At 37.8% G+C, this 57,671-nt stretch carries 43 protein-coding genes, 2 tRNA genes, 2 rRNA genes and 4 pseudogenes (2 of these 51 cut by a window edge); 44 read left to right on the top strand and 7 right to left on the bottom strand.

Annotation, left to right across the window (positions count from 1 at the left end):
- The 5 genes from SH603_RS08280 to SH603_RS08260 form a co-directional block, all read left to right on the top strand.
- Positions 1 to 620 carry the 3' portion of a glycosyltransferase family 2 protein gene (locus SH603_RS08280; protein WP_169473004.1) on the top strand. It extends 370 nt beyond the left edge of the window, so the window shows 620 of its 990 coding nt (coding positions 371-990); the start codon falls outside the window, past its left edge; it ends in the stop codon at positions 618 to 620.
- Positions 620 to 1,546: a glycosyltransferase gene (locus SH603_RS08275; RefSeq protein WP_169473003.1), complete on the top strand. Its 927-nt coding sequence runs from the start codon at positions 620 to 622 to the stop codon at positions 1,544 to 1,546. The genes SH603_RS08280 and SH603_RS08275 overlap by 1 nt, the downstream gene beginning before the upstream one ends.
- 13 nt (positions 1,547 to 1,559) lie before the next feature.
- Positions 1,560 to 2,735 (top strand): hypothetical protein, encoded by a 1,176-nt coding sequence (locus SH603_RS08270; protein ID WP_321533817.1) that lies wholly within the window; start codon positions 1,560 to 1,562, stop codon positions 2,733 to 2,735.
- Between the two features lie 2 nt (positions 2,736 to 2,737).
- The gene (locus tag SH603_RS08265) at positions 2,738 to 3,373 is read left to right on the top strand and encodes a YveK family protein (RefSeq protein WP_169477930.1); all 636 of its coding nucleotides are present in this window, start codon (positions 2,738 to 2,740) and stop codon (positions 3,371 to 3,373) included.
- A gap of 73 nt (positions 3,374 to 3,446) precedes the next feature.
- Positions 3,447 to 4,244, top strand: a complete 798-nt coding sequence (locus SH603_RS08260; RefSeq protein ID WP_321533816.1) for a DUF4422 domain-containing protein — start codon at positions 3,447 to 3,449, stop codon at positions 4,242 to 4,244.
- Here SH603_RS08260 and SH603_RS08255 read toward each other — a convergent pair.
- On the bottom strand, positions 4,241 to 5,236 hold the full coding sequence (locus SH603_RS08255; protein ID WP_419182125.1) for an IS30 family transposase: 996 nt from the start codon (positions 5,234 to 5,236) through the stop codon (positions 4,241 to 4,243). The two genes, SH603_RS08260 and SH603_RS08255, sit on opposite strands and share 4 nt — an antisense overlap.
- Before the next feature lie 76 nt (positions 5,237 to 5,312).
- Here SH603_RS08255 and SH603_RS08250 point away from each other — a divergent pair, with 76 nt between their 5' ends.
- From SH603_RS08250 to SH603_RS08240, 3 genes are read left to right on the top strand one after another with little or no spacing between them, the layout of a single operon-like run.
- Positions 5,313 to 6,074 carry a glycosyltransferase gene (locus SH603_RS08250; protein ID WP_169472999.1) on the top strand — a complete coding sequence of 254 codons (762 nt, stop codon included), beginning with the start codon at positions 5,313 to 5,315 and terminating at the stop codon, positions 6,072 to 6,074.
- Positions 6,075 to 6,095: 21 nt separating this feature from the next.
- Positions 6,096 to 7,454 (top strand): DUF6056 family protein, encoded by a 1,359-nt coding sequence (locus SH603_RS08245; RefSeq protein ID WP_169476655.1) that lies wholly within the window; start codon positions 6,096 to 6,098, stop codon positions 7,452 to 7,454.
- 14 nt (positions 7,455 to 7,468) lie between these two features.
- Positions 7,469 to 9,169: a 6-pyruvoyl-tetrahydropterin synthase-related protein gene (locus SH603_RS08240; protein ID WP_321533815.1), complete on the top strand. Its 1,701-nt coding sequence runs from the start codon at positions 7,469 to 7,471 to the stop codon at positions 9,167 to 9,169.
- A 127-nt stretch (positions 9,170 to 9,296) separates the two neighbouring features.
- Here the strand turns inward: SH603_RS08240 and SH603_RS08235 are convergent, their stop codons facing one another.
- Entirely contained in the window at positions 9,297 to 10,427 is a 1,131-nt protein-coding gene (locus tag SH603_RS08235) for an IS30 family transposase (RefSeq protein ID WP_013923736.1), read from the bottom strand.
- A 444-nt stretch (positions 10,428 to 10,871) separates the two neighbouring features.
- On the opposite strand from SH603_RS08235, the gene SH603_RS08230 reads away from it, so the two are divergent.
- Positions 10,872 to 12,596, top strand: coding sequence for a hypothetical protein (locus tag SH603_RS08230; RefSeq protein ID WP_321533814.1), 1,725 nt, complete (start codon positions 10,872 to 10,874; stop codon positions 12,594 to 12,596).
- 45 nt (positions 12,597 to 12,641) lie between these two features.
- Here the strand turns inward: SH603_RS08230 and SH603_RS08225 are convergent.
- A pseudogene (locus SH603_RS08225) lies at positions 12,642 to 13,416 on the bottom strand (IS30 family transposase).
- Between the two features lie 414 nt (positions 13,417 to 13,830).
- Between SH603_RS08225 and SH603_RS08220 the strand changes: the two are divergent.
- From SH603_RS08220 to SH603_RS08210, 3 genes are all read left to right on the top strand, one after another.
- A complete protein-coding gene (locus SH603_RS08220) occupies positions 13,831 to 14,325 on the top strand; it encodes a hypothetical protein (protein WP_169473366.1) in 495 nt (164 codons plus the stop codon).
- A gap of 146 nt (positions 14,326 to 14,471) precedes the next feature.
- Complete coding sequence (locus SH603_RS08215; protein ID WP_321533813.1) at positions 14,472 to 15,602, top strand: IS30 family transposase; 1,131 nt, start codon at positions 14,472 to 14,474, stop codon at positions 15,600 to 15,602.
- 296 nt (positions 15,603 to 15,898) lie between these two features.
- Entirely contained in the window at positions 15,899 to 18,220 is a 2,322-nt protein-coding gene (locus SH603_RS08210; protein WP_169473368.1) for a glycoside hydrolase family 73 protein, read from the top strand.
- Positions 18,221 to 18,362: 142 nt separating this feature from the next.
- Here SH603_RS08210 and SH603_RS08205 read toward each other — a convergent pair whose 3' ends face one another.
- Entirely contained in the window at positions 18,363 to 19,649 is a 1,287-nt protein-coding gene (locus SH603_RS08205) for an ISL3 family transposase (protein WP_321533655.1), read from the bottom strand.
- A gap of 239 nt (positions 19,650 to 19,888) precedes the next feature.
- Between SH603_RS08205 and rfbA the strand changes: the two genes are divergently transcribed.
- The 10 genes and pseudogenes from rfbA (at position 19,889) to SH603_RS08155 (ending at position 31,215) form a co-directional block, all read left to right on the top strand.
- Entirely contained in the window at positions 19,889 to 20,758 is an 870-nt protein-coding gene (gene rfbA / locus SH603_RS08200) for a glucose-1-phosphate thymidylyltransferase RfbA (protein ID WP_169473370.1), read from the top strand.
- A 13-nt stretch (positions 20,759 to 20,771) separates the two neighbouring features.
- On the top strand, positions 20,772 to 21,353 hold the full coding sequence (gene rfbC / locus SH603_RS08195; protein ID WP_321533812.1) for a dTDP-4-dehydrorhamnose 3,5-epimerase: 582 nt from the start codon (positions 20,772 to 20,774) through the stop codon (positions 21,351 to 21,353).
- Between the two features lie 11 nt (positions 21,354 to 21,364).
- Positions 21,365 to 22,405: a dTDP-glucose 4,6-dehydratase gene (rfbB, locus tag SH603_RS08190; protein WP_169471246.1), complete on the top strand. Its 1,041-nt coding sequence runs from the start codon at positions 21,365 to 21,367 to the stop codon at positions 22,403 to 22,405.
- 140 nt (positions 22,406 to 22,545) lie between these two features.
- Positions 22,546 to 23,385 carry a dTDP-4-dehydrorhamnose reductase gene (gene rfbD / locus SH603_RS08185; RefSeq protein WP_321533811.1) on the top strand — a complete coding sequence of 280 codons (840 nt, stop codon included), beginning with the start codon at positions 22,546 to 22,548 and terminating at the stop codon, positions 23,383 to 23,385.
- 92 nt (positions 23,386 to 23,477) lie between these two features.
- Entirely contained in the window at positions 23,478 to 24,443 is a 966-nt protein-coding gene (locus SH603_RS08180) for an IS30 family transposase (protein ID WP_321533810.1), read from the top strand.
- 89 nt (positions 24,444 to 24,532) lie between these two features.
- On the top strand, positions 24,533 to 25,456 hold the full coding sequence (locus tag SH603_RS08175; protein WP_225436865.1) for a KxYKxGKxW signal peptide domain-containing protein: 924 nt from the start codon (positions 24,533 to 24,535) through the stop codon (positions 25,454 to 25,456).
- 158 nt (positions 25,457 to 25,614) lie between these two features.
- Positions 25,615 to 26,745, top strand: a complete 1,131-nt coding sequence (locus tag SH603_RS08170; RefSeq protein ID WP_013923736.1) for an IS30 family transposase — start codon at positions 25,615 to 25,617, stop codon at positions 26,743 to 26,745.
- A 127-nt stretch (positions 26,746 to 26,872) separates the two neighbouring features.
- Positions 26,873 to 28,256 (top strand): annotated as a pseudogene (locus SH603_RS08165) (ISLre2-like element ISLre2 family transposase).
- A 42-nt stretch (positions 28,257 to 28,298) separates the two neighbouring features.
- Positions 28,299 to 30,026 (top strand): annotated as a pseudogene (locus tag SH603_RS08160) (N-acetylmuramoyl-L-alanine amidase family protein); the annotation flags it as partial.
- Between the two features lie 70 nt (positions 30,027 to 30,096).
- Positions 30,097 to 31,215 carry an AI-2E family transporter gene (locus SH603_RS08155; protein WP_169472896.1) on the top strand — a complete coding sequence of 373 codons (1,119 nt, stop codon included), beginning with the start codon at positions 30,097 to 30,099 and terminating at the stop codon, positions 31,213 to 31,215.
- Between the two features lie 43 nt (positions 31,216 to 31,258).
- Here the strand turns inward: SH603_RS08155 and SH603_RS08150 are convergent, their stop codons facing one another.
- Positions 31,259 to 32,728, bottom strand: a complete 1,470-nt coding sequence (locus SH603_RS08150) for an LCP family protein (protein ID WP_321533809.1) — start codon at positions 32,726 to 32,728, stop codon at positions 31,259 to 31,261.
- A gap of 185 nt (positions 32,729 to 32,913) precedes the next feature.
- Here SH603_RS08150 and SH603_RS08145 point away from each other — a divergent pair, with 185 nt between their 5' ends.
- From SH603_RS08145 to SH603_RS08095, 9 genes and pseudogenes are all read left to right on the top strand, one after another.
- Positions 32,914 to 34,491: a peptide chain release factor 3 gene (locus tag SH603_RS08145; protein ID WP_169472898.1), complete on the top strand. Its 1,578-nt coding sequence runs from the start codon at positions 32,914 to 32,916 to the stop codon at positions 34,489 to 34,491.
- 162 nt (positions 34,492 to 34,653) lie between these two features.
- Positions 34,654 to 37,463, top strand: a pseudogene (locus SH603_RS11370) (NlpC/P60 family protein).
- A 204-nt stretch (positions 37,464 to 37,667) separates the two neighbouring features.
- On the top strand, positions 37,668 to 38,798 hold the full coding sequence (locus SH603_RS08125) for an IS30 family transposase (protein WP_013923736.1): 1,131 nt from the start codon (positions 37,668 to 37,670) through the stop codon (positions 38,796 to 38,798).
- A gap of 31 nt (positions 38,799 to 38,829) precedes the next feature.
- Positions 38,830 to 40,191: a KxYKxGKxW signal peptide domain-containing protein gene (locus SH603_RS08120; protein WP_321533806.1), complete on the top strand. Its 1,362-nt coding sequence runs from the start codon at positions 38,830 to 38,832 to the stop codon at positions 40,189 to 40,191.
- Entirely contained in the window at positions 40,167 to 40,304 is a 138-nt protein-coding gene (locus SH603_RS08115; protein ID WP_321533805.1) for a hypothetical protein, read from the top strand. Before SH603_RS08120 ends, SH603_RS08115 begins: the two co-directional genes overlap by 25 nt.
- Positions 40,294 to 41,544, top strand: a complete 1,251-nt coding sequence (locus SH603_RS08110) for a hypothetical protein (protein ID WP_321533804.1) — start codon at positions 40,294 to 40,296, stop codon at positions 41,542 to 41,544. The genes SH603_RS08115 and SH603_RS08110 overlap by 11 nt, the downstream gene beginning before the upstream one ends.
- Before the next feature lie 158 nt (positions 41,545 to 41,702).
- A complete protein-coding gene (locus tag SH603_RS08105; RefSeq protein WP_169472899.1) occupies positions 41,703 to 42,086 on the top strand; it encodes a GntR family transcriptional regulator in 384 nt (127 codons plus the stop codon).
- Positions 42,064 to 42,930 carry an ATP-binding cassette domain-containing protein gene (locus tag SH603_RS08100; protein ID WP_113897417.1) on the top strand — a complete coding sequence of 289 codons (867 nt, stop codon included), beginning with the start codon at positions 42,064 to 42,066 and terminating at the stop codon, positions 42,928 to 42,930. Before SH603_RS08105 ends, SH603_RS08100 begins: the two co-directional genes overlap by 23 nt.
- On the top strand, positions 42,930 to 43,616 hold the full coding sequence (locus SH603_RS08095) for a hypothetical protein (protein WP_169472900.1): 687 nt from the start codon (positions 42,930 to 42,932) through the stop codon (positions 43,614 to 43,616). Before SH603_RS08100 ends, SH603_RS08095 begins: the two co-directional genes overlap by 1 nt.
- 130 nt (positions 43,617 to 43,746) lie before the next feature.
- Here the strand turns inward: SH603_RS08095 and SH603_RS08090 are convergent, their stop codons facing one another.
- Positions 43,747 to 44,472 (bottom strand): MucBP domain-containing protein, encoded by a 726-nt coding sequence (locus SH603_RS08090; RefSeq protein WP_003668586.1) that lies wholly within the window; start codon positions 44,470 to 44,472, stop codon positions 43,747 to 43,749.
- 149 nt (positions 44,473 to 44,621) lie between these two features.
- Between SH603_RS08090 and SH603_RS08085 the strand changes: the two genes are divergently transcribed.
- Positions 44,622 to 45,230 (top strand): ECF transporter S component, encoded by a 609-nt coding sequence (locus SH603_RS08085; RefSeq protein WP_169472902.1) that lies wholly within the window; start codon positions 44,622 to 44,624, stop codon positions 45,228 to 45,230.
- Between the two features lie 52 nt (positions 45,231 to 45,282).
- Here SH603_RS08085 and SH603_RS08080 read toward each other — a convergent pair whose 3' ends face one another.
- Positions 45,283 to 47,487: an ATP-dependent Clp protease ATP-binding subunit gene (locus SH603_RS08080; protein WP_321533803.1), complete on the bottom strand. Its 2,205-nt coding sequence runs from the start codon at positions 47,485 to 47,487 to the stop codon at positions 45,283 to 45,285.
- 276 nt (positions 47,488 to 47,763) lie between these two features.
- Between SH603_RS08080 and SH603_RS08075 the strand changes: the two genes are divergently transcribed.
- The 12 genes from SH603_RS08075 to SH603_RS08020 form a co-directional block, all read left to right on the top strand.
- A complete protein-coding gene (locus SH603_RS08075) occupies positions 47,764 to 47,949 on the top strand; it encodes a hypothetical protein (protein WP_003674706.1) in 186 nt (61 codons plus the stop codon).
- Positions 47,950 to 48,070: 121 nt separating this feature from the next.
- A complete protein-coding gene (locus SH603_RS08070; protein ID WP_003664342.1) occupies positions 48,071 to 48,337 on the top strand; it encodes a phosphocarrier protein HPr in 267 nt (88 codons plus the stop codon).
- On the top strand, positions 48,337 to 50,067 hold the full coding sequence (gene ptsP, locus SH603_RS08065) for a phosphoenolpyruvate--protein phosphotransferase (RefSeq protein ID WP_321533802.1): 1,731 nt from the start codon (positions 48,337 to 48,339) through the stop codon (positions 50,065 to 50,067). The genes SH603_RS08070 and ptsP overlap by 1 nt, the downstream gene beginning before the upstream one ends.
- Positions 50,068 to 50,163: 96 nt before the next feature.
- Positions 50,164 to 51,132: an IS30 family transposase gene (locus SH603_RS08060; RefSeq protein WP_321533801.1), complete on the top strand. Its 969-nt coding sequence runs from the start codon at positions 50,164 to 50,166 to the stop codon at positions 51,130 to 51,132.
- 251 nt (positions 51,133 to 51,383) lie between these two features.
- Entirely contained in the window at positions 51,384 to 52,601 is a 1,218-nt protein-coding gene (locus SH603_RS08055; protein WP_169473682.1) for a glycosyltransferase family 4 protein, read from the top strand.
- 2 nt (positions 52,602 to 52,603) lie between these two features.
- A complete protein-coding gene (locus tag SH603_RS08050; RefSeq protein WP_169471232.1) occupies positions 52,604 to 53,632 on the top strand; it encodes a glycosyltransferase family 4 protein in 1,029 nt (342 codons plus the stop codon).
- A complete protein-coding gene (locus SH603_RS08045) occupies positions 53,632 to 54,645 on the top strand; it encodes a lysylphosphatidylglycerol synthase transmembrane domain-containing protein (protein WP_169473680.1) in 1,014 nt (337 codons plus the stop codon). The genes SH603_RS08050 and SH603_RS08045 overlap by 1 nt, the downstream gene beginning before the upstream one ends.
- A 56-nt stretch (positions 54,646 to 54,701) precedes the next feature.
- A complete protein-coding gene (locus tag SH603_RS08040; RefSeq protein WP_003664336.1) occupies positions 54,702 to 54,950 on the top strand; it encodes a YkuJ family protein in 249 nt (82 codons plus the stop codon).
- 409 nt (positions 54,951 to 55,359) lie between these two features.
- A 16S ribosomal RNA gene (locus tag SH603_RS08035) occupies positions 55,360 to 56,935 on the top strand.
- A gap of 93 nt (positions 56,936 to 57,028) precedes the next feature.
- A tRNA-Ile gene (locus SH603_RS08030) sits at positions 57,029 to 57,103 on the top strand.
- Positions 57,104 to 57,106: 3 nt separating this feature from the next.
- Positions 57,107 to 57,179, top strand: a tRNA-Ala gene (locus tag SH603_RS08025).
- A gap of 159 nt (positions 57,180 to 57,338) precedes the next feature.
- Positions 57,339 to 57,671 (top strand): 23S ribosomal RNA (locus tag SH603_RS08020); it runs 2,590 nt beyond the window's last position.
- The 16S and 23S rRNA genes sit together here with 2 tRNA genes alongside, the layout of an rRNA operon.

The raw sequence follows: 57,671 nt of genomic DNA, 5'->3' as shown, positions 1-57,671 counted from the left end.
CACTTATTAACGTATACGGCAATTATGGCCGCCAAAAAGATAATGGAAATCAAACAGAAAAAGTTCTATCTGGAAAAAAATGCATTGAGATGATGTGTTACCATAATTTGGTTGACACATGTGCATATGCAAAATTAGGAAAAAAAGAACTATATTCTAATGATTTCTTCCCTAAAGGTAAACTATTTGAAGATATTGGGTCTACATATAAATTGTTATTACAATGTGATAAAGTAGCATGTGGCTTTATTGGGAAGTATTATTACGTTATTCGACCAAACTCAATTGTTACTGCTAAATTTAGTAATAAAAAATTAGATCTTTTAGAAATGACAGATCAAATGGCACAAAGTGTAGTTGCTGCACATCCTGATTTAAAAAATGCTGTTCTAAGACGGCAAGTTTATGCTCGATTCAGTACCTTAAATCAAACTCTTAATACTAAAAATGTAAAAGATACTCAACTTAAATTGATTAAATATATTAAAACTAATAAAAAGGCTATATTAAATAGAAAAGCGCCAAAACGGGATAGGCTTGCTTATTATTTATTATGCTTAGGCCTGCCATTTTATCGGTATGCATGGTCGAGATATGAGCAACATAAAGGAGAAAGTTGATGAAGACATCAGTAGTAATATCAACATATAATGGCGAAAAATATATAATTGAACAATTAGATTCTTTACGCAAGCAATCAAGACCAGCGGATGAGGTGATTATTGCAGATGATTGTTCTAGCGATCATACTGTTGATATAGTAAAGCAGTATATTAATCAAAATAAGTTAAACAGCTGGCAAGTTATTGTTAATGATTATAACAAAGGCTGGCGAAGAAACTTTATGGAAACGATGTGGAATGCAACAGGAGATTTAATTTTTCCATGTGACCAAGATGATATTTGGCGTACAGATAAAATTGAGATAATGGTACGATTAATGACTGCAAATCCACAAATTATGTTACTAACTTCTAATTATTGTGAATTCTTTGAGAATGGTAAACAAAGAATCGATCCGTGGAAAAACGATAACAAATTAAAACAGGTTCCACTTAAAGATAATTATCTATTGGTAAATTCACCAGGATGCACATACTGTATTCGGAAAGAACTATTGACTCTTAGTAAAAAGTATTGGCAACCAGATTATCCTCATGATGCCTTACTCTGGCGAATGGGATTAATGGATGGAAGTGTATATGCTTACACTGATGATTTAATCCGCTGGCGCAACCATAAGAAAAGTGCGTTTGCTAAAGAAAGTAAGAAACTTAAATCAGTTGCAGCGAAAAAAAATTGGATAAAAGTTTCTAGCAAATTTAATAATGAATCAATGCGTAAATTTATAGATAGTGATGTTGTGGGAGATACAGCCTACCAGCAGGAAATCATTAATAAAAATAGTCAATGGTTAGCAAAGAGACAACAATTTTATGAAACTAGTAATGTTTTTAATGGAATAAGTTTATTAACGTATCTTAACTGCTATCCGCGCTTGCGACAATATTTAGGTGATTGGTACCTAATCTATTTAAAAAAGTAAAGGAATGTAAAGTATGGCGATAAAAAAGCTAGAAAATATGACAATTTCAGGAAAGAGAATTTATTATTTTACTTTTTTGTATTATTATGTAATTTCTTTTCTTCGCTTCACAACATTTACACCAACAATTTCCATAAATTTGTTAAATAGGTTATCTTACTTAGCGATAATTTTGTTGCTTTTAAAAATCTATATCTTGGATGGTCTTAGTTTAAAAAAGAAGCTAGGATATTTGTTAATAATATTTTTAGCGTTTCTTAGTTGGCGTAACTCGCAAGCAGTAGATATTTTAATTTATACATTATTTATATTAGGAGCTAAAGGAATTAATTTTCATATTATCATTAATTATTTTTTTAAAACTGGATTAATTATGTTATTTCTAACTGTTATTTATTCCCAGTTAGGAATTATAAAAGATTCAGTTTATGTACGGGAAAAGTTTTTACGTCATTCTATGGGAATAAACTACCCCACTGATTTTGCTGCACATATATTTTCGTTAATTCTTGCATATTTTTATCTATATTTTAAAAAGATTACATGGCGATCATATATTGGCATTATTATTATAAGTATGATTATGTACTCTTTAACACAGGCGAGATTGGACGTTATTGTTAGTTTATTAACAATCCCAGTTATGGCAATTGCAAAAAAAGCTTATGAAGCTAGAGGTATTAGTCGAGATATAGCATCATTTTATTGGATTGTTGCGCCCATCTTATCATACATTACTGTAATCTCTGCAATTTTTTATTCTGCTAATAATCGATTATTTCAAATTGTTAATAATGTAGTTTCTAAACGATTAGAGATTTCACATTTAGCTTTTGAAAAATATAGTATATCATTATTTGGTAAACGCGTAATTGAACATGGATTTGGTGGCGCTCAAGGTTTCAAGCAATTTTATCAAAGTGGAATGAGTGGGGGATATTTTTATATTGATTCTTCATTTATTAGATTAGCAATAATATATGGACTCATAATGTTATTGTTTGTTATTATTGTAATGACTTTGATTGGGATGAGATCCGTAAGCATACAAGGATATTGCTTGGCAGGAATAATGCTATTATTAACTGTTAGTTTTATTATTGAACAGCATATTTTGGATATATCCTATAATCCATTTCTAATAGCATTATTAGCAAGTAATGCTTATTATCATAAATTGGAGGATTAATTTTGAAAGAATATAAATTAAAAGAGTTAGGTCCTAGTTTTTGGAAAGGATTAATCATAACAATAGTTTTAGCAATAATTGGTGGAATTGGAATGGGGGTGCTAGCAAAATATAAGCAAAGTACTTCTTATACTGCTGAAAGATCAGTAGTGATATCACATCGAATTAGTGAGAATGAGTTAAACCAAGGGAATAATCAACAGCCAATTGTTATTACTGATTTAAATATGATGGATACTTATAGTGATGTTGCTCAAGATAAGCAAGTTGCTATCAGTGCTCGAAAATACTTGCCAAAAAAGTTACAGCACAAATATTCTGCAGATATGATTAAAGAAGATGTTAACGCAATTACGCATCCTCAATCATTAGTAATGAAGATTAAAGTTCGAACTGGTGATGCGAGTGATTCAGTTGCAATAGCAAATGCAGTCGCTAGAGGTTTTCAAAAAGAACTCCCGAAAGTACAACCCGGAGCAGGAAATGTTCGATTGCTTTCACGCGCTACTTCTGATGATGTAGAAGTAAATACTACTCCAAATAAAAAGAAGTATATAACTGTGGGACTAGCTTTAGGAGCATTAGTGGGACTTGTTGTTTCTTTTACTGTTGTAACATGGAAGAGGTATCTTAAATAAAAAAGGATACTATATAGTATCCTTTTTTATTTAAGAATTAGGTGAAAGGTTTATAGAATTAAAGGAGCAATAAATGACATTTTATGTAATAACTCATAAGCATTTTAATTACCAAAGTTTGCCAATTGGATATACCCCACTACTAGTAGGAGCAAATAAAAATCAAAATCCTGACAGTTTTATTACAGATAACACTGGTGACAATATTTCAAATAAAAATTATAGTTTTTGTGAATTAACCGGTTTATATTGGATGTGGAAAAACACTAAAGATAAGAACATTGGATTAGCACATTACCGGCGTTATTTTTCTAAATATACTTCTTTTAATATTTTATATTTAACAACTATTATAAAAGGACATTCTCAACCTGTTTCTGTTAGTCAACTAGATACTTGGCTTAAGGATGGGACTGATTGGATAGTTGCTACTCCTCAAATTGGGGGAGTAGGAAGTCTATGGGAGCAATTCGATCACTTTCACCATATTAAGGATTTAGAAATAACACGTAATATAATAAAAGAGACTTTTCCAGAATATATTAGCTCGTTTGATAAGGTTATGAAACATAATAATCAAGCCTCATTCTATAATATGTTCTATACGAGAAGAGAAGAAATGGATAAATATTGTGAATGGTTATTTGAAATTTTATTTCAAGCAGAGAAACAAGTTGATATATCTTCTTATGATCAATACCAACAAAGATTATATGGATTTTTGGGAGAACGGTTACTTAATGTTTGGCTAGATCATCGTCAACCCAAGATTAAACAATTAGTTGAATATAATTCTGATTCAATGGCGCGTATTGATGCAGCAAGGCTGTTAAAACATAATCTTATAACCCGAAATGTCAATTTAAGTTAGAAAGAAAATAGTTGCTCATCAGTGACGTAAGACATGAATACTTCATATGGAGTTCGATAGCCTAGTGATTTACGGGGCAGGTTATTTCGCTTACTCATCAGTTGGGTTACCAATTCATCAGGAAGATTGCGGAAATCTAGCTGTTTCGTTAAGCCATCCCGGCGTAAAAGACCGTTGTTGTTTTCGTTCAGCCCTCGTTGATTGGGAGCACCAACCTCGGCAAAGTAAGTGTGAAGGTCAAATTGATTGGCAATCTCGCGCCAGCCGGCGAATTCTTTTCCGTTGTCAAAGGTAATCGATTTGAAGAAGTGCCGCGGGAATTTCCGAAGCCACTGACTTAAGTGTTGGTTAATCGCATTAGCCGTCTTTTCGTGCACATTGAGTACAATTTCGACCTTCGATTGGCGTTCGGTCAGGGTCATTACCGCCCCTTGGTGCTTTTTGCCTTGGACGGTATCAGCTTCAAGGTGCCCAAATTCAGTGGCATAGTGCGGAAAGTCCTTGGCACGCTCGTGAATACTTCGCCCCAATTGGCCAGCCTTCCCACGGCGCTCGACATAGCCATTCGGGTGCCGCTTACCTCGCATCGGCAAGGAACGGACATCGAAGCCGAACTGGCCACGTTCAAACATCCGGTAAAGAGTTCGCCGGTTACAACTAATTGGGCGCTCAGCGCGCCCAATAATGGTATCAGGCGTCCACCCCTGGGCAATTTTGTCGTTGATATAAGTGAGTTCAGCCAGTGACAACTGAGTACGTTTTCGGCCACAACGTTGCTTATTGCGCATATAGTGATCTTGATAATCAGCAATTGAGGCACCGGTTTCCAGGTAACGATAAACGCGATAAACGGTTTCGGCGCAACGGTTGATCATTTGGGCCACTCGGTACGCTTTAAGCTTTTGCACGAAAGAATGGGCGATGATTGTCAGCTCGTTTGTGGTAAGATGGGTGAAGTCATTTGTGGTTTTCTTTCTTTTGTTTAGGGGTATTTAAAAGTCTACCACAAATGGCTTTTCTATTTTTCTAACTTAATTTTACAAACGGCGTAAAGAAAGGATAATCCTAATGGGTAATTATAACTATGAATATTCTTTGATAACGATTTCTAACCATGAAGATGTATATCAGGAGTTTAGGAAGGGATTATTACAACAAAAGAATGTTGATTATGAATTAATAAAAATAAATAATGATCAGAATCAATTTAATTCAGCTCGTACGGCATATAATGAAGCTGCAGCTAAAGCAACTGGCAAGTATTTAGTTTTTCTTCATCCAGATATCCGCTTTCTTGATGAATATTCATTACGGGATACTTTAAACAAAATTAAAGATATAGGTGACTTTGGAGTAGCGGGAATAGCAGGAAGTCCATGGAAGTTATATAGAAATAGGAGCTTTATTGTTACTGCAATTGTTCAAGGTGAAAATAAAGAATCTGTAGGTACAAGTATTAGTAAAACTACAGAAGTTCAAACTGTAGATGAAAGCTTTTTTGTAATGAAAAAAACTTATTGGGAGCATATTCCTTTTACTGATTGTCCAGGCTGGCATTTCTATGCTGTTGAACAGTGTTTACGTGCAATCATTGATGGAAAGAAAAATTATGTTGTTCCAGCAAGGATTTGGCACAAATCAACAGGTGGCTCAGAAGATAGAAATTATGTACGGATTGGAAAACAAATGGTAAAAGAATATGGGAATTATTTTCCGTATATAAATACTACCGTAACGAAATGGGATACTAAAGGAATAACAAAATATACAACTCCATGGTATCGTTATGCTAAACGACAAGTACATCGATATTTAGATGGACATAAATAAGCTATTGATTAAGGAAAAATTATGGTAAGTAAAAATTATTTCAAATATAGGACACTCTTTTTTGTAATAGTGTCTGCTTTAATGTTTCTTCTTTTCTATAAAGTACCACTTATTGGTGATGATGTTTATAACCTTCAACATCGAGAAATGTTTAATACGGTTCAGAAAAGTTTTGATTATGTAGTAGGTCAATATGGTAATTGGTCTTCTCGAACAATTATTAACTTCTTTATGTATCTTTTCTCGACTCATAATATAATATATTTTTCATTTATTACTGCCTTGCTATTTTATGTCTTATTAGGAAGTTTGTCTAAAATTTTTAATAATGAGAAGAGCATATATATAGATATTTGTTTATGCTTATTGATATTGCTTATTCCATTTCCATATTTTAGTACAGCAGGGTGGATTGCTACTACAACAACTTACTTGTGGCCAATAATAGCAGCAATTTATGCAGTTACACCTTTATTTGTGGATCAGCGGATGAAGGGATATCAATATATATTAGCGAGTTTAGCAGTTATATATGCCGCTAATAATGAGCAAATTATGATTGTTTTGCTCATTATTTATATTACTAATATTATGATACGAGCGATAAAACATAGTATTAACCCCCATTATAAGTATAATTGTTTACAATTAATATTTATATTATTTAACTTTATATACTTTATTTTATGCCCAGGAAATAGAGTGCGGAGTCAATTAGAAACCGCAAAATGGTTTCCAGAATTTTCTAAACTAAATATGATTAATAAGTTGGATATTGGCTTTATGACAACAGGAGAACATATTTTATTTAGTAATTCATTATTAGTGATGCTGTTAACCTTATTAATATTTTGGACACATATTTTAATTACATCAAAAAAATATATGCTGGCATCTGGAATTAATTTAATTCTTTTAGTTACTGTTAATATTTTGTTTGATATGTTTATTTTAACAGGACATTTTCGAGTTTTGTTTACCTTCCCTAAATTGGGATTACTTAACCATATGACCATTACTTCAATTGTTCAGTTTCTGTTATATTGTTGCTATATTATCTTGCTTGTCTTTACATATTATTATGGGCAAAATAGCTTTATATATATTGAAATGATAGTTCTATTAGGAGGGGCATTTTTAGCGCGAGTAGCACTTGGATTTTCTCCTACAAGTTACGTTTCCGCAACAAGAACTTTTGCAGTGTTAGGCTTCGCATTTTTAATAATGTGCATTCCTTTAATAAAAAAGATATTAAGCAAGAATAGAAAAATATTATTTGTATTATCAATATTTGCAATTGTTAATATGTCAATTTTTATTTTGCAGATTAAGGGCATAGAATTACAGAAGTATTTGCCATTGTGGACAAATATCTGGTAGTAAAAAGGATTATTATGAAAAATAAAAGGTTAAAAAATATTATAGCGATTATTACGATAGTTACTTTTACAGTATTAATGATCCTACCCTTTTTATGGGTAGGACAAATAGGCGTTCATTCTGACTGGAGTTTTCATTCGGCAAGGGTTCAACAAATTTATTTAAACTTACAAAGCGGACACTTATTCACGTATCTTGCAACAGATACTTTTAGTAAAGTGGGGAATGCTAATTTTTTGTTTTATCCATCTGTCTTTTTATATCCATGGGCGTTATTAAAATTTATTTTTGCTCCTGTTACAGCATATTTGGTATATGTGTGGCTTTTATTCTTAGCTACAGGGTTAATCGCTTTTTATTGCATGAGGTCTTTTACCAATGGAGATATTCGGCAATCTCTCTTTTTCGCAATTATCTACGTAATAGCTCCGTATCATCTTTATCTTACTTTAAGCAATTATGTGTTAGGAGAAGCGCAAGCATATACATTTATTCCGTTAATATTACTTGGTATGTGGAATGTACTTTATCGTAATAAATGGATAACGTTAGCTGTTGGAATGACATTAATGGCTTATAGTCATTATGTTAGTGTTTTCATTTCAGTTGAGGTTTGCTTTATTATGTTAATTTGCTATGTCATTCAAAAACAAAAAGTGGAATGGCGTAAACTTATTAATTTAATAAAAGTAGTAATACTTTTTATTTTGCTTTCTGCATGGCAATTTATTCCATTGTTTACTGATTACCTGCATAGTAATTTAATGAGACCATCCTCTGGATTTATGCTGATGCAGTCAGCAGGAGATTTCATTGTATCGGCTATTTCTAATGATGCGCTTAATCGCGGAGGAATCGGTCTTCTACTTTTGATAGCTTTGGTATTTGGATGGATATTTATAGATAAAAATTCAAAGTATATATGGGCTTATATTATAGGTGTGGTTATCACCTTAATGATCACAACGGCTTTTCCTTGGCAATACTTTGCTAAGACTCCACTATCCATTATTCAATTCCCATATCGTTATACTAGCTATGCGATTGCTTTTTTAGCAATTGTATTATCAAAAGCACTTTTAAAGCTTAACTATTCTACTATTAGCACTAATGTTATTACTAGTGTTATTTTATTGTTTTTTATTTTGTTATATGCGGGTAGTATTTATTCAGATATTGCGAGAAATAAAAACACTGACAATAGCGTGGCAGTACTAGCAAATAGTCGTCATGGAAAATATAAAACCTTGAGAGACTCGACTGATACACCGATTATTCTTACAAACACTTCATATAATAGACAATTTTCATATGGTGCATTATATGGGGAAACTGATTATATGCCAGTAGCTGCATTTAAAAATTGGAAGTCAATATTTAATAGAGTTACATTTATTAATAACAAAGAGACGAAAGTGATTCAAAAAAGCAGTGCTAACAAACTTATATACAATATAAGCTTGAAAGAAAATAGTAAAGTAGATTTACCCGTTTTGGCTTATAAACATACAAATGTAAAGCTTAATAATAAAGTCAGTAATTATAAAGTGTCAGATCGAGGCACTGTTTTACTAAAACTTAACAAGGGCAGTTATAAGATTATAGTTTCATATAAACCAATTATTTTACTGTCAATTTTTAAATTAATAGCATTTATCGGATGGGCTGGGATTATATTAGTGTATCTACTTCATTATGTAAAGAAAAGAATTTAGGTGTGAATTGCTATACATAGTATTAATTCACCTTATAAAGATAATGCTATGTAAATGTTACTATTTTTATAGCATAGGTATAAAAATTTAAAAGGCCTAAATTTCAAGAATAAGTTAGCCACTGGACTCAAATAAATAATACTGACCAATTGATTATTGGTTGATGGAGCTGTGATATCTCTTGGTAGAAGGCCTTACGATAGATATCCATTGACGAATGTCCATTAAACATAGCTCGTGGATAGTGATTCATCCAATCATTAGTCGCTATGATCTGAGCACTACTATAGTTATTTATAGCTTCACCTTTGGTAATCTCCTTGCGGAGAAACCGGTTATTGATCTCATTGGATCCACGTTCCCAAGGGGAATACGGATCAGCATAGAAAACATGATCGTGAACTTGTGTTAACTCACTAAATTCTGAACCGTTGTCAGAGGTTATTGTCTTAAAGATGCGATAGTAAGCATCTGTGCCCATTTTCTGGCGTAAATTTATAAAGAACTGATTTACTGCATGCGCAGTTTTACCAGCAATTTTACTCGTGATATTAACTCGTGAAAGGCGATCAGTCATTACTAGTACAACACTGTCATTACCGTTTTTCTGTCCCTGAACTGTATCTAGTTCCCAATGGCCAATTTCGGACCGTTGGTCCGCAGTTTGAGGTCGTTGAGCAATATTAGGCCCTAAGCACCTTTTAGCTTGCGGATGAGTTCGATGATGCTTACGTTTAGGTTTTTCAAAGAGGTCTAAATTGGACGTACGAAGCACACCCTCATTAATCCATTGATATAAAGTTACAACCGACTTTGGGATCAGGGTGCCATCATTCATTAAATCTCGAGCCTTATAAATAACCGCTTGTGGGGAGTAATGGTGGTCGTCAAACTCACCAAGCATTAGCTGATCAGCTAATCGTAAAAATTGCTTTGAAGAATAATATAAGCGACGACGACCAGAATGGCGGTGATGTTCAAGATATGTGGCCTGACCAGCTTCATAACTATAGATGTAGTAAGAATATTCGTAAATTTTACCATTAGATTTTTGACGACGAAGTTGGCGGACCGTACCACGGTTGAGCTCGTTATTAATTGTTTGATGATTAACTCCTAATTGGCGACCAATTGCGCGATTGGAAAGTCCTTGCGACTTTAAAGTCGCAATCATCACACGTTCTTCTTTAGTAAGATGAGCATTCTTTTTATGAGTAGTCAATAAACTAGTAGACATGGTATCATTTAAGTGCGTCATTTGACGGACATCCTTTCATATAGGTTTGGTTCACTTAATATGATACCTGATGTCACGCCGAATGGCGTTTTTTATTTACCACCAACTGGGTGGCTAACTTCATTCTATAATCCACCAGATTTATATAGATATGGCAATGAGAGTATTTCCTAATTTTATTTTCTCTATGATTTTTATAATTTCTGCTTCTTATTGCATAATTTATTTCTCAGAAGGTATAAGCAGTATAAAATTGGGCAATTACCTAGCATTTTTTGGAAGAGAAACAATACCGCTATTTGTATATAAATACTATAGATTTTTTGTGGGTCTGGGATACTCATATTAATGGGTACCTTTATACTTTCAGTTATGTATTATTAGACATTTTTTTGGATTGGAATTAAATTATTAGCTTTGAAAGTTAGTAGTAAACAAATTAGAGTGTAGCTTAGGAGGAATACAGTGAAAAATAATATAATCGTTAAGAAATTCATATTATTAATATTATTTTGCTTTTTGTCAGTGATATTTGTCTTACCATTAGTTAAAACAAATATAATATTTTATGGTGATGATTTAATATTTCAACTTCATAGAATTTTGGAGATGGTAACTAATTTTAAAAATGGAAATCTATTTATTGGTATATACACTTATACTTTCCATAGTATTGGTTACCCTTTAAATTTGTTTTATCCTTGGGTAACGTTATTACCATTTATATTTTTTGGTTTGCTTGTAAAAAATAGTGTTATTGCAATATATATTGGAATAGCATTCTATACATTTTTAACGTTGACATTTACTTACTGGACAACAAAGAAGTTTTCAAATAATAATTTACAATCCTTTATGACTGCAATAATCTATACGTTTTGCTCTTACAGAACAATAGATATTTATGCCAGGTTTGCATTAGGGGAGTTTATAGCATTAACATTTTTGCCATTATGTGTGTATGGGTTGTATGCAATTGTATTAGGAAATAGTAAAGATTGGCCGTTTCTTGGATTTGGTATGTCATTTGTTCTTCTATCACATCTTCTTAGTGTAGTACTTTATGCTATTTTTTTGTTTCTTCTTTTTATTATTTTCATAACTTATAAAAAAATAAAAAGAAGAAACCGTGTTATAGATCTTGGGAAGGCTATATTAATTTCTATTTTAAGTTCAGCAATTTTTTGGATTCCTTTCTTAGAACAAGAGACATATCAAAAAATATCACAACCCGATAAAATGGATATGGTTGCACAAGCGCTTTTGCCAAGTAAGGTTATTATTGAATCGCTAAATAATAATTTAACTCGTGGTGATGCAGGTAATACTTATAATATTGGTATAATTTTATTTTTAGCAATAATTATAGGAATTGAACAGTATAAAGATTGGAATAAAAATTATAAAATAATTTATTTGTTGGGGATAGTATTCTTGCTTGTATCGACGTCACTATTACCTTGGAACTTGATTGAAAAAACGCCATTGAGCATTATCCAATTTCCTTGGAGATTTTTAACGATATCATCGTACTTATTAAGCCTAGTTGCAGGACATGAATGTTATATTTTAATAAGTATCATTGCTACTTCGTACTATAAAAGAATAATTGTCATACTTGTACTATCTATAATAACTATAGCGCCATGGTATGCTGGAATAACCAATTTTAAAAATCCAGTAAATAATAATGAAAAATTTGCTTTGGCTACATTTACCCCAAGAGGAGTTAATTATACTGATTCTGGAAAAAAAGTAGAACCAGCTTTATATCACTTAGGGGACTATGCTCCTATAGATGGTACTAAAAAACTTCCTGAAATAATATCAAAGAATGCTAGTATTAACGGGGAAAAGTTTACTTTAAAAAAGACTATTGTTAAACCCAATGAAATCGAATTTAATAATAGTAAATTTAAAAATTCTAGGAATATAACGCTACCAATTTTCGCCTATAGAAATTTGAAAGTCTATAATAAAAATGACCAGGAATTGTTGTATAAAGTTAATAGTTACAGACAAATTGTTGTAAGGAAAACTAATAATAGTAATTTAATTAAAGTCAAATATCAAATGTCAAATTTAGATAAATTTTCTGTAGTAACTAGTATGTTAACTTGGATTATCGGTGTCATTTCCTTTGTCAGGAATAAAAAGTGGTTGGGGTCTCTCAAAAAAACAAAATTCTAAAATAAGCTTATCTAGAGCTTTAGAAAACCGAAATGTCAATTTAAATTAGAAAAAACTTGAAAATTGTTCATCTGTGACATGACTTAGAAATACTTCGAGTAGTGTGCGGTAATTAAGCGACTTTTGTGGAATATTATTTCTGCGAAGTATTAACAATGCATCACAGGTAGATATCGGAAGTCAAAGCGTTTACTGAGACCGTCATGACATAAAAGACCATTGTTGTTTTCATTCAAGCCTCGTTGGTTCGGTGCACCAATCTTCGCAAAGTAAGTGTGGGTATCATGCTTATTAGCGATATCACACCATCTAGCAAATTCCTTCCCATTATCAAAAGTGATTGGCTTAACAAAATGGCGAGGCATTTTAGAAAGCCACTTATCTAGGCGATGGTTGACAGCTTTATCAGTTTTACGGTGAACGTTAAGGATAATGGACTGGCGTTTCACGAGGATCATCACCGCACCACGATGGCTTTTCCCTTGAACAGTATCAGCTTCAAAGTGACCAAACTCGTACTGGTAATGAGGGAAATTACTATATCATTGATAGATACTGAGACTGAGGTGACCAGCTTTAATTTGTTCGTTGATGTAGCTAATCTCGGCTTTAGGAAGTTGAGTTTTTCTACATCCACAACGCCGTTTATTACGTTGGTAAGATTGGAGATACTGTTCAACTGTCTTACCGCTTTGAGGAAGCGATAAATAATTTCTTGGCTTTGCTTAAGAAATTTAGCAACTTGATTAGTCTTCGTTCTCTGGTTTCCAAAATCAGCTATGAGGGTTAATTCACGTGTGGTGAGATGTTTATAGGTCATTTGTGGTTATTCAAAAGTCTATCACAAATGGCTTGTTCCTTTTCTAGCTTAATTTTACAAACGGCGTAATAAAAGAAAATAACATTAATTAATATTCTGTATTAGAATATATATCAAGTATAAGGAGAGAAGATATTTGGTAAGCTTTTTGGATGATCTCTTGAAATATAAGGATATTATAAATATAGCTTCGACAATTATCTTTGGCTTTTTTACAATAATTTTTGGCTTTTCTAGCTATACTCTTTCTAAAAAAGCAATGAGATAAGTGGTGAGGCTAATAATCTTGCTAAGAAGTCTAAAAAGATAAGTGAGATTGCTAATAACATCAGTGAATTAACTGCTCCCTTAATAGTAACAATTAATGATTTCTCTATATTCAGTATAAAAAATAAGAGTAAAGACGAACTGCCTGTGGATCAGAACTCAAAGGAATATTATCAATTTAACTTTGAAATAGCTGGAGGTCTAACTATTGAGCATGGTATGATCGATAGTGTATATATTGCTGTTTACAAAAAAGGTAAAAAGGAACCGGAATTCAATAATGTTATTAATAACGATGGGGTAATTAATAATGATGGAAAGTCTATTACTTTAAGTAATATTCAAGTTAAAATACCATCTTTGTCTAGTGACAGCAAAAAGGAAATTTTTGTATTCTATTTTGTTATTGTGGATAAGACAATGAAAGTAGAAATATTTGCAGTAATCTTGCAAGCAGAAAGTTACATAAAAAAAGAATCTGAAAAGCAAGACAAATTTATGATATCGAAGACAAGCTATTTGGATGTTCGTAATGGTGTACGCAAGCAGTCTATTAAAACTTTCGTGATAATTAGTAGTAAATATTTACTGTCTGCTAATTATAAACGCTTTTATAGTTATAAAGGGAAAAAATTATTCTAATTTAGGGGAAATAGATAATATAAAAATATTGGTGGATTATAGAATGAAGTTAGCCACCCAGTTGGTGGTAAATAAAAAACGCCATTCGGCGTGACATCAGGTATCATATTAAGTGAACCAAACCTATATGAAAGGATGTCCGTCAAATGACGCACTTAAATGATACCATGTCTACTAGTTTATTGACTACTCATAAAAAGAATGCTCATCTTACTAAAGAAGAACGTGTGATGATTGCGACTTTAAAGTCGCAAGGACTTTCCAATCGCGCAATTGGTCGCCAATTAGGAGTTAATCATCAAACAATTAATAACGAGCTCAACCGTGGTACGGTCCGCCAACTTCGTCGTCAAAAATCTAATGGTAAGATTTACGAATATTCTTACTACATCTATAGTTATGAAGCTGGTCAGGCCACATATCTTGAACATCACCGCCATTCTGGTCGTTGTCGCTTATATTATTCTTCAAAGCAATTTTTACGATTAGCTGATCAGCTAATGCTTGGTGAGTTTGACGACCACCATTACTCCCCACAAGCGGTTATTTATAAGGCTCGAGATTTAATGAATGATGGCACCCTGATCCCAAAGTCGGTTGTAACTTTATATCAATGGATTAATGAGGGTGTGCTTCGTACGTCCAATTTAGACCTCTTTGAAAAACCTAAACGTAAGCATCATCGAACTCATCCGCAAGCTAAAAGGTGCTTAGGGCCTAATATTGCTCAACGACCTCAAACTGCGGACCAACGGTCCGAAATTGGCCATTGGGAACTAGATACAGTTCAGGGACAGAAAAACGGTAATGACAGTGTTGTACTAGTAATGACTGATCGCCTTTCACGAGTTAATATCACGAGTAAAATTGCTGGTAAAACTGCGCATGCAGTAAATCAGTTCTTTATAAATTTACGCCAGAAAATGGGCACAGATGCTTACTATCACATCTTTAAGACAATAACCTCTGACAACGGTTCAGAATTTAGTGAGTTAACACAAGTTCACGATCATGTTTTCTATGCTGATCCGTATTCCCCTTGGGAACGTGGATCCAATGAGATCAATAACCGGTTTCTCCGCAAGGAGATTACCAAAGGTGAAGCTATAAATAACTATAGTAGTGCTCAGATCATAGCGACTAATGATTGGATGAATCACTATCCACGAGCTATGTTTAATGGACATTCGTCAATGGATATCTATCGTAAGGCCTTCTACCAAGAGATATCACAGCTCCATCAACCAATAATCAATTGGTCAGTATTATTTATTTGAGTCCAGTGGCTAACTTATTCTTGAAATTTAGGATATAAAAATATTACAAAAAGCAAATCATATTAAAAAATTAATAAAAAACAACCTTTAAATAAGCAAAACCGATCCGAAAGCTAAAATTATCTAATAATTGATTTTGATATATTTTATAATTATAGGCTAATTTTAGAGATAATTTATATATTATGGCAAAAGGTTACAAGTAACCCACTTAAAACTTACTTGTAATCTTTTTGTAATTTAAGAGTGGTAAACTAAGAAACGATTAATTAAAAGGGAAAGGTATATCTTAAATTATGGCAAGTGATAGTAACTCAAAAAACAATCAGTTTCGTGTTGTATTACCAGTAATCTTTACGTTTGGAGCATCATTAGTTTTCTTCCAGGGAAATGCTCAAGCTGATGATACCAATGCCACTGCTAATACAGCGATCACTACTACACAAACCAGTGACAATCAACAAAGTAGTAATTATCAAAATGCTAATGTTGCTTTGATGACTGCCCAAGCTGTTCAGACTCGTGCCGCTGAGCAGACTGCTAATACAGATCCTAATAAAGGAGCTGTTGATATTAGCGCCGAGAATGCACAAAATATTGCTAATGCACCAGCAGTTGACACCCAGCCTAATGTATCGACCGACCAAATAAGTAATACCCAAGCTGATCCAGAAAATGGAACTGCTTCAACGACTGTTAGCGGGACTGGTAACATTAACACTAATGGGCTTTCTGCTCGTAATGTACAATTTTTAGAAAGTATTCACCAAGGAGCCGTTGATGGCTGGAAGCAATTTGGAGTTTTGCCATCATTGACTGGTGCTCAAGCTATTATTGAAAGTGGTTGGGGTCAATCTGCTTTAACTACTCAAGGTCATAACTTGTTTGGAATCAAGGGTTCTTACAATGGACAATCAGTTACAATGCCGACTTATGAGTATTATGGTGGTCGGTATGTTCAAATTAATGATGCTTTCCGCGCATATCCGTCAAATTATGAAAGTATTGTTGATCACGGCCGTTTCTTAAAAGAAAATAGTCGCTACAGTAATTTGATTGGTCAAAAAGATTATCAAACTGTTACTCGCTTAATTCGACAAGACGGATACGCTACTGATCCACAATATACAAATACGCTTAATCGTGTAATCCGTCAATATAATTTGACTGCTTGGGACCAAGAAGCCTTTAATAACAACATCAATACTGGTCATATTGATAATGTCTCTGTTCAAGGAAACAACCTTAAAGTGGAAGGCTGGCATGCTACTAATAATTATGATCAAAGTATGCATCACTTTATCATCCTTCTTGATGGTAATACTAAGCAAGAATTATATCGTCAAGAAGTTCCTGGTACTTACCGTCAAGATGTCCAAAATGTTTATCCAAATACCAAGATTTCTGGTTGGGGTGGTTTTAGCTTAACGGTTCCGGACTCTGCTAATTTTGCAGGCAAGGCAATTCAAGTTGTTTCTCGTTATACTAAGAATACTAATGGGGAACCAAATGGTGGAGACGATTTATGGTTTAATTCGGTAAATCTTAATACCAATGCTGGTTATCTTGATAATTTCAATATTGATGCTGCTACTAATACTCTTAATATTAGTGGTTGGCATGCAACCGATCAATCCGCGGGCAAAGATCATCATTTTATTATCCTTTATGATGCCACTAAAAACCGGGAGTTAGGTCGATATGAAGTTAATTCCGCAATTCGTAATGATGTTGCCAAGGTCTACAATGTTTACAATGCTGGTAAATCTGGATTTAACCTTCAAGTAAACATTAGTCCGGCGTTGATTGGTGACAATATTCAAGTAATCTCTCGTTACAGTAATGCTGCTAACGGTGAAGGCAATTATGTTGATTATTGGTTTGCACCAAAAACGTTTAATGCGAACCAATCATATTTAGATAAGGTTGAGATTTCAAATAACCAAGTTCATGTTAGCGGTTGGCAAGCTGCTGATGCTAGTGTTAAACAGCAAAATCATTTCGTAATTCTTTACGATGCTACTATTCATCGCGAAATCGCTCGTAAACAAGTAAGTAATGTCAGTCGCCCTGACGTTCAACGAGCATATCCAAACATTGCTAATGCTGGCAAGTCTGGCTTTGATGTTACCTTTGACTTTAATAGAGCAGCTTACGCGGGACATCAGTTACAAGTGATTTCCCGTTATAGTGATGCAAATAACGGTGAAGGTAACCGTACTGATGCATGGTTTGCTCCTACCACTGTCCCAAGCAACAATCAAGGATTTCTTGACAGCTTTGTTGTAAAAAATGGTGAAGTAATGGTAACTGGATGGCAAGCCGCTGATCAAAGTTATAACCAAAAGAATCACTTTGTTATCCTTTATGATGCTACAACTCACCGTGAAATTGCACGTCAACAAGTAACTAACTTAGATCGACCTGATGTTCAAAAAGCATATCCGTCAATCTATAACTCTGCTAAATCTGGTTTCAAAGCAGCATTTAAATTAGATAGTAGTTTAATTGGACATGAGATCCAAGTAGTTTCTCGCTATAGTGATGCAAACAATGGTGAGGGCAATCGTACTGATTTCTGGTTTGATGCTATCAAGTTACCACAAAATCTATATTAATTTATCGTTTATAGCTAAGCAGTACTTTAAATGTAGGTGCTGCTTATTTTATAGGCTCTACGTCAAGTAGTGTTGATACGCAAATATGAATTTTCGCCAATTAAATTGGTCTAGTTAGAATCGTCATTCGTGGCGGTTCTTTTTAGTTAGTTTGAATTTGGTGGCCAATAATTAAATAAATCCGCGTTTTAAATGCCGTAAAGTAACGATAACCACAGGCAACTCGTTTGATAGTTTTAATTCGATTATTAATCCCTTCGGTTCGACCATTTGAGAACTTCGTCTCAAAGCCACGCTTAATTCCCTCTTTATAGCGCGCTAAAACTTGACAACGGTGGATTGTATAATGGCTGACACTGTCTGGCCGGAGTTTAAGTAATTGAAAGAAAGTTGTAAAATCACGTTGATTGTAAGCACGCTTCAAGGATTGAATAAAATTATAGGTAGCTCTTAACTCTTGGTCATACGCTAACATTAAGTCTAAGATCATAATGGAATTAACAACGCGATTAAAATAACGTCCTTCGTAATAAACTTTTGTACTTAAATTTTCCCGATCTTGAAGAAATAGCCGCCAATAACGTTTAAGGCGCCGAGCTTGTTTCTGCTCCGCAGAATCACCTTTTCGCAAACGATTGAAGACATGAATTCGCACATGATTCATCGTATCATTAAGGTGTTTGGCAATATGAAAGCGATCATAGATGATTTGAGCACAAGGAAAAACGGTTTTAACTAGTTGATCATAAGCAGCGTTCATATCCATTACCAGATATTTCACCCGGCAACGGGCAGCACGTGTAAACTGTTGATAATGCTTAAATAAACTACGTAATCGCCGATCTTCAAGGAGTTCAAATAAGCAACTCCGATCACCATCAACAGCGATGAAACTCATCTTACCTTTAGCGCTCCGCATTGATTTAAATTCATCAATACATAGTGTTTCCGGTAGATAGTTTAAATTCGGCTTGTATTGATCAGCGAGGTCCAAAAGGACCCGCTGGACCGAAGCTTCACTGATAAACAAATCATGGGCAATATCTTTAATTGTTTGAATTCGCGTTAACCGAAGAATAATTTCACGCCTTAAATCACGACTAATTGTTCGTTGCTTTTCAAAAAGATAACTAGTCGCATTAAATGTTGTATGGCAGTCAGGACATTGAAAACGTTGAGTATTAACAAGCAACATTAATGGTTGAGCCCTAAATTGTCCATATTTGTATTTAGCTTGATAAAAACCATATTTTAAGATTTGTCCACGATTAATAACGCCACAATTTGGACAAGCACGCGGGATATAAGAAAGGGTACAGGATATTTGTGCCACCCGAACGTTTTTAATTGATTTATATTTAAGCCAATGATGAGGAAAATTTAAATGAGGGTCTGTTAAATTGAGGAGAGTCCTTGTATCATTATCCATGGAGGTTACCTTCTTTACTATGTGATTTGGCGATTTCATTGTATCAGAGGGCATGCCTCTTTTTTAGTTTAAAAACAAAAAATCTAGTATTGGTATAGAAAGTGATATTTCTATATCAACACCAGATATTGTAGAGCCATTTTATATAGAAACTTAGAGCGAATTTTTAATATAAAAACATTGTTCAATTACTTGTGTTAAAATAAGAAAGGATTTTTGTTAATCATGAGGAGGCCACTATGAAAGGAATAATTTTAGCTGGTGGGTCAGGAACCCGCCTTTATCCAATTACGCGTGGTATTTCAAAACAATTGATTCCGGTTTATGATAAACCGATGATTTACTATCCGCTATCGACTTTGATGCTAGCCGGCATTAGGGATATTTTGGTGATTTCTACCCCCGAATACATGCCCCTTTTTCAAGAACTTTTAGGGGATGGGACCAATTTAGGACTAAACTTCTCTTATAAAGTTCAAGAAAAGCCCAATGGACTCGCCGAAGCCTTTATTCTCGGTGAAGATTTTATTGGTGACGATAGTGTTTGTTTGATTTTAGGGGACAACATTTATTATGGGGCTGGTTTGTCCGACTTAGTTCAATCGGCAGCACAAAAAACTGATGGCGCCACGGTCTTTGGCTACCATGTCAATGATCCAGAGCGTTTTGGCGTGGTCGACTTTGATGACCAGATGCATGCCTTATCGATTGAAGAAAAGCCGGCTCATCCCAAGAGTAATTATGCGGTAACTGGTCTTTACTTCTATGATAATCAAGTAGTTGATATTGCTAAAAACATCCAGCCATCAGCGCGGGGCGAACTTGAGATTACAGACGTCAATAAGGAATATTTGCGTCAAGGCAAACTCGATGTCAAGTTAATGGGGCGTGGCTATGCCTGGTTAGATACCGGTACCCATGATTCCATGCTTGAAGCAGCTAACTTCATCGCCACGATTGAAAAACGCCAAAACTTAAAAGTGGCTTCCTTAGAAGAAATTGCTTATCGGATGGGTTACATTAATAAGGACCAATTAGTAGAACTGGCCCAACCGTTAAAGAAAAATGACTATGGTCAATACTTATTACGGTTAGCACAACATGACTAGGAGTGAACAGATAATGGGAAAATTAAACGTTCAAACAACCAAACTACAAGACGTCAAAATTATTACTCCCGCCGTCTTTGGTGATCACCGGGGTTTCTTTGAAGAAACTTACTCTGATCGTGACTTTAAGGCAGCTGGGATTGATTTTGATTTCGTTCAGGACAACCAATCACTTTCAACGCAGGCGGGTGTTTTGCGCGGATTACACTTTCAACGGGGAAAAGCAGCCCAAACAAAGTTAATCCGGGTAGTTACTGGTGCCGTCCTTGATGTGATTGTTGACTTACGGAAGGGTTCACCAACATACAAGCAATGGGAAGGTTATATCTTATCCGCAAGTAACCACCGTCAACTCTTAGTCCCACGTGGATTTGCCCATGGCTTCTTGACTCTAACTGATAACGTTAACTTTGTTTACAAGTGCGATAACTATTACAATGCAGAAGCAGATGGGGGAATTTCCTTTAAGACGCCGGAATTAAACATTGACTGGCCAATTGAATTTGATAAGGCCATTACTTCCGAAAAGGATGCCGCACAACCAACCTTAACTGAATTTGAAAAAGACAACCCATTTGTTTATGGTGAAATTTAAGCGAGGTCGTTATGGAAAATTTTAAGAATATTATTGTTACCGGGGGAGCCGGTTTTATTGGCTCCAACTTTGTTCACTATGTTGTTAACCACCACCCGGAAGTTGAACACATTACGGTTTTAGATAAGCTGACTTATGCTGGTAATCCTGCTAATCTTGATGGCTTGTCAAAGGATAAAGTTGAACTTGTAGTTGGGGATATTTGTGATAAAGACTTAGTTGATAAGCTAGTAAGCAATGCTGATGCAGTTGTGCATTATGCCGCGGAAAGTCATAATGACAACTCCCTGATTGATCCCACCCCATTTATCCAAACTAATATTGTGGGAACTTCGGTTTTGATCAATGCTTGTCGGAAATATGACGTCCGTTACCACCATATTTCAACGGATGAAGTATATGGGGATTTACCATTACGGGAAGATTTACCCGGTCATGGTGAAGGAAAGGGAGAAAAGTTTACTCCTGAATCACCATACCGACCATCCAGTCCTTACTCTTCGTCAAAGGCTAGCTCTGACTTGTTAGTACGGGCCTGGGTCCGGTCATTTGGTTTACGGGCGACGATTTCCAATTGTTCCAATAACTATGGCCCTTACCAACACATTGAAAAGTTCATTCCACGCCAGATTACTAATATCTTGAGCGGGATTCGCCCTAAGCTTTACGGTTCAGGAAAGAATGTGCGGGACTGGATTCACACTAATGATCATTCGCGGGCGGTTTGGGATATTTTGACCAAGGGGAAGATCGGTGAAACTTACCTGATCGGAGCCGATGGTGAAAAGAACAACAAGGAAGTTCTGGAAATGATCTTAGAGTTAATGGGCCAACCTAAAGATGATTATGATCACGTTAAAGATCGTCCAGGACATGATTTGCGTTATGCCATTGATGCCACGAAGCTGCGGACTGAACTTGGTTGGGAGCCCGAATTTACTGACTTTAATACTGGCTTACAACACACGATTGATTGGTATACGGAACACCAAGATTGGTGGAAAGATGAAAAAGCCGCGGTTGAAGCAAAATATGCGAAAAACGGTCAATAAAAAGAGTCGTGCTATTCCCAAAGTTTAAGGAATGCACGACTTTTATTTTAAGGACAACAGATAGATGACATGGAAAGAATATTGAGAGCTGTTGTCAAACTGATTATATCATTAATTAGCTTTAATTAAGGAGAAAACGAATGACAAAAATTTTAATTACTGGTGCTAATGGTCAACTTGGCTCCGAATTACGTAATTTATTGGATGAACGCGGGGTTGCATATGACGCCTTTGATTCTAAACAAATGGATATAACTGATCAAGCCGTTGTAAATGAGAAAATTAGTGCCCTTAAGCCAGGAGTGATCTATCATTGTGCCGCTTATACTGCCGTTGATAACGCAGAAGATGTTGCCAAAGACCTCAATTGGCAAGTAAACGCAGATGGTACGCGCAATGTTGCCAAGGCCGCTAAAAGAGTTGGCGCTAAGGTGGTTTACATCAGTACCGATTATGTCTTTGATGGGACCAATGAAGGCGAGTATGAAGTTGATGCGCTCACTAATCCACGAAATGAATATGGTAAAGCTAAACTTGCCGGTGAAAAAGCAATCCAAGAAATCTTAACTGATTACTACATCATTCGGACATCCTGGGTCTTTGGTAAATATGGCAAGAATTTTGTCTACACGATGCTTCGTCTGGCCAAAGACCATGATCAGCTCACCGTCGTTAACGATCAATTTGGCCGCCCAACGTGGACTAGAACCCTAGCAGAATTTATGACTTACTTAGTCAATCATGATCAGCCATTCGGTACCTACCAGCTATCTAATGAAAATAGTTGTTCCTGGTACGAATTCGCTACCGAGATCTTAAAGGATAAAGATGTTGAAGTCGCTCCCGTTGATTCTTCAGCATATCCGGCCAAAGCTTACCGCCCTCGTCATTCAGTTATGAGCTTGAAGAAGGCCGAGGATACTGGATTTGAGATTATAGATTGGCAAACGGCCCTTAATAAATTTATGAATATAATTTAAATCTCGCCGTTTGTAAAATTAAGTTAGAAAAATAGAAAAGCCATTTGTGGTAGACTTTTGAATACCCCTAAACAAAAGAAAGGAAACCACAAATGACTTACACCCATCTTACCACAAACGAGCTGACAATCATCGCCCATTCTTTCGTGCAAAAGCTTAAAGCGTACCGAGTGGCCCAAATGATCAAACGTTGCGCCGAAACCGTTTATCGCGTTTATTGTTACCTGGAAATCGGTGCCTCAATTGCTGATTATCAAGATCACTATATGCGCAATAAGCAACGTTGTGGCCGAAAACGTACTCAGTTGTCACTGGCTGAACTCACTTATATCAACGACAAAATTGCCCAGGGGTGGACGCCTGATACCATTATTGGGCGCGCTGAGCGCCCAATTAGTTGTAACCGGCGAACTCTTTACCGGATGTTTGAACGTGGCCAGTTCGGCTTCGATGTCCGTTCCTTGCCGATGCGAGGTAAGCGGCACCCGAATGGCTATGTCGAGCGCCGTGGGAAGGCTGGCCAATTGGGGCGAAGTATTCACGAGCGTGCCAAGGACTTTCCGCACTATGCCACTGAATTTGGGCACCTTGAAGCTGATACCGTCCAAGGCAAAAAGCACCAAGGGGCGGTAATGACCCTGACCGAACGCCAATCGAAGGTCGAAATTGTACTCAATGTGCACGAAAAGACGGCTGATGCGATTAACCAACACTTAAGTCAGTGGCTTCGGAAATTCCCGCGGCACTTCTTCAAATCGATTACCTTTGACAACGGAAAAGAATTCGCCGGCTGGCGCGAGATTGCCAATCAATTTGACCTTCACACTTACTTTGCCGAGGTTGGTGCTCCCAATCAACGAGGGCTGAACGAAAACAACAACGGTCTTTTACGCCGGGATGGCTTAACGAAACAGCTAGATTTCCGCAATCTTCCTGATGAATTGGTAACCCAACTGATGAGTAAGCGAAATAACCTGCCCCGTAAATCACTAGGCTATCGAACTCCATATGAAGTATTCATGTCTTACGTCACTGATGAGCAACTATTTTCTTTCTAACTTAAATTGACATTTCGGGTCTTAATAAATTTGTAATCATTTTTGTGGTATCTTTAATAGTGATATTTCTAACTTATAGGGAGATAACAATGGAAATAAAGAAACACTATAAATTATATAAAGATGGTAAAAATTGGTGCGCAATGGCGTTAGCTGTTGCGGCAGTTTCAGCGGGATTAGTATTGGGAAATACGAATGTAAAAGCTGATACGTCGGCTGATAATGTACCGGTAGTTAAAACTACTAATCCTACTACTGGGGATGTCAATGCAGAGCTTGCTAGTCAAGAAAAGTCTGCTCAAGCAAAGGATAACGGAAACTATGGCTACCTTGATGCTGCTCAAGTTGTTAATAATAATGACTTGCATGTTAGTGGCTGGCAAGCAACCAATCAAGCCGCTGGCAAGGATAATCGTTATTTAGTGGCTTATGATAGTACTACTAATACTGAATTAGGTCGTACATCGGTAACCGAAAATGTGGCGCGTCCTGATGTTGCCAAGGCTTATCCGGATGTGGTCAACGCCAAGGATTCTGGTTACCAAGCAACGATGAATAATCTGGACTGGAGTAAGGTTAAGAGCGTTGATGACCAGATTCACATTGTTAGTCGCTATAGTGATGCCGCTAATGGTGAAGGGAACCATGTTGATAATTGGTCGCAACCAATTAATCTTGATAAGGGAAATTATGCTTATCTCGATAATTTTAGTGTTGCCAATAATCAGCTTCAAGTCTCTGGTTGGAATGCGACAAATCAGGCTTTAGGTAAAACTAATCATTATGTCATCTTATTTGATCGAACAACGGGACGCGAAATTGCCCGGAATAAAATTGAAGCTACAGAACGTCCTGATGTTGCTAAAGTGTATCCACAGGTTATTAATGCTAAAGCTTCAGGGTTTAATACAGCTTTCTCGTTAGCTGGGATTGACTTTAATCACGAATTACAAGTAATAAGTCGTTATAGTAATGCTGCTAATGGTGAAGGCGTTAGTGTAAGATTTTCATAGGTTGGATGAATAATTCATCTGGTCGTGGAAATCTTTTTTGTAGGTGGATTATAGAATGAAGTTAGCCACCCAGTTGGTGGTAAATAAAAAACGCCATTCGGCGTGACATCAGGTATCATATTAAGTGAACCAAACCTATATGAAAGGATGTCCGTCAAATGACGCACTTAAATGATACCATGTCTACTAGTTTATTGACTACTCATAAAAAGAATGCTCATCTTACTAAAGAAGAACGTGTGATGATTGCGACTTTAAAGTCGCAAGGACTTTCCAATCGCGCAATTGGTCGCCAATTAGGAGTTAATCATCAAACAATTAATAACGAGCTCAACCGTGGTACGGTCCGCCAACTTCGTCGTCAAAAATCTAATGGTAAGATTTACGAATATTCTTACTACATCTATAGTTATGAAGCTGGTCAGGCCACATATCTTGAACATCACCGCCATTCTGGTCGTCGTCGCTTATATTATTCTTCAAAGCAATTTTTACGATTAGCTGATCAGCTAATGCTTGGTGAGTTTGACGACCACCATTACTCCCCACAAGCGGTTATTTATAAGGCTCGAGATTTAATGAATGATGGCACCCTGATCCCAAAGTCGGTTGTAACTTTATATCAATGGATTAATGAGGGTGTGCTTCGTACGTCCAATTTAGACCTCTTTGAAAAACCTAAACGTAAGCATCATCGAACTCATCCGCAAGCTAAAAGGTGCTTAGGGCCTAATATTGCTCAACGACCTCAAACTGCGGACCAACGGTCCGAAATTGGCCATTGGGAACTAGATACAGTTCAGGGACAGAAAAACGGTAATGACAGTGTTGTACTAGTAATGACTGATCGCCTTTCACGAGTTAATATCACGAGTAAAATTGCTGGTAAAACTGCGCATGCAGTAAATCAGTTCTTTATAAATTTACGCCAGAAAATGGGCACAGATGCTTACTATCGCATCTTTAAGACAATAACCTCTGACAACGGTTCAGAATTTAGTGAGTTAACACAAGTTCACGATCATGTTTTCTATGCTGATCCGTATTCCCCTTGGGAACGTGGATCCAATGAGATCAATAACCGGTTTCTCCGCAAGGAGATTACCAAAGGTGAAGCTATAAATAACTATAGTAGTGCTCAGATCATAGCGACTAATGATTGGATGAATCACTATCCACGAGCTATGTTTAATGGACATTCGTCAATGGATATCTATCGTAAGGCCTTCTACCAAGAGATATCACAGCTCCATCAACCAATAATCAATTGGTCAGTATTATTTATTTGAGTCCAGTGGCTAACTTATTCTTGAAATTTAGGAATCTTTTTTGTAGACCAATTTACTTATTTACAAAAAAAGAAAAGACCAGTAGCCTTTAGTGTGTCGAATACTAAGCAAAGGCAGGTCTTTCCTCATGGATATTTTAACAGAAATCGAGCAGAATTTGGTGAAATCAGGCAGTTTATTTGAAGCTGAACAGATTATTTTAAAAGGGGTATTGGAGTTAGGACAAGTAATCATGCAAAACTTTTTGGAAAGCTTAGATCGAAGCTTAAAGTCCCAAGCTCCAGCGAACTATCAAGTAATCAATAAACAGCCACGGACGCTTAACTTTATCTTTGGCCCGGTGACTTTTCAACGACGGTATTATCAGGTTGGGACAAAGAAACGTGAATTTTACTTAGACCAACAATTAAAAATTAAACCACGTCGTCGTTTATCGCCACACTACTTAATGATGATGGCTAAGATTGCCCAAACAACTACAATGCGCAATACTGCCGACATTTTGAACCTTGTATTTGACAGCGGAATTACTGCCGATTCGGTAATGCACGCCGTGCATGAGTTAGGAAATCAGGTAGCTAAACAAACTCAAGCAAAAGAACACCAAGCTACTCCTCGCCATATGCCTAAAAATTTAACTATTGAGGGTGATGCCTTTATGATTAAAGGCAAAAAAGAAGCAGGTCAGCTGACTCTTGTGCACCATTATCGGGTTTATGAGCGAGTAGCTAATCAAATCATTAATCGGCATGACTTTCTCAGTGTTGGGCACCAAGGACGGCTTGAAGCACGACTAAGTGATTATTTAGACCGCCATTATAAGCTTGCCGGTCAAACGATCTTTTTGGCCAGTGACGCTGGCCCAGGTTACGAACCAGCTAAGCTATTAAGTCTAGTTCCTCAAGGTGCAACATGGTGAATACTTTCTCGACCGCTATCATTGCTTACAGAAAATTGAACATACTTTAGGTCATCACAACGAATTAGCTATGCGAGCAATTAAAGCGGTTCGCCATCATGATCAAGCAGAGCTAACGATAATTTTAGATACTTATGAATCACAAAACTTAACAGAAAAACAAGCAGACGACCTAATGCGTTTAAGAAAATATCTACAGCGAAATTGGCGGTATATCCTCTCGCCACAAATGCGTGGATTTAAGGATATTCATTTAATCGGTTCAGTCGAAAGTTCTCACCGGGCTTTTACTTACCGGATGAAGAAACAGGGCAAGTCGTGGACTGAGCAGGGGGCTAAGGCCATGATTGGTTTAATTGAAGCCCGAATGAATGGTGAACTGCAAGCTAGTTTAAATACGATCCTAGAACAATTAACAGTTCTTCCTCGAGTGGCTCAAACCAGCCTATTACAGGAAATGCATATTCGAACTGGAGAGTTTCTAAGAAAAGCACCGACAAAGCCGTCAATTGGAGCAGTACAAGGAATAATTCCGATTAACACGGCCACAAGTAGACCAATGGGACAACTTTTTAAGGCACTAACCCACTAAAACTGTATATTTAAAGGCTACCTATGAAAACTTGACAGATACGGTGAAGGCAACCGGGTTGACTATTGGTTTGCACCTAAAAAATTTATGTCAGGTAATACCAGTAACCAAGGAAATCTTGACTCCTTTAATCTTAGTAATGGTCAATTAATCGTTAGTGGCTGGCACGCAACTGACTATTCTCAAGTTGAAAATAATCACTACTTGATCTTATTTGATAATACAAATAAGACGCAAGTTAAGTCCATTAAGGTCACTAATGTTGCTCGTCCCGATGTGGCAAAGGCTTATCCTACAGTAGCAACAGCTGGGCAATCCGGCTTTAATGCTAATTTTGGTACAGTAAATCTTACCCCAGGCCATAGCTATAGTCTTGTTAGTCGTTACTCAACGTTAGATGGTGGTAATGGGGATAATGGTCAAAGTAAGACTACCGATTATTGGTTTAATCCTGTAACGTTAGATCAACAAGCTTCTTATGTTGATAGCTTTACCAAGACTGATAATGGCTACAATGTTAAAGGATGGATGGCTAGTGACCAATCAATTAACAAGCCTAATGCTTACCTTATTTTATTGAATGATGGTCAAGAAATTGCTAGAACGAAGGTCGAACTGACTGACCGTCCCGACGTAGCTAAAGTTTACCCAAGCATTTACAACTCGCAAAAGGGTGGCTTTAACGGTGAATTTAAGGTGGATCCAGCTAAGGCAAACGGCACCCTTAAAGTAATTATGCGGTTTGCTGGTGATGATGCTAACCAAAATTACAGCGATCAGTATAGTCAAGATTATCCAACGAATGCTGGTAATTTTGATAATATTCACGTAACAGCTAGTCAGGTTAGTTTAAGTGGCTGGCATGCAAGTACGCAAGCGGGTAATAAACCATATGAATGGTTGATTGTTCTTGATAATAATGGTCAAGAACTTTACCGCCAAGAGATTACGGATAAGGGCCTTGGACGGAATGATGTCCAAAATGTTTATCCTTATATTGAAGGAGCAAATAAGTCAGGTTTCCAAGTAACAATGAACATTCCAACTAAAATGCAAGGGCACTTAGTTCGTTTTGTTCATCGATTAACTGATGATAAAGATGGAAATGGTAATTTTATTGATTTATCATCAAATCCTGTTCTAGTAAATTTGCAATACAATTTAAATGCAAATGGAATTAATCGTTACATTTTAAATAATCACATTAACCATGCGACTATTACTGTAAATCATGTAATTCCATCTGATACTACTGATGTATATAGTGAAACAGAAGATGGGAAACCAAACATGGTTGTTGTCCATGAAACTGCTAACCCTAATGATAGTATTTGGGGCGAGATTAACTATGAAAAAGCACATTACAATAATGCCTTTGTTCACGCATTTGTAGATGGAGATCAAATTATTGAAATTTCTCCTACAGATCATGAAGCTTGGGGTGCTGCATATCCAGCTAATGGACGAGCAGATCAGTTTGAACAAGTTGAAGTTTATGGTGCTAATAACTTTGCCCGAGAACTTGTAAACGCAGCTTACTACACTGCATATAAGATGAATGAATATGGAATGGCACCTAGCCTAGCTCAAGCAAACGGAACTGGAACTTTATGGTCTCACCACAATGTTACTCAATACATTGCTAATGGAAAGACTGATCACACTGATCCAGATGGCTATTGGGCTAATCGAGCATCTCGTTACTTTGGTACTTCATATACAATGAAGGATTTCTTTGAACTAGTTAAATACGAATATTCCCATCTTTAATTTCAAATCTTTAAACAAAACCTTCTAGAATTGAGGTACAATTTTAGAAGGTTTTTATTAAGGAGTAACTATGTCTAAGCAAAAATTTTATCATTGGCTATTTTGGCCGTTGCTATTACTAACAGTAGCAACTCTAATCTGGATGTGTACAAAAATTCAGTTTATTTTTCAGCCGTTTTTAACCTTTATCTCAGTAGTTTTTGTTCCATTGATTATCTCTGGATTCCTATATTATATGCTAAACCCAGTCTTAAAGCTTTTTATGAAGATTAAAATTGGGCGCTTTCATATGAACCGTGGAATCGCTAGCTTATTAATCGTGCTTTTATTGATTGTGATTGTTATTGGTGGAATTGCCATGTTAATTCCACCAGTTGTAAAAGAAATTTCAACATTAGTACGTAACATGCCACAGACGGTCACAGGAATTCAACACCTTATTAATGATACAATTGAGCATTCATTCTTGCGAAACGTGGATCTAAATGCATATTACCGGCAGTTTGATCACCAACTAGCTGGATATGCGCAAAAGGTTTTGCAAGGCCTATCAACGCGGGTCGGGGATATCATTGGTATGCTGACGAACGTGACAGTGGTAACAATTACTGTTCCGGTAATGCTATTTTATATGCTTAAGGATGGTTCTAAACTTATCCCAAGTATTCAAAAATGGCTTTCTCCCCACCATGCAAAAGAAGTAAATGACTTGCTTGGTAAAATGAATTCAACTTTATCTTCCTATATTTCTGGACAAATGATTGAATGTTTATTTGTCGGTGTGTTTACCTCAATTGGTTACGTTATTATTGGCCAGCCGCTGGCAATTGTTCTCGGCATTGTTGCTGGTTTAACTAATATTATTCCATATATTGGACCTTATATTGGGATTGCACCAGCATTATTTGTTGCTTTAACGATGGCACCAAATAAGATCATTTGGGTAATTGTGGTGGTGATCGTTGTTCAACAAGTTGATGGAAATATTGTTTACCCTAATATCATCGGAAAGACGCTTCAGATTCACCCATTAACAATCATTATGTTATTACTTGCTGCGGGGCATATTGCTGGAATCGGAGGAATGATCTTATGTATTCCGTTCTATGCCGTTATCAAGACTGTTTGTGAATACTTCTTTGATATTTATCGAATTGAACATCCTGTTGATAAAACTAAAACTGAATAATAAAAAAGCATTTTCGTCCAAACTCGCGAAAATGCTTTTTTTATTAATAATACCGATGTGTATATCCATAATGGTTACCATATGTTGGGTGAGTATAAGTTGAGTGATAACTATTATAAGTGTGGGGTTGAGGGGTAGAATAATGATGCTGGATAGGAGCAGTCTGGGTTTGATTTTCAGTTGTCGGAACTGCTCGAGATTCACTATAGCTTTCATTGTTACCCGCTGTGTAGGTTGAAGATAATTCAGTCTCATTTTCACTCTGTCGTGAGGAATGAGAGCTTCCTGTAACTTCATCACTCCCATTACCACTACCAGGATCATTGTAACTGGCACCCCCAGGAAGGATAAAGTCAGTCTCATTGTAACCATTGTAGTGTGGTTGTGACTTGTACATCTTAGTTTCGTGGTTAACAACGTTCTTAGCTTTTAAGCCAAGTTGAGCTCGTACCAGTTTTGATACCCGGTTAATTTCTTTAGGACTAGCAATTTGGAAAGAGACTCCTTCGATCGTTGCGTTTTGTCCTTGGAAATGGTAGGTCTTAACATTGTTCATTGCGCCATGGTAGTTACCATACAAGGTCGCAATATCATCAATTGGAATATTGGTCTTAACACCATCCCCAACAGCATCTAAAATCTTGTTAGCTGCACCAATTGAGCCTGAAGCCTTGAACTTATTAATAACGCTCTTTAGAATTTGTTGTTGTCGTTTTTGACGACCATAATCATTATTTGGATCATCATACCGCATCCGGGAATACTTCAACGCATTTGCGCCATTAAGGTATTGTTTACCTTTCTTGAAGTGGTGGCCTTCGTAGTCAAAGGCAAATGGGTTATCAACCTCGACCCCGCCAACGGAATTAACAACTTTTTCGAGAACCCCCATGTTAATAACCGCATAGTAATCAATCGGCACATCAAGTAATTCTGATACTTGCTTTACGGTTTGCTTTGGTCCATTGATTGAATAAGCAGCGTTGATTTTAACATAATCAGGACCATCACTAGTCTCAACACGTACTAGGATATCACGAGGAATACTAGTCATAGTAATTGTTTTCTTTTTTGGATTAATAGTAAACAGTTCCAAAGAGTCGGTATTACCACCCTTGTTACCACGATCTAAAGCCCCGACATCTGTTCCCATGGCCAGGACGGAAACTGGTTCACCTTTTTGTAACTTTTTACTAATTTTTCCATCGCCAGCGCCAAACACCCCTTTGGCAACTGAGTGAACTTTATGATATTCGTAAAATCCGCCGGCCACTACTAGACAAATTAATAATCCAATTAACGCGCGCACCCAATTTGGCGTTCGATAGTGATGCTTTTTTGGTGGTTGATAATCGGGTGACGATTGTTCTTCTTCTTGTCGCAAACGATTTTCACGTCTGTTGTGTGCTTCCTCGCGTTCTCGACGCTTGCGTTCATTAACGTCACGTTGGATACGTTCTTCCATCCGTTTACGGTAATGTTCCCGCGATTCGTTGTTATTGTTATTATCCATATACTAAGTACCTCAATAAAAATAAGTTCTAACTTTATTAATATAGCAGAAAATTAATCCTAAGTTCAAATATATCTCAATACTTTAAACTTTCTGTAACTTTTTTAAGAATAGACTTTCCTAAAAAATTGTAATAATATAGTAGAGATATTTTACGAGAATAAAATAAGGAAAGGAAAAAATTAATGTCACCAAAAGAACTTGCTGAAGCAGTTAATAAACGGCGTACGTTTGCCATTATTTCTCACCCGGATGCCGGGAAAACAACGATTACTGAACAACTCTTGCTTTTTGGGGGAGTAGTTCGTGAAGCCGGGACCGTTAAAGCACGGAAAACCGGTAATTTTGCAAAGTCAGACTGGATGGAGATTGAAAAGAAGCGGGGAATCTCTGTTACCTCATCTGTTATGCAATTTGATTTCCAAGGTAAGCGGATCAATATTTTGGATACTCCAGGGCACGAAGATTTCTCTGAAGATACTTATCGGACATTAATGGCGGTGGACTCCGCTGTGATGGTTATTGATAGTGCGAAGGGGATCGAGCCGCAGACTAAGAAGTTATTCCAAATTTGTAAGATGCGGGGAATTCCGATTTTTACCTTTATGAATAAATTTGATCGGGATGCCCGTGAACCACTTGACCTTTTAAATGAAGTTGAAGATGTATTAGGAATTGAAACTTACCCAATCAACTGGCCGATCGGTTCTGGTCACCAGTTTAAGGGGATCTATGACCGCTTTAACCATCGTGTTGCCTTGACACACCCAGCTGATGAAAATAATCCTTACTTACCATTAGATGAAGACGGTAATGTTAAGGGCGATAACCCATTAGCTGGTGATGGTGAATGGCAAGATGCAATGGACGGCATGGAACTGGTCGAAGTTGCCGGTAATGAACTCGATCAAGAAAAGATTGCCAGAGGGGACCAAACACCGGTCTTCTTTGGATCTGCTTTAACTAATTTTGGGGTTCAGACTTTCTTGGAGACCTACTTACAGTTTGCGCCTGCACCAAGTGACCACAAAACTGAGGACGGGGATGTTGTTAAGCCCCTTGATCCCGAATTTTCTGGTTTTGTCTTTAAGATCCAGGCTAACATGAATCCTCGTCACCGTGATCGAATTGCCTTTGTGCGGATTTGTTCCGGTGAATTTGATCGGGGGATGGATGTTACATTATCACGGACTAAGAAACCAATGCGGTTATCAAATGTAACTGAATTTATGGCCGATACCCGTGAAAATGTTGAGACAGCTGTTGCCGGTGATATTATCGGTTTATACGATACCGGAAACTTCCAAATTGGTGATTCTATTTACAATGGTAAAAAAGATATTCAATTTGAAAAGTTGCCACAATTTACACCAGAACTGTTTGTCCGTGTTTCTGCCAAGAATGTGATGAAACAGAAGTCCTTCCACAAGGGAATCAATCAATTAGTTCAAGAAGGGGCCGTCCAGCTTTACCGGAGTTATTCTACTGGTGATTATATTCTCGGTGCAGTTGGTCAGCTTCAATTTGAAGTGTTCAAGTTCCGGATGCAAAATGAATATAATTCAGAAGTTGTGATGGAACCAATGGGAACTAAGACTGCCCGGTGGATTGATCCAGACCAATTAGATGAAAAGATGTCGTCATCACGAAACATCTTAGTCAAGGATATCCATGATCAGCCACTATTCTTATTTGAAAATCAATTCGCCGAAAATTGGTTTAAGCAAAAGTATCCAGATGTGAAGTTAACGGCAAAGTTATAATAGTTAATAAAGTGGTTATGAAGTTTTTTCTTCATAAGTGCTTTATTTTTTGTCTGAAAATTGTGAAGAAAAAATGAAAAACTATTTAAAAATTATTAAACCTATGATTTAATTAACGTGTTTAAGTGAAAGTAATTTATTTGTAGAAAGTCAGGTAATATTATGCAAAGAAAAAGCCACTATAAGCTTTTTAAAGCTGGTAAAAACTGGTGTACGATGATGATTACGCTTGTAGCAGTTGCTACTGGAGTTTCATTAGCTAGTACAAATGTTCACGCTGATGTTGCAACACAAACAGCTCCAACTACTACTTTGACATCTTCACCACAAAATGGACAAGTTAATGCTAGGAATAACAATAGTAATTCTGGCGATCAGGTGAAAGATAATTCATCTGAAAAAACAACCAACAGACCAATGCTGATTATAAGACACCAGTTAATGCTGGATATATTGATTCAGTAACTGCTGATACTGACAATGCTAACACAATTGATGTTAGCGGTTGGCATGCTACAAATCAGTATAAGACAGGAATGGACCATTACTTAATTGCTTTAAATGGGGATAATAATCAGGAATTATATCGTGGAAAAGTAGAAACAGTTAGTCGTCCAGATGTTCAAAAGGTTTACCCTAAAGCTCCTATTTCTGAAAATGGTGGTTTTAAAGCTTCGATTCCAGTAGATCGTCTAAATAATGCTTCTTCAGTCCGCTTCGTTTCACGTTATACTAATGATGCCAACGGTGAAATAAACAGTGGTGCCGATTTTTGGTATCCTACTATTCAAACTAAGGTTGGCTATTTAGATAATTTCAAAGTTAATGGTAACAATATTGAAGTTTCTGGCTGGCATGCAGATGACCAATCTGTCAACAAGCCAAACCATTTCTTGATTCTTTTTGATAAGACTAAGAACAAGGAAATTACACGTCAAGCTGTTAAGACTTTGACAAGTTCTGATGTAGCACGAAATGGCTATAGTGAAATTGTTAATGCGGATCATTCCCGTTTCAGTGCTAACTTTACCATCATCCCAGCAATGTTAGGCGACGAATTAACGATTGTTAGTCGTTACAGCTCTGATGCCAAGAATGGTGAAGGAAATCGTTCAGATTACTGGTTTAATAATTCTCTTAAATTAGGTAAAGACAAAAATGCTGGTTATCTCGATCAATTTAGAATTGATAATAAGTCTAACAAAGTGATTGTTAGTGGTTGGAATGCTAATGATCAATCTACTGTATTAACTAATCATTACCTAATCTTGTTTGATAAGACGGCAAATCATGAAGTTGCTCGCCAAGCTGTTAAGACACTGGCAAGTGCGGATGTTGCCCAAAATGGCTTTGCTGATGTTAATAATGCTGATTAAGCACGGTTTACAGCTTCCTTTGATATCACTCCAGCAATGGTCGGTCATCAATTTGTTCTTGTTAGCCGCTACACTGATGATGCAACTCATGGTGAAGGAAATCATTCCGACTATTGGTATAATCAAGCAGTAGACGTATATACAAATCAAGCTGGTTACCTTGACCAATTCCACGTTAATGGTGCAAATAAACAAGTAGTAGTAAGTGGCTGGCATGCGGCTGATGCTTCCGCCCTCTTAAAGAACCATTATCTTATTCTATTTGACAAGACTGCAAATCGTGAAGTTGCTCGTGAAAATGTGAAAGTAACTGCTAGTGCTGATGTTGCCCAAAATGGATATGGTAACATTCAAAATGCTGGTCAATCGCGCTACAATACAACGTTTGATATCACTCCAGCAATGGTTGGTCACCAATTTGTTCTTGTCAGTCGATATACTGATGATGCCAAGAATGGGGAAGGGAACCATATTGATTATTGGTATAACAATAATGTGAACTTAAATAATAATCAAGCATGGTTAGATCACTTTACTCAAAATGGTACAACTATTTCTGCTTCTGGTTGGCACGCTGATGATGTATCGATGATTGACTCTCATCACTTTATAATCTTATGGGATTTAAGTAAGGGTCGTGAAATCGCTCGAAAAGAAGTAACTAATGTTGCCAGTCCAGATATTAATAACGTTTATGGTAATATCTTAGGCGCAAATAACGCTCGATTTACAGTTGACTTTAATATTGATGGTCAATATGCTCACGATGCTATGCAATTAGTCAGTCGTTATAGTAACACAGATAATGGTGAAGGAAACTATTCGCAAGTATGGCTTACTAATCAATATTTAAATCTTTACCAAAATCCTTCATGGATGTACCAAATTAACTATAGTCAAATCCAACCAAGTGGTCCCGTTGGTCATAACATCGGCCCTGGTTATGAAGGAATTAAGACGCAACTAGTTAAGGATCGAATTGGGACTGGTTATCAACATAACACTTACACTACCGCTGATGCTTACCGGGTAATGAGTGTTCAACGGGCTCATGGCTTACCAGCAACTGGTTGGGTTGACTATAACACCTGGGTTGCATTAGGCTTGCCTGCTGATCAGTGGACAAGTATTGATAGCTACATAGCCCCACTTGGAGCAGGTGCTGGTGCTTCACGTCAAGATCATATTGAAGCAATGATTCGTCAGGCATATCAATACATGGGTAAACCATGGCTTGCAGGATGTTCTTCATCTCCAGCTTACGGCGTTGATTGTTCTGGGTTAGTAATGCAAGCTCTATATGCTGGTGGAATTAATCCAACTTCATGCAGTTCCATCTATCATGGCTTCCCTGGCAATGAATGGAATTCTCGAAACCTCTTTGCTGATCCGCACTTTATGAATGTTTCATATAATGATTGGCAACGCGGGGACCTTGTCTTCTACTATCAACCAGGAACCCATACTATTTGGCACGTTGCGATTTATCTCGGTAATAACCAGGTAATTGAAAGCTGGCCACCAAGAGTAATGGTTCAACCAATTGTTAATGGTCAACGTAATGTAATTGCAGGTATCAGACGGGTGTTTGCTTAAGATTTAAAAAGGGTTAAAGTGTTGGGGAACATTTTTAACCCTTTTATTGTTTAATAATAAATTGGGAGATTAAAATGGAAAATAAAAAGGTGGATTATAGAATGAAGTTAGCCACCCAGTTGGTGGTAAATAAAAAACGCCATTCGGCGTGACATCAGGTATCATATTAAGTGAACCAAACCTATATGAAAGGATGTCCGTCAAATGACGCACTTAAATGATACCATGTCTACTAGTTTATTGACTACTCATAAAAAGAATGCTCATCTTACTAAAGAAGAACGTGTGATGATTGCGACTTTAAAGTCGCAAGGACTTTCCAATCGCGCAATTGGTCGCCAATTAGGAGTTAATCATCAAACAATTAATAACGAGCTCAACCGTGGTACGGTCCGCCAACTTCGTCGTCAAAAATCTAATGGTAAGATTTACGAATATTCTTACTACATCTATAGTTATGAAGCTGGTCAGGCCACATATCTTGAACATCACCGCCATTCTGGTCGTCGTCGCTTATATTATTCTTCAAAGCAATTTTTACGATTAGCTGATCAGCTAATGCTTGGTGAGTTTGACGACCACCATTACTCCCCACAAGCGGTTATTTATAAGGCTCGAGATTTAATGAATGATGGCACCCTGATCCCAAAGTCGGTTGTAACTTTATATCAATGGATTAATGAGGGTGTGCTTCGTACGTCCAATTTAGACCTCTTTGAAAAACCTAAACGTAAGCATCATCGAACTCATCCGCAAGCTAAAAGGTGCTTAGGGCCTAATATTGCTCAACGACCTCAAACTGCGGACCAACGGTCCGAAATTGGCCATTGGGAACTAGATACAGTTCAGGGACAGAAAAACGGTAATGACAGTGTTGTACTAGTAATGACTGATCGCCTTTCACGAGTTAATATCACGAGTAAAATTGCTGGTAAAACTGCGCATGCAGTAAATCAGTTCTTTATAAATTTACGCCAGAAAATGGGCACAGATGCTTACTATCGCATCTTTAAGACAATAACCTCTGACAACGGTTCAGAATTTAGTGAGTTAACACAAGTTCACGATCATGTTTTCTATGCTGATCCGTATTCCCCTTGGGAACGTGGATCCAATGAGATCAATAACCGGTTTCTCCGCAAGGAGATTACCAAAGGTGAAGCTATAAATAACTATAGTAGTGCTCAGATCATAGCGACTAATGATTGGATGAATCACTATCCACGAGCTATGTTTAATGGACATTCGTCAATGGATATCTATCGTAAGGCCTTCTACCAAGAGATATCACAGCTCCATCAACCAATAATCAATTGGTCAGTATTATTTATTTGAGTCCAGTGGCTAACTTATTCTTGAAATTTAGGTGGAAAATAAAAAACATTTTAAGTTATATAAAAGTGGTAAAAAATGGATTGTTGCGACAATAACTACAATTGCGATTTCAACTGGCATAGTATTTAGTGAGAATGTGCTTGCTGATACTCAACAGCCGCAATCAACTGGCCAAGTTCAAAAAATTAATAACCCTACTAATGATCAAACTTATGACCATCAAGATAAGGGGAATTATGGTTATCTTGATCAAGCTAACTTTAATGATGACCAACTTCAAGTAACTGGTTGGCAAGCAACTAACCAGTCCCTTGATGAACAGAATCGATTTGTAATTGCTTACGATAGTACAACAAATAAAGAATTAGGACGAAGCAAAGTAATAAATAACGTTACTCGTCCAGATGTTGCAAAGGTCCACAATGTGTACAATGCTGCTAACTCTGGTTACAATTCAAATATTAAGTTAAATACTAAAAATATGCAGGATGAAAATGATTCTATCCAAGTTGTTAGCCGTTATAGCAATACGCAAACTGGTGAGGGACAACACACAGACTGGTGGTCACAACCAATTGCAATTGATAAAAGTAACTATGGTAGTTTAGACCAATTTCAAGTTCAAAATGGTCAGTTATTTGTCACAGGCTGGCACGCCACTAATGGTTCAATTAATCGTGATCATCACTTCTTAATTTTGTTTGATCAAACTGCTGGCCATGAAATTAGTCGCCAAGAAGTTAAGAAAGTAGCGCGTCCAGATGTTGTCCGTGTTTATCCAGACATAATGAATGCAGATAATTCTGGCTTTAAAGCTGTCTTTAATGTTGCAAATCTTGATCCTAACCATCAATATCAGATTTTAAGCCGGTATAGTAATGCTGCTAATGGAGAAGGATCTTATGTTACTGAATGGTTTGCACCACAAAGAATTGCACCAGCTAACCGAGTAAATGAGGGCTGGCTTGACAGTTTTAATATTAGTGAACCTGGTCAATTAACCGTTGCAGGTTGGCATGCTAGTGATTTATCTAACGTTACCAGCAACCGATTTATTATCATTTTTGATCGAACAGCTAATCGGCAAGTAGCCTCAATGAAAATTAATGGGATTGCTCGCCCAGATGTTGCTAAAGCCTACCCTTACGTCTTAAATGCCGAAAATGCAGGTTTTAATGTAACCTTTAATTTGAATTCACTCCAACCAGGTCATCAATATTCAGTCGTTAGTCGATACTCAGCAGATCCAAATGGTAACGGTAATGATGGTCAACATATTGATTTTTGGTCATCACCAGTTACTTTAAACCAAACAGCATCTTACGTTGATCAAGTAAAGATGACTGATCAAGGATTGCATGTTCAGGGATGGATGCAAGCGATAATAGTTTAGTTCAGCAGAATCCTTACCTTATTGTTTTATTTAATGGAAAAGAAATTACCCGTCAAAAGTTATCCTTAACTGGTCGTCCCGATGTTGGACGAGTATACCCCGATGTACGGTAGCGCAAAGAGTGGTTTCAGTACGGATATTAAGTTAAGTACAGATCAACTCAATAAACTAGTTAACGGTAATCTTCAAATCTTATTACGTTTTTCAACAGTTACTGATGGCAATCCATATCCTAATCAAGGAGTAACTGATCAACTCAGTAGTAACTACTCCACAAATATGGGAAATGCTAATATTAGCTTAAACGGCAATAATATTAATATTAAGGGATGGCATGAAGCAATCGGTGAAAATAGCCGACCTTATCAATATTTAATTGTTGTCGGCCTTGATGGTCATGAATTCTATCGTGTTAAATTAGATAATACAAACTCAAACCTAAATAGTTCGAATACGTCATGGCTTAATAACAATAAGTCGGCTTTTGCTGCAACTTTACCTGTTAGCGCGGCAATGAATCATCGGGGAATTAAAGTTATTCATCGTTATACAGATGATGCAAATGGCAATGGTAATTATCTAGATTTCTGGTCTTCACAAATTGACATTAATGATGGTTTCCAGAGTCTTAATGGTGGGACCGTTTATTATGATCCAGTAAATGGTCAATTAGCAACTGGGTGGCGAACAATTAATGGGAACCGTTATTATTTCTCTGATGGCTATGAATGCCAACCAGATCCAGATGATTTATGGGGATACAATGATCAATTGCATGGGCGAATGTATACCGGAATAAACTGGGTCGATGGTCATTGCTATAACTTTGGAAATGATGGAATTGCCCGTGCGCTTCCACAAAACGATGGATGGAGTTGGCCGTTCCCACAGTCTGGCGAAGGTTGGCATTATCAGGGACAAAAATTTGACTATACCAGCAATATTCGCAAGAATGGCTACCATGATGGCTTAGACTTTGGGACCCAGGATCACCCTGGTTCAGCTGTTCATGCTGTTCATGGTGGTCGCGTATTAGATGTTAATACTGTTCGTGATAATAATGGACAAACAATGTGGTGGTTTACAACAATTTGGGATGGTCGCTTCCTTTATGTCTACCAAGAAGCATTTAGTAACCGGAATAAGATTACTGTAAAACCAAACGATATTATTTACGCGGGTCAAGTAATTGGCTACCGTGACAAGGATCATCTTCATTTGGGAATCAATACTAGTCCAAATTATGGTGTTGACCTTAAAAATTCATTTGTACCAAGTTGGTCTGATTCAAGCAAAGCAACGGGTCATGGTGAATGGATTGATCCAGAATGGGCGATTAGGAATCGTATTTAAAACATTTTTATCTGGTCATGTAGTTTTAATAACTTTCAAAAAACTTCCTCCTCAGCCGAGCAGGAAGTTTTTTCTTTTACCCTCTTGCCAAATCTCTCGTTTTCATATATACTTAGTTACATAAGTAATGAAGTGTTAAACGAAAAGGAGGTGCACTTATGAATTTCGACTTTAATGATTCGACGCCGCTTTATCAGCAAATTGCCGACCAGCTTGAAGAGATGATTTTCTCTAGAGGCTTTGATGAAGGTTCGCAGGTACCATCAACGACCCAGCTTTCTCAGCAATTGCATATCAATCCTGCGACAGTCCTTAAGGGGATGAATATTTTAGTTAATAAAGACCTCTTAGAAAAGCGACGTGGACTAGGGATGTTTGTAAAAAAAGGTGCACAACAAAAAATTATGGAACAACGTAAAGAAAGTTTTTATAACGACTATGTAAAGAGTTTGCTAGTTGAAGCGGGTAAGCTCGGGATTACCAAGCAGCATTTATTAGACTTAATCGAACGAGGTGAAAATGATGGATCAATTAATAGTTAAAAACATTGTTAAAAAGTATCGTCGCCAAACAGTATTGGATAATATTTCATTTACCCTAGAACCTGCTAAAATTTATGGTCTTCTTGGCCGGAATGGGGCTGGGAAGACGACTCTTCTTAATATTATGAGCAACCGGATTTTTCCAACGAGTGGGGAAGTGCAAATTGGCAATGAAGACGTTAATAACAATGATGACCTCCTCAGCAAGATCTTTTTGATGAGTGAAGTTAATCTTTATCCGCGTCACATGAAGATAAGTCAAACCTTTGACTTGGCCGATGCCGCTTATAATAACTTTGACTATGACTTAGCCAACCGTCTCCTCAAGGTATTCGGCTTGAATGACCGGATGAAGATTACTAACTTATCGACGGGGCAACGGACGGCCTCCAAGCTAATCGTCGCCTTAGCAGTCAATGCCGATTATGTCCTATTAGATGAACCGATTTTAGGTTTAGATGCTAATCACCGTGATAGCTTCTATAAAGAATTAGTTAAGACTTATCAAGAACGACCACGAACTTTTGTCTTATCAACCCACTTAATTGAAGAAATTCAACAATTAGTCGAACATGTTCTAATCATGGACCAACACCACATCATTATTAATGAAGATACAGAAAGTTTATTAGCCAAGGCTTATGCAATTAGTGGTCCGGAAAAAATGGTTGATGAGTATACTGCAGGCTTAAAAATTCTTAAAACAGAGATGATGGGTAATATTAAGACGGCCTACTTACTTGATCGCTTAGATGAACAGCGTGTGATTCCTGATCAAGTTAAGATTGGCCATTATGATTTGCAGCATTTATTCATTTACTTAACGAATGGGGGAGAATACTAATGAAAAATCAAAAGAGAAGCCTCGTTATTTCAACCATGTTTCAACAAGCTGGCGATGCTACTGGGATTGCCTTAGGTTGGGGGTTGGGAATAGCATTGATAACTTACCTATTTGGATTAATTATTTCACACAACCTTGAATCTTTCTTGGTTAGTCTCCAAGCCCTTCCAGGTATTGCTTCATCAATCTTAAGCGTGCTTTTAATGGCGATTTTCCTTGTAACTCCTTATACTGACTTTAAATGGGCAATTCAAAACGGTATTTCTCGTAAAACACTATGGCAAGGGCGGATTTTATCTCTTTTCCTAATGACATTAGTAGTTTGGTTTATTGCCCAACTGGTGGGCTTAATGAATACGCCATTTGATCTTGCTTCTGCTTGGCATAGTCTTTTATGGTATTTCGGTCTTTCTTTAACGATGATGGCAATTGGTAATGGTTTTGCCTTATTAAATCGTCGGTGGAAATGGATTGTAGGAATTGGGCTTCCCATGGCGTGCTTAGTATTATTGATGATGTTAGCCTATTCACTGGTTGGCTTAATCCCAGCGCTTTCTGCTAGTGGCGTCTTTAAATCAATCATAATCTCAAACGTTACCGGTTGGGTAATCTTAGTTATTTACTTAATCATCGTCTATGCTTTAGCACGATTCTTTAATAATAAAATTCAATTACGGCGGGATTAATAAAAGTGAGTAAGAATTAGCCTTGAGCTTTGTGGTGATGCGAAGCTAGTTCCACATTATCTTGCTATTGGTTGTAAAAATAGGAGAGGTTGAGAAAAAACTTTTTGCTTTTTCTCAACCTCTCGCTTTTTTATTCATCATCTTCTGGATATTCAATTTGAATGTAGTTGCTAGTAATATATTTCTTGCGACCCACTTGGTACCAGGTAATCTCATCATTATCGTTTAATTTTCCAATTAGGGTAATTGTTTCCCCATTTGGAATCTCTGCCACTTTATTTCCATAAGGCGCATCGTAAACATTGATTGACTTATTATGGAGATAATCAACTTTGGCCTGCACATTCTTCAAGGGAATTACCGTTAAATTATTAATGAGTTTTGATTTTTCTTTCCGGATATCCTGGTTGAATGGATTGTCAACAACGTGCATTTGATCATACTTAATCCATTGGTCAGCGCCAATTTCGTACCAAAACTGACCATTCTTAGTCGCAACCCGGTGGAAGGATTTAACTGTAATATCAGCAGGGAGAGGGGCACCGACTGGCATTCCACCAGCTGTATCAAATACCTGTGTAGGAGCATCGAGGTGGAGGTACATTTCAATCGATTGGACCTCTCCCCAATTCTGTTTCCGATAAAAAAGGTGTACAATTCGTTGCCGCATATCAAATGTTCCCTTAGTTTCACCTTCAGTTTTTACATATCGGTAATTAGGAAATTGCTTTTGTTCAATTTGGTATTCTTGACCGATGAATCCGCGTAATAATTGCGGGACGGTAAGGTTTGCTCCTGAATCAATATCATTATAGTAAACCCAGATAGGATTTCCTGTTTTAAACTTGTCAATCATTATTAACACTCCGTAACCTTAATTCTCTATTATTATAGCGCTTTTTAGTAGCTGACACGATAAAGAACGACCATATTTCTCTTGAGAATTGCGAATAGGTGATTTTTTTATTACAATAAGCCTATTCAAATTTATTTAGGAGAAGAAAAATGGCAAAAACTCGGCACCAACAAATTAGGCACAATACGACATTAGCAATCTTTATCGCAATTATTCTCTTACAAGATTTTGTCCCATTTTTTGGCAACATTCCGCTGGGGCCGCTTGGTATTACGACCCTTCATGTAACAGTCATTATTGCGGCAATTGTGTTGGGTCCCGTTGATGGCGCAATTATTGGTGGTATTTGGGGGCTCCTGACTTGGGTGCGGGCATTTGTGGCACCAAGTAGTCCGCTGGCTCCCTTAGTTTTTGTTAACCCGCTTGTTTCCGTTGTCCCGCGCATTATGATTGGGATTTTAGCAGGATATACTTTTATTCTTATGTGTCGTTTGGTCAAAGCAAAATATATCGCCGCGGTAAGTGCTGCAATAGTAGGAACCCTTACTAATACTGGCTTGGTATTAGGCTTTATTTATCTATTTTATCGTACTCCAGCAGTTGCGCAAACTTATGGGGTAAATGTTAATCATTTATTAATTGCTTTAGAAACAGTCATGGCGACTAATGGGCTCGCAGAATTGATATTGGCGATTATTATTGTCCCAATGGTTGCTCTTCCGGTATTGGAGGTCCGCCGTCGCTTGGAAGTAAATTGAGCGCAGTATAAAAAACGAGGCTGAATTTTTCAGCCTCGTTTTTTATACTCAATTATTTTTTAGCAATTGTTGGTACTTCTTCAGTTTCTTCGACAACGATGTCACCATTATCATTAAGTTTAGCAACTAACTTATGAACGTCACTGTGACCAAGAACGTAATCAGCAATCCGGTCTTCGATTTGTTCTTGGATTACTCGACGAAGAGGACGAGCACCCATCTTTGGATCAAATCCCATGTCAACTAATTTTTCTTCAACATTGTTAGTGCCTTCGATGTGTAAGTTTTTATCGGCAAGCATGTTGTTAACATCGTCAATCATTAGGCTAACAATCTTCATCAAGTCATCTTTAGAAAGAGCATTGAATTGAACAATGTCATCAAACCGGTTTAAGAATTCTGGCTTGAAGTAGTTTGTCAACTTATCAATGATGGAATGAGTACTACCATTAGACTCAGCACCAAAACCAACACTTGCTTCTGAATCCCCAGTTCCGGCATTAGATGTCATGATAATGATTGTATCCTTGAAGCTAACAGTGCGTCCTTGAGAATCAGTTAGACGACCATCATCAAGAATTTGTAAGAACATGTGCATAACATCTGGATGCGCCTTTTCAACTTCATCAAGTAAGATTAAGCTATAAGGGTGCCGCCGTACTTGTTCAGTCAACTGACCAGCTTCTTCGTAACCAACATAACCAGGAGCAGCCCCGATTAATTTAGAAGTAGAGGTCTTGTCCATGTATTCAGACATATCGAACCGAATCATGGCATCCTTAGAACCAAATAATTGGAGGGCAAGTTGCTTAGCGGTTTCAGTCTTACCAACCCCCGTAGGACCAACAAAGAGGAAACTACCAATTGGACGGCCAGACTTGTTCAAACCAATCCGGTTACGACGAATGGCACGGGCAACCTTATCCACTGCTTGGGTTTGACCAATAACATGTTCATCAAGCTTCTTATCAAGGTCGCGAAGTTGATTTTCTTCTTGCTTTTGCAGGTCACCAACTGGAATATTTGTCCGTTCTTCAACGATTCTCTGCATATCCTTAACGGTAACAGTTGCAGAATCTTCAGTATGGTTTTCTTCGGCTTCCTTCTTTGCCCTTTCAAGCTTAGCAACTTGATCGCGGTAGAAAGCTGCTTTTTCATAGTCTTGGTTATCAGCTGCTTGTTGCTTGTGTGCTTCAGCTGTGTGGATTTCATTTTCGATTGCGTTTGGATCCACATTTTTAAGCGTTAAGTTCTTCTTTGATCCCGCTTCATCAAGTAGGTCGATAGCTTTGTCGGGCAAGTAACGATCTTGAATGTAGCGGTCAGAAAGTTTAGCAGCTGCAACAATTGCGTCATCTGTGTATTTAACATGATGGTAATCTTGATAACGATTTTTAATTCCGTTTAAAATGCGGATTGTTTCTTCAACGGATGGTTCATCAACTTCAACTGGTTGGAACCGCCGTGCAAGGGCTGCATCCTTTTCGATCTTCCGGTATTCATTAAGGGTAGTAGCACCAACTAATTGGAAGTCACCACGGGCGAGGGCGGGTTTAAGGACATTTCCAGCGTCCATCCCGCCTTCAGCATTTCCCGCGCCCATGATTTCGTGAATTTCGTCAATAAAGAGGATAATGTTCTTATTCTTACGAACTTCTTCCATTAATTGTTGCATCCGCTTTTCAAATTGGCCCCGAATTCCTGTACCTTGAACTAAGGAAACAACATCGAGCCGGATAATTTCCTTGTTAGCAAGCTTTTCGGGAACTTGGCCGCTAACGATTGCTTGAGCTAAGCCTTCAACAACTGCGGTCTTACCAACCCCAGCTTCACCAATCAAGACTGGGTTATTCTTGGTTCGACGATTTAAAATTTCAATAACTCGTTTAATTTCATTGTCGCGCCCGATGACTGGGTCAATTTTACCTTGGCGAGCGAGATCAGTAAGGTTGATCCCATATTGACCAAGGATGCCTTTTCCATTTCGGCCGCCACCTTGTCGTTGGGATTGGCCGTTCATGTTTTGACCATTAGCACCGGCCGCTTGACTTTGCATATTGTTCATTGCGTTCATGAAGTCTTCGAGGCTTCCAAAACCGAAATTATTCATTCCGTTACCTCCATTCATCATATCTGTTTGTAGATTTTGTAATTTTTGATAACAATTTTGGCAGAGGTCTATTTGAATCCGTTGTCCATTAAAATTCATTTGAAGATGAATCGTGGCTGGATTTTGATGACAGTATTGACATTGCATCTGAATCTAATACCTCCTAAATAGTTTCATCAAGAATTTTTTGACCTTTCTTGACCATTGATTAATATTATACTTACTTTTTATCGCAAAGCAAGCTATAAAACTTAAATATTTTCTTAAATAAAGAGCGATCTTTCCCGTATAGCTAGGTTACTTAGGAATACCGAAAACAGCTCACTTTGATTTTAGCACTCTTTAGCCATGAATGCTAAAATAGAAGGGTAATCGTAATTTCGTGTATAATAAGAAGGTAGAATTTTATGTTGAGGTGATTGAATGGCAGAAGAAAATTTTGAACAATTGTTGGATGATTTACGAAATAAAAAGATTGATCATTTTGTAATTACCCCCGAGAATTTTCAGCAATTCCAACCGATTTTTCACTCATATGCATACCGTTCGCAAATTGAAGGCGAAGCGCAGCGAGGCGGTAAAATTATTTATCAATTAAGAGAGCGATAAATCGCAAGATGTAGCCTTGTATTTAACGCTTACAATTGCTAAAATGTAATTATCGAGGTGTATCAGTGGTAAAGCTACTGATAATAAATTAATTATATCTGCTCGAAGGAGACTGATTAATATGGAAAAACGTGAATTTACAATTACTTCTGAAACTGGTATTCATGCTCGTCCAGCTACTATTTTGGTACAAGCTGCTTCAAAGTTTTCATCTGACATTACTCTTTCATACGAAGGTAAGAGTGTAAACTTGAAGTCAATCATGGGTGTAATGTCCCTTGGTGTTGGTCAAAATGCTAAGGTTACTATTACTGCTAATGGTGACGACGAAAAAGAAGCTTTGGACACCGTTGCTGAAACTATGAAGAAGGAAGGATTGACTGACTAATGTCTATACTACTAACCGGACTTGCCGCTAGTAGTGGTATTACGATTGCTCCGGCACACCTGTTAGTAGAGTCAGATCTATCTATAAAAAAACAGCATACAGCTGATGAGAATCATGAGGTCGCCCGGCTTCATGATTCTTTTGCGTTAAGCAAGACCGAACTTCAGCATTTATCTAAGCATGCCCATGAGTTGCTAGGTCAACGGGCAGTGACGATTATTGATACCCAGATTGCGATTTTAGACGATCCGACTTTACAAAAGAAGATTATTGACCGTATTAATAGCCATCATGATACTGCGGAGTGGGCTGTTAAACGCGTTGAAGATTATTATTTAAGTGTTTTTGAACGCAAGAACGATAATGAGTATTTATATGCGCGGGCAACCGCCTTGCGTGATGTGACCAAACGAGTCTTGAGTCACCTATTGAATGTTTCCTTACCAGACCCAGGAATTTTAGACCACCGTGCGATCTTTGTTGCTAATAATATTACACCTACTGATACTGCTCAGTTTGATAAGCGATATGTTGCGGGGATTGTTACAACTAATGGAGGGCGGACTTCTCATTTTACGATTATGAGTAAGACCCTTTCGTTACCAGCTGTCGTTGGCGTCAAGAATGCTACTACGATCATTCATGATGGCAACTTGCTGATTGTTGATGGGATTCATGGCAAAGTGATTGTCAATCCAACGAATGAAGAGGTTGAGCATTATCGTTTGTTAGCTGGTAAATTTATCCAGGAGCAGCAAAAGTGGGGTGCGTTAAAAGATAAGCAAACCGTGAGTGCTGATGGGCGCCGATTTGAAGTGGGAGCTAATGTCGGAACATTTGCTGACGTTATTGATGCTCAAGAAGATGGCGCCGAGGGGATTGGCCTTTTAAGAACAGAATTCCTCTATATGAGTAAGGATGAATTGCCAACAGAAGAGCAACAATTTAATGCTTACAAAAGGTTTGTTTCGGCGATGAGTGAACAGCGGGTAGTCGCACGAACACTTGATATTGGTGGGGATAAAAAACTGGGGATGGTTGCTCTCCCTCATGAGGATAATCCTTACCTAGGTTTTCGTGCCATTAGGATCGGGTTAGCACGCCCAGAAATATTGCGTCCCCAATTGCGGGCCCTCCTTCGTGCATCAGTTTATGGACGGTTGGCCATTATGTTTCCGATGATTGCAACGATTGAAGAGTTCCAAGCAGCGCGCGCAATTCTTGACGATGAAAAAGAAAAGCTTGAGCAAGCAGGTATTCAAGTTGCTAAAAATATTGAAGTCGGCATGATGTTAGAGATTCCGGCAGTTGCGGTTATGGCTGAACATTTTGCAAAGTATGTTGATTTTTTTAGCATTGGCAGTAATGACCTTATTCAGTACCTATTCGCTGTTGATCGCGGAAATCAGCAAGTAGCATACCTATATCAAGAACTTCACCCAGCAGTTTTACGGATGGTGCGGCAAGTGTTTGAAGCTGCGCATGCTGAAGGCAAGTGGGTCGGAATGTGTGGAGAGATGGCTAATAATCCTTATGCGGTTCCTCTATTAATGGCAATGGGGCTTGATGAATTTTCAATGAGCAGTAGTCAGATTTTACGTGTTCGCTCTTTAATTAACCAGTTGAATACGCGCAAATTACAACCATTAGTTCATCGGGCGATTCATGCTGAAACTGCCACGGCGGTCCAAAAATTAGTGGAAAAGTATGTTCCGCAGGTAAAACTTTAATAAACGTCGTTTGTAAAATTAAGTTAGAAAAAGTAAAAAGCCATTTGTGATTGCCTTTCTTTTGAATATCCCTAATCAAAAGAAAGGCAATCACAAATGACCTATAAACATCTTACCACACGTGAATTAACTCTCATAGCTGATTTTTGGTATCAAGGTACTAAAGCTTATCGGGCTGCTAAATTACTTCAGCGTAGTCAAGAAACCATCTATCGTGTTTATCGTTTCCTCAACGACGGTAAAACCATCGACCAATATCTTCAGACTTATCAGCGACATAAGCGTCGTTGTGGTCGGAAGCAGACCCAACTGCCAACTATCGAAGTTAACTATATCCATGCGCAAATCAAGGCAGGTTGGACTCCTGATACTATTATTGGTCGTCATGAACACCCAATTAGCTGCAGTATGCGCACCCTTTATCGCATGTTTGCCCGCAATCAGTATGGCTTTTCCGTTAAACAGCTACCGATGAAAGGAAAACGCCATCCCAATGGCTATGTGGAACATCGTGGTAAAGCTGGCCAATTAGGATGCAGTATCTATCAACGATATCGTGATTTTCCGCATTACCAACATGAATTTGGGCACTTTGAAGCTGATACAGTTCAAGGTAAAGCTCACCGCGGAGCGGTAATGACGCTAGTAGAGCGACAATCCAAAGTAATGATTGTCCTTAATATTCATCATAAAACAGACGAAGCAGTGAATTGCCAGCTTGATCAATGGCTCGCTAAACTGCCACGTCACTTTGTTAAATCAATTACTTTTGATAACGGGAAAGAATTTGCTGGATGGCGAGAAATAGCCAATAAGTATGATCTTCACACCTATTTTGCGGAAGTCGGTGCTCCCAATCAACGAGGGCTAAACGAAAATAATAACGGCCTCTTGCGTCGTGATGGTCTTAGTAAAAAGCTAGATTTTCGCGATTTACCAGACGAACTAGTCACTCAGCTAATGCATCGTCGCAACAATATCCCACGAAAATTTCTTAATTATCGTACACCATTAGAAGTATTCTTGAGTCATGTCACAGAAGAACAACTTTCACCTTTTTTCTAATTTAAATTGACATTTCAGGAAATGAATATAACTTTCTTGATTATTTACTACGTCAAGAGGGTTATTTTTTATTCTCGCTATTAAAAGATTTTGTAAAGAAATTTTAATCAGCCTTTCTGAGTCTTGTCGCTATTAGAAGGAAGATTTAAAATAACCTAAATCTGTTTTGCGGTTCAGTGAATGCTTTAGTATAATAGCAGTTATGACTAATTATTATCTAGAAAACTTATGATGAAAAAGGAGCAGTTAGGTTGAATATTGGTATTTTTACAGATACATATTTCCCTCAGGTGAGTGGCGTGGCGACTTCGATTAAGACGCTTCGTGATGAATTGATTGCTCAGGGACATCATGTATATATTTTTACGACAACTGATCCTAAGGCGAAACATGATGACGTTGAAAATGGGATATACCGCTTTGCAAGCATTCCCTTTGTTTCGTTTTCTGATCGTCGCATTGCGGTGCGCGGCGTATTTCGGGCTATCAAGCTTGCTAAAAAGTTCCAATTAGATATAGTTCATAATCAAACTGAATTTGCGCTTGGAGTTATGGGAAAGACGGTTGCCAAGTATTTGCATATTCCTTGTCTCCATACTTACCATACGATGTATCAGGATTATCTCCACTATATTGCGAATGGCCATATTCTTAAGCCGAATGATGTTGCCCGGCTTGCTCATCTTTATTTAAAAAATATTTCTGGGATTATTGCTCCAAGTGATCGTGTTTTGGATACGTTAACCAGTTATCATGTAGAATCACCAATTCGTGTTATTCCGACTGGGATTAATTTACGGGTATATAGTAAACGCGATTCAGCAGAAGAAATAGCTAATTTAAGGGCAAAGTTAGGCTATGGTGAAGAGACCCCAGTTTTACTTTCACTTAGTCGTTTAGCGTATGAAAAGAATATCCACTCACTGATAGAAGCAATGCCGGATATTCTTGCTCACAAGCCTGATGCACAGCTGCTGATTGTTGGGGATGGTCCCGCAAGACATACTCTGGAGCGTCAAGTTCGTGAAATGCAGCTTAATGACAATGTTAGTTTCGCTGGTGAGATTTCAAATGATGAAGTTTACCATTATTACCAGATGGCAGATGTTTTTGTTTCAGCCTCCGATTCTGAATCACAAGGACTGACTTATGATGAAGCCCTTGCCTCGGATTTGCCAATTGTGGTTATGCGTAGTGAATATACTGACCAATTGATTGATGATCCAGCGATTGGCATTAGCTTTCAAAAGCGGGTCGACTTGGTTAAGGGTGTCTTGTTTTACCTTAACCAACCAAAAAACTCAGAATCAAGGTTGAGACGGCAGCAAAAGCTACATGAAATCTCAGCAGAAGTCTTTGTTGAAAAGGTTGTTCAGTTCTACCAGGATTGTCAAAAAGATATGGCTGTCCATGATGAACTTAATCAAGCTAAAAAATCGCATCGTCTTTTTCACCGCCCAAGGAGCTAATGATGATTAAAATAACAATGTTTTCATCTGCAGATAAGGTTGCGGGACAAGGAGTAGGAAGCGCCTATCTTGAATTAATTAACTTGTTGCGCAACCAGTGCAGTGACAAATTTGAAATTGAAATCAACCGTTATGGGAAGAGTCAGATCAGTCATTATCACACAATCGACCCTCTTTTTTACCTGTCAACTTTTTCAAAAAAGCGGGGCCGAAAGATTGGCTATGTGCATTTTCTTCCTGAGACGCTAGAAGGAAGCCTGACAATCCCGCAACCGTTTCGCGGGCTTTTTTATCATTATATTATTGCCTTTTATAAACGAATGGATCAGTTAGTAGTTGTAAATCCATCTTTTATCAAGCAGTTAGTAGCATATGGGATTCCTGAAAAAAAGATTACCTATATTCCTAACTTTGTTGATAATGATCGTTTCCATCCATATTCGGCTGTTAAGCGAACTGCTCTCCAAAAAAAATATGGGATTGCTGCCGATAAATTTGTGGTATTAGGAAGCGGCCAGGTTCAAGAACGAAAAGGGGTTCCAGACTTTATTCGTCTTGCTCGCCAAAATCCGGACGTTGAGTTTTTTTGGGCTGGCGGATTTTCTTTTGGCCGTTTAACAGATGGCTATAGTGAATTAAAAAAGGTGGTAGATAATCCACCAGCTAATTTACATTTTACGGGAATCGTTTCACGGGATAAGATTGCTGAACTGAATAATCTTGCCGACCTATTTCTTTTACCTTCATATAATGAACTATTTCCGATGTCTGTCTTGGAAGCTTTTAGCTGTGGGACACCAGTAATGTTGCGCGATCTTGACCTTTATCATTCTATTATTGAAGGGGATTATGAACCTGCTAAAGATGTCAATGAGATGCAAATGAAGTTGACGTTATTACGCAATGATCCTGCACGACTGGCACATTGGCAAAATCAGGCCCAACGAGCTGCTAAGGAGTACTCAAAAGAACATTTGGCAGATGTTTGGACTAAGTTTTATCAGGAACAAGCGCAAAAGGGGGATGCTTAGTGAGCTGGCGAAATTGGTTAGTATTAAGCATAATGCTAATTATTGGAGTTGGAATCCTCGGCTATTCATTACGTAACTCAAACATCCACCTATTGTTACAGGATGTTTCTGCCATTAATTGGGGATGGATGCTCGTTGCACTTGGCTGTATTTGTTTATATTTAGGCTTAGAAGCGGTTGTCGTAAAGATATTTATGAATGATCGTCACGATGGCTTTACCTGGAAGGATGCATTACGATTACCATTAATTGAACAACTATTTAATGGTATTACTCCATTCTCAACAGGGGGACAGCCAGCGCAATTAGTTGCAATGATTCAATCAGGTGTTGATGGGGGATTAGCAAGTTCAGTTCTTTTAATGAAGTTTGTTGTATTCCAGGCAATGATTGTTGTTAACTTCTTGATTAGTTTGTTAATTGGCTTTCATTTTATTGCGGAGAAACTCCATGCTCTTTCATTACTAGTAATATTTGGCTTTTTGATTCACTTAGCGGTAATTGTCGGATTGCTGATGGTGATGTATTGGTACAGTTTTACCAAGAAACTAATGAACCTCGTTATCAAACCAGCTGCCATTTTTATGAAAGCTAACCGATATGAGCACATGAAAGTTGTCTTAAATGAAAAAGTGGATACTTTTTACCAAGAGAGTCTCCGAATGAAGCAAGATTATAAGAAGCTGCTTAAGGTTTACGTAGTAACTATTTTTCAATTATTCTTTTACTATGCAATCCCATACTTTATTATGCTTGCGCTTGGAATTGACCACATTAATTTTGTGATGGTGCTCAGCTTGCACGTGTTAATTTTTATGATTATTTCGCTTTTTCCAATTCCAGGAGGGGCGGGGGGAGCCGAGTATAGTTTTTCCGTTCTCTTTGCAAGTTTTATTCACTCAAATACAAAATTGGTTTTAGCAATGATCTTATGGCGACTACTCACATATTACTTCGGAATGTTCGCCGGAATTGTAGCTGTATTTATAAAGCCTGATAAAGTAAAAAGATAGAAAAAAGGATTGTGTGCTAGCACGATCCTTTATTTGTATGAAGGAGGATTAACATTGTGAAAGAATCAGAATTATTAGTGATTATTAGACGTTTGATTGCGATGCAAAACGATGATTCAAGAGATCGGCAGAAACGGACATTTGAAAAATTTGGTATTCCATTATGTGATGTAACTTATATCCATAGTAGGGAAGAATTTATCTTCGTTCGATATCGCCCTTATGAACGTTTTCGCTTTGATGATATTGACCTAGTTGCTATTGAAGTTTTTAACTGTTTGTATGACCTTGAGAATACTTTTTAATTTTTTTAGAAAAAACAGTTGACGGGGAATAAAAACCCATGTATAGTAATTATCGTTGTCAAAACAGTTAAGCGCTGTTGAGATGGTTTGACAAAAAAAGTTAAAAATAATTGTTGACATCGACTTGATGACATGATATATTAATAAAGTTGCTGATTGAGTTATCAATCAAAAGAAATTCAAAATTAATTAAAATTTCTTCTTGACAAGCTAATTTGATGTATGCTATAATTAATATGTTGGTCGGCTGTTCAATTAACCAACAGGTAGACCTTTGAAAACTGAACAAAGTTTCGACGAATCAAATGTGTAGGGTCTTCAATCATGATGTGATTTGAAGCAAAACATTTGCGAAGTCAATTCGCTTAATAACAAAGATAATTGAGAGCTATTCAAGTTCTTATATGTTTTATATGAGAGTTTGATCCTGGCTCAGGATGAACGCCGGCGGTGTGCCTAATACATGCAAGTCGTACGCACTGGCCCAACTGATTGATGGTGCTTGCACCTGATTGACGATGGATCGCCAGTGAGTGGCGGACGGGTGAGTAACACGTAGGTAACCTGCCCCGGAGCGGGGGATAACATTTGGAAACAGATGCTAATACCGCATAACAACAAAAGCCACATGGCTTTTGTTTGAAAGATGGCTTTGGCTATCACTCTGGGATGGACCTGCGGTGCATTAGCTAGTTGGTAAGGTAACGGCTTACCAAGGCGATGATGCATAGCCGAGTTGAGAGACTGATCGGCCACAATGGAACTGAGACACGGTCCATACTCCTACGGGAGGCAGCAGTAGGGAATCTTCCACAATGGGCGCAAGCCTGATGGAGCAACACCGCGTGAGTGAAGAAGGGTTTCGGCTCGTAAAGCTCTGTTGTTGGAGAAGAACGTGCGTGAGAGTAACTGTTCACGCAGTGACGGTATCCAACCAGAAAGTCACGGCTAACTACGTGCCAGCAGCCGCGGTAATACGTAGGTGGCAAGCGTTATCCGGATTTATTGGGCGTAAAGCGAGCGCAGGCGGTTGCTTAGGTCTGATGTGAAAGCCTTCGGCTTAACCGAAGAAGTGCATCGGAAACCGGGCGACTTGAGTGCAGAAGAGGACAGTGGAACTCCATGTGTAGCGGTGGAATGCGTAGATATATGGAAGAACACCAGTGGCGAAGGCGGCTGTCTGGTCTGCAACTGACGCTGAGGCTCGAAAGCATGGGTAGCGAACAGGATTAGATACCCTGGTAGTCCATGCCGTAAACGATGAGTGCTAGGTGTTGGAGGGTTTCCGCCCTTCAGTGCCGAAGCTAACGCATTAAGCACTCCGCCTGGGGAGTACGACCGCAAGGTTGAAACTCAAAGGAATTGACGGGGGCCCGCACAAGCGGTGGAGCATGTGGTTTAATTCGAAGCTACGCGAAGAACCTTACCAGGTCTTGACATCTTGCGCTAACCTTAGAGATAAGGCGTTCCCTTCGGGGACGCAATGACAGGTGGTGCATGGTCGTCGTCAGCTCGTGTCGTGAGATGTTGGGTTAAGTCCCGCAACGAGCGCAACCCTTGTTACTAGTTGCCAGCATTAAGTTGGGCACTCTAGTGAGACTGCCGGTGACAAACCGGAGGAAGGTGGGGACGACGTCAGATCATCATGCCCCTTATGACCTGGGCTACACACGTGCTACAATGGACGGTACAACGAGTCGCAAGCTCGCGAGAGTAAGCTAATCTCTTAAAGCCGTTCTCAGTTCGGACTGTAGGCTGCAACTCGCCTACACGAAGTCGGAATCGCTAGTAATCGCGGATCAGCATGCCGCGGTGAATACGTTCCCGGGCCTTGTACACACCGCCCGTCACACCATGGGAGTTTGTAACGCCCAAAGTCGGTGGCCTAACCTTTATGGAGGGAGCCGCCTAAGGCGGGACAGATGACTGGGGTGAAGTCGTAACAAGGTAGCCGTAGGAGAACCTGCGGCTGGATCACCTCCTTTCTAAGGAATAAAACGGAACCTACACATCGAAGAAACTTTGTTTAGTTTTGAGAGGTTTACCTCTTAAAACTTTAACCTATAAGACGCTTATTTGGGCCTATAGCTCAGCTGGTTTAGAGCGCACGCCTGATAAGCGTGAGGTCGATGGTTCAAGTCCATTTAGGCCCATATGGGGAATTAGCTCAGCTGGGAGAGCACCTGCTTTGCAAGCAGGAGGTCATCGGTTCGATTCCGTTATTCTCCATTATCAACCGGAAGGTTGATAGAGTTTGTACTTTGAAAACTAAATACTATCTAATTTCTTTATTAACAAAACAATAAACCGAGAACACCGCGTTATTTGAGTTTTAATTAACGAATTATAATCGCTAACTCAATTAATCAGACAATCTTTGATTGTTTAGGTTAAGTTATGAAGGGCGCATGGTGAATGCCTTGGTACTAGGAGCCGATGAAGGACGGGACTAACACCGATATGCTTCGGGGAGCGGTAAGTACGCTTTGATCCGGAGATTTCCGAATGGGGCAACCCAATCAGCTTAGTCGCTGATTACTTGACTAGTGAATACATAGCTAGCAAGAGGTAGACGCAGTGAACTGAAACATCTTAGTAGCTGCAGGAAGAGAAAGAAACATCGATTCCCTGAGTAGCGGCGAGCGAAAAGGGAAGAGCCCAAACCAACAAGCTTGCTTGTTGGGGTTGTAGGACTGAACATTAGAGTTACCAAAGTGCGAC

It is taken from the genome of Limosilactobacillus reuteri (genome assembly GCF_034259105.1).
Classification (GTDB): Bacteria; Bacillota; Bacilli; order Lactobacillales; family Lactobacillaceae; genus Limosilactobacillus; species Limosilactobacillus reuteri_G.
Note: the sequence above shows the minus strand (reverse complement) of the source record. Positions and strands in the feature narration are given on the sequence as shown.

Coding starts and splice junctions, on each gene's coding strand:
- SH603_RS08090 (WP_003668586.1), bottom strand. CDS start 44,472: ATGATTGACAAGTTTAAAACAGGAAATCCTATCTGGGTTTACTATAAT.
- SH603_RS08275 (WP_169473003.1), top strand. CDS start 620: ATGAAGACATCAGTAGTAATATCAACATATAATGGCGAAAAATATATA.
- SH603_RS08085 (WP_169472902.1), top strand. CDS start 44,622: ATGGCAAAAACTCGGCACCAACAAATTAGGCACAATACGACATTAGCA.
- SH603_RS08175 (WP_225436865.1), top strand. CDS start 24,533: ATGGAAATAAAGAAACACTATAAATTATATAAAGATGGTAAAAATTGG.
- rfbA (WP_169473370.1), top strand. CDS start 19,889: ATGAAAGGAATAATTTTAGCTGGTGGGTCAGGAACCCGCCTTTATCCA.
- SH603_RS08145 (WP_169472898.1), top strand. CDS start 32,914: ATGTCACCAAAAGAACTTGCTGAAGCAGTTAATAAACGGCGTACGTTT.
- rfbD (WP_321533811.1), top strand. CDS start 22,546: ATGACAAAAATTTTAATTACTGGTGCTAATGGTCAACTTGGCTCCGAA.
- SH603_RS08240 (WP_321533815.1), top strand. CDS start 7,469: ATGAAAAATAAAAGGTTAAAAAATATTATAGCGATTATTACGATAGTT.
- SH603_RS08050 (WP_169471232.1), top strand. CDS start 52,604: ATGATTAAAATAACAATGTTTTCATCTGCAGATAAGGTTGCGGGACAA.
- rfbC (WP_321533812.1), top strand. CDS start 20,772: ATGGGAAAATTAAACGTTCAAACAACCAAACTACAAGACGTCAAAATT.
- SH603_RS08270 (WP_321533817.1), top strand. CDS start 1,560: ATGGCGATAAAAAAGCTAGAAAATATGACAATTTCAGGAAAGAGAATT.
- rfbB (WP_169471246.1), top strand. CDS start 21,365: ATGGAAAATTTTAAGAATATTATTGTTACCGGGGGAGCCGGTTTTATT.
- SH603_RS08070 (WP_003664342.1), top strand. CDS start 48,071: ATGGAAAAACGTGAATTTACAATTACTTCTGAAACTGGTATTCATGCT.
- SH603_RS08080 (WP_321533803.1), bottom strand. CDS start 47,487: ATGCAATGTCAATACTGTCATCAAAATCCAGCCACGATTCATCTTCAA.
- SH603_RS08180 (WP_321533810.1), top strand. CDS start 23,478: ATGACTTACACCCATCTTACCACAAACGAGCTGACAATCATCGCCCAT.
- SH603_RS08100 (WP_113897417.1), top strand. CDS start 42,064: ATGATGGATCAATTAATAGTTAAAAACATTGTTAAAAAGTATCGTCGC.
- SH603_RS08060 (WP_321533801.1), top strand. CDS start 50,164: ATGACCTATAAACATCTTACCACACGTGAATTAACTCTCATAGCTGAT.
- SH603_RS08235 (WP_013923736.1), bottom strand. CDS start 10,427: ATGACGCACTTAAATGATACCATGTCTACTAGTTTATTGACTACTCAT.
- SH603_RS08205 (WP_321533655.1), bottom strand. CDS start 19,649: ATGGATAATGATACAAGGACTCTCCTCAATTTAACAGACCCTCATTTA.
- SH603_RS08215 (WP_321533813.1), top strand. CDS start 14,472: ATGACGCACTTAAATGATACCATGTCTACTAGTTTATTGACTACTCAT.
- SH603_RS08155 (WP_169472896.1), top strand. CDS start 30,097: ATGTCTAAGCAAAAATTTTATCATTGGCTATTTTGGCCGTTGCTATTA.
- SH603_RS08095 (WP_169472900.1), top strand. CDS start 42,930: ATGAAAAATCAAAAGAGAAGCCTCGTTATTTCAACCATGTTTCAACAA.
- SH603_RS08125 (WP_013923736.1), top strand. CDS start 37,668: ATGACGCACTTAAATGATACCATGTCTACTAGTTTATTGACTACTCAT.
- SH603_RS08105 (WP_169472899.1), top strand. CDS start 41,703: ATGAATTTCGACTTTAATGATTCGACGCCGCTTTATCAGCAAATTGCC.
- SH603_RS08075 (WP_003674706.1), top strand. CDS start 47,764: ATGGCAGAAGAAAATTTTGAACAATTGTTGGATGATTTACGAAATAAA.
- SH603_RS08210 (WP_169473368.1), top strand. CDS start 15,899: ATGGCAAGTGATAGTAACTCAAAAAACAATCAGTTTCGTGTTGTATTA.
- SH603_RS08170 (WP_013923736.1), top strand. CDS start 25,615: ATGACGCACTTAAATGATACCATGTCTACTAGTTTATTGACTACTCAT.
- SH603_RS08245 (WP_169476655.1), top strand. CDS start 6,096: ATGGTAAGTAAAAATTATTTCAAATATAGGACACTCTTTTTTGTAATA.
- SH603_RS08115 (WP_321533805.1), top strand. CDS start 40,167: ATGGATGCAAGCGATAATAGTTTAGTTCAGCAGAATCCTTACCTTATT.
- SH603_RS08110 (WP_321533804.1), top strand. CDS start 40,294: ATGTACGGTAGCGCAAAGAGTGGTTTCAGTACGGATATTAAGTTAAGT.
- ptsP (WP_321533802.1), top strand. CDS start 48,337: ATGTCTATACTACTAACCGGACTTGCCGCTAGTAGTGGTATTACGATT.
- SH603_RS08250 (WP_169472999.1), top strand. CDS start 5,313: ATGGGTAATTATAACTATGAATATTCTTTGATAACGATTTCTAACCAT.
- SH603_RS08260 (WP_321533816.1), top strand. CDS start 3,447: ATGACATTTTATGTAATAACTCATAAGCATTTTAATTACCAAAGTTTG.
- SH603_RS08150 (WP_321533809.1), bottom strand. CDS start 32,728: ATGGATAATAACAATAACAACGAATCGCGGGAACATTACCGTAAACGG.